Origin of the sequence: Cytobacillus firmus NBRC 15306, from assembly GCF_001591465.1 — a bacterium.
Taxonomy (GTDB): Bacteria; Bacillota; Bacilli; order Bacillales; family Cytobacillaceae; genus Cytobacillus; species Cytobacillus firmus.
Map to the genome: position 1 here is coordinate 1 of NZ_BCUY01000008.1, position 57,671 is coordinate 57,671.

The following is a 57,671-nucleotide window of genomic DNA, read 5'->3' on the forward strand; positions in this document are numbered from 1 at the left end:
CGGCATCATTGCTCCCTGCACTTGAGGGAATGGCATTTGCGGGTAACATGGATTATAAGGAAACATCGGCTGATATTGACCTCCTTGATGTGTATAAAAAGATGATTCGCTTTCCGGCGATTCAGGGCTTTCTTGATTTAAAGACGGCTTTACCTGCGGAAGGATATTAACTGGTTTAGGCGGGAGCTGCGGCTGCGGCTTAGATTCTGAAATTGGCAATGGTTTTTGCTGTGGTTTTGTTTCTGCAGGCTTCAATGGCTTTTCCTTTGCTTTAACCTCTTTAGCAGGCAGAGGTTTCTGCTGCTGCGGTTTAACCTCTTTTGCCGGCAGCTGCTTTTGCTGCGGTGCAGGCTGCTGAATATTCATCATGTAATAATTATTTATATCAATTTCCGGCATAATCGGCTTTGGCATTTTTGGTGTATAAGGTTTTTTTGGAACTTCCTTGGATGCTTCTGCTTTTGGCGCAGTTTTAGGCACTTCTTTTGGAATTTCCACCTTTGGTGCCGTTACTTTTGGCATTTCCTTTTTTGGCGCTTCTTTTACCGGCTTCTCCTTTGGTGCTTCAGCTTTCGGCATGGTAATAGGTTTCTCTTTGGCAAAAGGCTGTTCTGCTTTTGGCATTTCCTTTTTGGCACCCAAATTTATTTTTGCATCCGGTTTTCCTCCAATAGGAGCTTCTTTTTTTATAGAGCCTCCACTTGCAGGAACTTTTATTTTCATACCGGGCATAATCATATCAGGGTTGCTGAGCTGTGTATTCATCTTTTTCAGCTCTTCAAAATTCACGCCGTACTTTTTGGCAATCTTCCAAAGAGTATCCCCTTTCTGTACGATATGGATTTTCACTCTGAATTCCCTCCTATGCTTAAGGTGATGCTTCCATCTGTGATGGCTGGCCTGAGGTCCACACGATGTGGGTTACACAGAATTTGCCGCAGACGCGGCTTTCTCAGTCTGTGCCCTAATCAGCATTTACGGGCATTTCATCCATTTATGTGAAAGGTGCAGATTAGTGCCCGTTAATCTCGATGAGTCCATATAGTGTATGAAGGATTGGGCAAATTGCTAACAATCTACACAAAAAGATATGCTTTTTTTCCGGGAATTATGATTCATCGTTTCTTCAGATACCCATCACAGCAATGGGCAGTAAGGCAATAAAAAAATCCTCCTAGCGGGGAGAATTTTTTTATTAGACATAGCTTCCGCAGAATTTATTTAACCCTGCGTGCTAACTTTCAATTTTAGCGGCCTGGAGACTTTGTGCCACATTTATGGACGTTCAAGCATCCTTTCAAGTGCCAGTTTAGCATATGCCGCCGTTTGTTCTTCAACCTGAATCAGATTTTGGCTTTCACCCTCCCAGATTGCTTCTAGAGACCAAACCAGGTGCAGCAAATCGATTCGGTTCATGGTCAGGCAAGGACACATATGCGGGTTAAGTGAGATAATTTTTTTATCCTGATGCCGGGCGATAATCCTTTTAACTAAATTCATCTCTGTACCGATTGCCCAGGAAGATCCAGGCTCTGAATGTTCAATTGCATCGATTATAAAATTGGTTGACCCTGCCATATCGGAAAGCTCCACCACTTCTCTTCTGCATTCGGGATGAACAATGATTTTCATATCGGGATATTGTTCCCGAACTTCTTGGACATTTTCAATAGTAAAGTTTTCATGAACAGAACAATGGCCTTTCCAAAGAATCACTTTTATGTCCTCCAGCTCCCCTTCATATTCCAGCTGATCTGTAATAGGGTTCCATACAGCCATTTCTTCAAGAGCTATTCCCAAGTTGTAAGCTGTATTTCTTCCAAGATGCTGATCAGGCAGAAAAAGAATTCTCGGCTTCTGCTCAAAAGCCCAGCTCACCATTTTTTCAGCATTCGAAGAAGTAACTGTCGCTCCCCCGTGACGGCCAACAAAAGCCTTTATGGCCGCAGTAGAGTTTACATACGTTAGAGGAAGCATAGTATCGCCAAACATATTCTGCAGCTTCGTCCAGGCTCTTTCTGTTTGACTGATATCAGCCATATCAGCCATGGAACAGCCTGCACGCATATCAGGCAAAAGCACCTTTTGACGTGGAGATGTTAATATATCCGCCGTTTCAGCCATAAAGTGAACTCCGCAAAATACAATATATTCCGCCTCGGTATTCTCCTGTGAAAGCTGGGCAAGCTTGAGTGAATCACCTGTAGCGTCCGCAAATTGGATAACCTCATCCTTCTGATAATGATGACCTGGAATGAACAGCTTATTCCCAAACCTATTTTTCACTTCTCTTGCCCGATCCTCCAGTTCCTTTACAGTCATCATCCGATATTTTTCCGGAAGAATATTTGCTTGTTTTTCTGCTGTCTGAAAAATATTCATTTGCTCCAAACCCCTTTGTCAACAATTTATTACACAATAACCTTCACGCTTATATCAAGCGATTTCACAGAATGGGTAAGAAAGCCGAGGGAAATGAAATCAACCCCCGTATCGCTGTATGCTTGCAGGTTATCCAGGGTAATTCCTCCGGATGCTTCTGTCACTATCCCATTCGGCACGCTTCTGATCCACTCTTTTATCTCTTCCGGACTCCTGTTGTCAAACATGATTACATCTGCACCTGCCTCAACTGCTTCCAGGACTTGTTCTTTTGTTTCCGTTTCGACTTCGACTTTTACCATCTGCCCAATTTTTGAACGAACTTCTTCCACAGCTTTTGCAATTGAGCCGGCAAAAGAAATATGGTTGTCTTTAATCATGACTGCATCATAGAGGCCATATCGATGATTAAATCCCCCTCCGGACCTTACTGCATATTTTTCAAGCATTCTCAGGCCTGGAGTCGTTTTTCTAGTATCACAAATTTTTGTATGTGAACTGTTAAGTACCCGGACAGCCTCACTTGTTTTTGTTGCAATTCCGCTCATTCTCTGGAGCAGATTTAAAATAACTCTTTCTCCTTTTAATAAATCCGTTACTGGCCCTGCGGCTTCAGCAAGGATTTGACCTTTCTCAATCCAATCTCCGTCTTTTACTTTTATATTGACTTCAGCTGCGGGATTCAGCACCTTAAATCCTGATCTGACTATTTCTTCACCGCAAAAAATCCCATTGTCTTTTGCCAGGAAAATGACTTTTCCTGTCTGGCCCTCTCCAAAAATAAGTTCACTTGTCAGGTCGCGGTCACCAATGTCTTCGAGAAAATATTGTTCAAGTTGCAATCGCAGCTTTAATTTGTTCATTTTCACCATTCCTTTCAGCTTTTCGGCAGTGAATAATTCTTTTTCCAAGCCATTCCGGGCTTTCAAAAGGATAATCCTGCCGGAAATGACCACCCCGGCTCTCTGTTCGCCTTAATGCAGAATCTGTGATCAGATAGGCTGCAATCAGCATAAAAGCCCGTGTTATTTCCTCTTTTGAAAAATGTTCAAGATCCGCTGTTATCCATTCTTCAATTTTGCAGCCTTCAAGCCAGGCTTTCTGAGCGAAAAGCCCTTCCTTTGTTTTGATAATCCCGGCATTTTTCATCATGTTCATTTTTATTTCTTCAATTGAAGGCAAATCTTCTTTAAATGGCCACCTTAATTCCGGATTATGAATTTGCTGTTCTACAGCAGGTTCACTATAAGGCTGTTCATTAAGCCAATCCGCTAGCCGCTTGCCGCAATACAGACCTTCCAGCAGGGAATTGCTTGCAAGCCGGTTAGCACCATGTATGCCTGTGCAAGCAGCTTCACCAATCGCATACAGTCCGGGAATGCTGGTGCGGCCCAATAAATCAGTTTTTATTCCTCCCATTAAAAAATGACTTCCGGGAGAAACAGGGATTTTCCCAAGACCTAAATCTACGCCGTTTTCTTCACATATTTTTGTTATGGTCGGAAATCTGGATTTAAAGTTTTCAATTGAAGAGATATCCAGGAACACGGTTTTCCCCTTCTCCAGTGAATGATAAATGGCCTGTGACACTATATGTCTAGGCGCTAAATCACCCTGTGGGTGAAGACCTACCATTACAGGGCTCCCGTCTTCTGTAATAAGACTCCCGCCCTCTCCCCTTACAGCTTCAGAGATCAGCCCCAGTGCTTTGCCGTCTTTATAGAGAAGTGTGGGGTGAAATTGCATGAACTCCATATCTGCTATCTCTGCACCGGCCCTGTATGCTAAGGCAATCCCATCTCCAGTTACGGTTTCGGCATTGGAGGTATATTCATACAGCTGGCCGCAGCCTCCCGTAGCGAGCACAACATGAGAGGAAAAGAATCGATGAATGGCACCAGCAGAATCTTTTCCTTTTAGCCCTATACACCTGCCGTCTTTTTCATTTATGAGCAATTGGAATACAAGAATATCTTCTAAGAAACGAACGTTGGGATTTTGCTTTAACAGCATAAAATCGATGACTGTTTTTCCTGTGCTGTCTCCTCCCCCATGAACAATTCTATTTTCTGAATGAGCCCCTTCCCTTCCTAACGCAATGGATCCTTCAGAATCCATATCAAACAGGCATCCCTCCTGATTCAGCTCTTTTATAAGGGTTGGCGCCTCACTGGTCAAGGACAGCACTGCATCAGAATCATTATGAAACCTTCCTGCTTCGAGTGTATCCATGTAGTGCTTTGATGGATGATCATTTTTCCCCAGGGCAGCAGCAATGCCGCCCTGCGCCATATATGAGTTTCCATTTTTCACAGTCGACTTTGTGAGAATAATCACATTTAAGTCCTGGCGCAGCTTCTTTGCCAACTGCAGAGCGGCTACCCCGCTTCCAATAATTAAAACGTCGGCATTCATTATTTTTACCTCCTGTTTTTACAGGTGTCTTGACACCTATATTTACACAGATTTAGAATTATGACAAGAGGTTTTCATAGTTTAAGAGGAACTTCTGACTTTTTGAACGATTTAATTAGAAAGAGAAAGCAGGTGGGGTACATTAAATATTTCGATTATGCCGCATCATGTCCACTCGACAGGGAAGCGGCAGATGCCTATATAAAAGCCTCAACTGAATTCTTTGGCAACTCCCGCAGCCTTCATGATACCGGGAGCGCTGCAGAAGGGCTCCTTGAAAATTGCAGGAGGGAATTGGCAGGAATTTTAGGCGTTAAGAGTGAAGGAATCTATTTTACAAGCGGAGGTACGGAAAGCAATTTTCTTGCAATAGCTGCGATGCTGTCTGCTTCTGAAAAATCAGGAAAACATATCATAACGGGAATCGCTGAACATTCCTCCATTCATAGTGTTTTAGAGAAATTGCACCTTGAAAAAGGCTATGAAATTACAAAAATCCCTTTTGGCTCAGATGGCCGTATAGACCTGAAAAAATTAAGTTCCGCCATCAGGGATGATACCGTCTTAGTTACCATACAGCACGGCAATTCTGAAATCGGCACATTGCAGCCTCTCCTTGAGATCAGCGAGCTTTGCATGGAAAGGCAAATATTGCTGCATAGTGATTGTGTCCATACGTTTGGCAAATCAGATTTAAAAGAAGTCGCCCGCATTGCTGATAGTCTGTCCTTTTCTGCACATAAATTTTACGGGCCAAAAGGGGTCGGAGGGGTTTACTTAAAACCAGGCATGCGGTGGAGCTCCTTCTTACCCGGAGTTTCACATGAAAAGGGATTCAGGCCAGGCACTGTAAATCTTCCTGGAGTTGTTGGGATGACAGTGGCTGCACAGAAAGCTTATGTAAATTTAAGCAAACATAACAGCCATTTCCAAATGCTGCGAGAAGTACTGCTGAAGGAACTTAAACCCGTACAGGAGAAATTCGTAATATACGAATTTACAGGCTTTTACCAGCTTCCTTCTACATTGGGACTTCGGCTAAAAGGGGTGGAAGGACAATATATCATGCTCGAATGCAATAGGCTCGGATTTGCCATATCTACAGGAAGTGCATGCAGCACAGGCTTGCAAACTGTTTCTAAAACGATGGAGGCACTGGGGGTTGCAGATAAAAAAGGCAAAGAATTTATCAGGATTTCTTTCGGATGGAATACATCTGCTGAGGATGCAAAGGCATTGGGGGAAAAGCTGGCTATCATGGCCCGGGAACTCGTACCGCTCTAATTTTTTCTTCTGCCGTTCCTTATGTTAGAATGAGACATTATCGGATTATAAGGGTGAGGAAATATGAATGAACAAAAAAAGGTGCTTGGAGAAGAGCGGAGGACCTTTCTGCTTCAGCTTCTGAAAGAAAGCGGACAGCCCATTACAGGAGGCGACCTTGCAGCAAAAACAAATGTAAGCAGACAGGTAATTGTTGGGGATATCACCCTTCTAAAAGCAAGAAAAGAGCCAATCATTGCCACGAGCCAGGGTTACATGTATCTTCATCAGGCTGCTCCTGCATCAGCAGCGGAGCGGGTCATTGCCTGTCATCATGACCCCGCGAGGACTGAAGAAGAATTGAATCTGCTTGTCGATCATGGAGTTACTGTAAAAGATGTACGAATTGAACATCCCGTCTACGGTGACTTAACTGCATCGGTTATGGTATCTACCCGCCAGGAAGTCAAGCAATTTATGGATAAAATTACTTCCACAAAGGCTTCTTTCTTATCAGAATTAACAGACGGCATTCACCTCCATACTCTTTCTGCAGCCTCAGAACGGAAACTCGATGAAGCTGAGAAATTATTAAAAGAAGCGGGATTTCTTATTAACCTGGAATAGCTTAATATAAAAAGGACCCGGATATGTATTCGCCGGATCCTTTTTGTTTATTCCTGCAGAACTCTGCTGTTCTTATTCCGAAGCTGAAAATACGGATAGCTTCCCAAAACCTTAACACTGCAGCCCAATGCCTCCAATTCAGCAGCTGCCCCAGGGATCAGGACGTCATCCAGTTTCATATCCACGTCAATGATAAAGAAATAATTTCCCAATCCTGTTTTCATCGGTCTTGATTCAATCTTAGTCAAATTGAGCTTCCTCCAGGCAAATGCCGAAAGCACCTGATGAAGAGCCCCTGACCTGTCAGCCGGCAGCGTCACCATAACAGTTGTCTTGTGCCCTGCAAATTCCTTGCGGTCTTCGCTGATTGACAATTCTTTATTGGCTAAAACAATGAACTTTGTATGGTTATAATCAAAATCATGGATATCCTCTTTAACGATCGCCAATCCATATACGTCTGCAGCTAATTCATTAGCTATGGCGCCTGCCCGCAGGTCTGGATTTTCTTTTACAAATTGAGCTGCAGCTGCTGTAGAAGTAGTGCTTTCACAAGGGATTCCTTTCAGCTCTTTATGCAGAAATTTATGACATTGTGCAATAGCATGTGAATGGCTATAAACTGCATCGGTTTTATCCCACTCCTTTACATGAGCTGGATGAACCATAAAATGCTGGCGAATAGGAGCTGTCAGTTCGCCGATAATCGGAAAATCCACTTCATGGATTAAATAGTCCAATGTAATGTTCACTGAGCCTTCCAGTGCGTTTTCAAGAGGAACTACCGCCAGCTCTATTTCATTCTCATTTAAAGCATCAAAACAGGCAGGTATTGTTGGGTAGGCAACGGCTGTCTCATTAGGGAACAAACTCCTGGCTGCAATATCTGTAAAAGTGGCTTTGGGTCCTAAAAATCCTAACTTCACGGTAATTACCTCCTTTTTATTCAGACTAATTTTAAATCACTGAAAATTTTCTTTATACTTTATTACTTTAACATATGTATGTAATTTACAAAATAAAAAATGAAAAAAGGGCAGGGTACAGAGCACATTTTCTCATGCACCCGTTCCCAGCACCTCTACTTTTTCTACAAACTCCAATTTTCGAAGCCTTCCCAAGAGTTCTTCAATCTCGATGCCCATTTCAGTTACATTTAGGGAAAGTGTGACATTTGCCCTTCCCTGAAGGGGAATGGTCTGGTGTATCGTTAAGACATTACACCCCGATGAAGCCACAACGCCCAATAAATGTGATAACGTCCCAGACCTGTCTTCCAGGTGAAAGAATAAAGTGATCAGCCGTTCTTTGACAACAGTATGGAAAGGGAACACAGTGTCTCTATATTTATAAAAAGCACTTCTGCTCAAATCAACTTTTTGGACAGCATCCCAAACCGATTCGGCTTTTCCCCTTTCGATCATTTCCTTCGCATCCAATGTTTTCTTCATGGCTTCAGGCAAAACATCTTCGCGAACTAAATAAAATTTCTTATCGAATCTATCTTTTCTCATTTCTCCACCCCGTCAATCGAGAAGGTTAGTCAATAAACTCGAATTCATAATCAAGCAGCTTAACGGTATCACCGTCTTTTGCTCCTTTTTCACGAAGAGCATCATCCACACCCATGCCGCGGAGCTGTCTGGCAAACCTGCGGACAGATTCGTCTCTTGAGAAGTCAGTCATCTTAAAGAGTTTCTCAATAGCATCGCCTGATACAACGAACACTCCTGCAGGGTCTCTCGTAATGACAAATTCCGTTTGTTCAGCTTCATGCTTGTATAGAACGCGGTGGACACCTGTGTCTTCCTCTTCTTCATGTGACAGCGGGAATTCAGGGGTTTCTTCAACCTTATCTGCAACGGCAAATAATAAATCTCTTAACCCTTGTCTTGTTAAAGCGGATATCGGGAAAATCGGATAATCTTCATCAAGCTGTTCCTTGAATTTTTTTAGATTTTCCTCTGCATCAGGCATGTCCATTTTATTAGCCACAATGATTTGCGGCCTTTCTGTGAGACGCAGGTTATATTCTTTTAATTCTTTATTGATCGTTAGATAGTCTTCAAAAGGATCTCTGCCCTCAACAGCAGCCATATCGATAACATGAACAATAACCCTTGTTCTTTCAATATGCCGCAAAAACTGATGGCCAAGGCCTACTCCCGAATGGGCGCCTTCAATTAATCCAGGCAAGTCTGCCATGACAAAGCTGCGTCCATCTTCAGTCTCAACCATTCCCAGATTGGGAGCAATTGTCGTAAAGTGGTATTCCGCAATCTTCGGTCTTGCCGATGAGACAACTGACAGCAAAGTCGATTTTCCGACGCTTGGGAAACCTACTAAACCAACATCAGCTAAAAGCTTGAGCTCCAGCACAACATCTCGTTCCTGGCCCGGTTCGCCATGTTCGGACAATTCTGGAGCAGGATTAGCCGGTGTCGCAAATCGGGTATTTCCCCTGCCTCCGCGGCCCCCGCGTGCTATGACAGCTCTTTGACCGTGCTCAGTCAGATCGGCGATTACTTCCCCTGATTCAGCATCTGTTACGACTGTTCCCGGCGGCACTTTAACAATCATGTCTTTTGAATTTCTTCCATGCTGGTTTTTGGACATGCCATGCTCACCGCGGGGAGCTTTAAAATGGCGCTGATAACGGAAATCCATTAACGTGCGCAATCCTTCATTCACTTCAAAAACAACATTGGCACCCTTGCCGCCATCTCCGCCAGCCGGGCCTCCGTTCGGCACATATTTTTCCCGGCGGAAAGCAACCATTCCGTTGCCCCCGTCCCCGCCTTTAACATAAACTTTGACTTGATCGACAAACATATATAAATTCCTCCCGTCTGCAGTATGTCCCGATTGACTGGCATTCAGCCAGTTTACCGGCACTGACCGGATCCGCTACTTACACTTAAGAAGTGTCCAGCCTGCAGAGTTTCACACTTAGTATTGCTTTTTTTGGCAGAAATCACTCTCTGCCATTCGCAATGAATGGCACAAATAATTCCAGTGCAAGCTCCTCTTCAGCTAAGTGCTGAACAGCAGCCGTTATGTCAGCGTTCTTCTTTTTAAAGAACTTCTCCAATTGATCCATATCTGTTAGTATTCCGCTAAAATCAAAAAAGAAACGAGCCCCTTCTTTTTCATGCCTGATGGATACAGATAAATGATTATCATGATAAGGCTTAACTGATGAGTCCAAAATGGCCAAAAAAGAGCCTGTCCACTCAGAAAGGACAGAGTCATCCAACCGTCCGGCAATGGGATCATCGAGCACCTCATATTCAAGCTGAAAGTAGTGGTTCTCCCAATTATAAGTTAATAAAAGCGAAGCAAACCCAGGAAGATTCAAATTCGAAAGTCTTGCTTCCTGCTGTGCTTCAACCACAATTTCATCTATGATTTCCTTAGCCCTGTCTATCTTATTAAGGGAAAGGTTGCCTTTAATTAATTGTATTTTATTCAGCCAGTCATGCCGGGCATGACGCAGCACTTCAATCATATTCCAGTCTTTTTCCATATATGCACTCCTGTATGGTTATTAGGCTGTCAGAAGACTGTGCTTGCTGTAAGTATATCAAAAAACATAGGTACAGTAAGCAAATTTATGATAAATAAGAAAATATTGCTTATGCATGAAGAGCTGCTGTCTTCTGGAGCTATAAATTCATTTGATCAAATATGAAGTGCATCGGCGGATTTTTTGCCAAAAAAAGAAAACCCTAACCTTGTGGGGCTAGGGTTTTCTCGAAAAGGCTTACGCCTCTTGAGCTGCAGGATATACGCTCACTTGCTTGCGGTCACGTCCAAGACGCTCGAATTTTACAACACCGTCAACTTTCGCGAATAGTGTGTCATCGCCGCCTTTACCCACGTTTACACCTGGGTAGATCTTTGTACCGCGCTGACGGTATAAGATTGAGCCGCCAGTAACGAATTGTCCGTCCGCACGCTTAGCGCCAAGACGCTTAGAGATTGAATCACGGCCGTTCTTTGTAGAACCTACTCCCTTTTTAGAAGCGAACAACTGAAGATCTAATTTTAATAGCATTTATTCCACCTCCTGCTTTTTGAAGGTAATTTTTATATACTTTCCGTAGTCTTCTTCAATCGTCTGCAATGAGACAACCATGCCTTCAAGCAGAAGCTGCACTTTCTCATTCATGTCATCCTGAAGATCAGGAAGGACACAGCGGAGAAAGCCCTCTCCATGGCTAATCTCTGGTGTCACGCCGGTTAGGGCATGGACAGCATTAATGGCACCGATGGAAACGGCAGATACGCCTGCACAGACGATATCCTTGCCTCTGTTTGCGAAAAATGCATGACCGCTTATTTCAAACAAATGAATATTTCCGGAGTCTTTACGAATAATCGTAACTTCAATCATCTTAAATCGCCTGATTAAGCGTTGATTTTTTCAATCACAACTTTAGTGTAAGGCTGACGATGACCTTGCTTCTTACGATAGTTTTTCTTCGCTTTGTACTTGAATACAGTGATTTTCTTTTGACGGCCTTGTTTTTCAACTTTAGCTGTAACAGTAGCACCTTCAACTACAGGGCTTCCTACTTTTACGCTGTCTCCGCCAACGAAAAGAACCTTTTCAAAAGTAACTGTTTCGCCTGCTTCAGCGTTAAGCTTTTCGATGTAGATAGCTTGACCTTCTTCTACACGTAGTTGCTTGCCGCCAGTTTCGATAATCGCGTACATGAACTGCACCTCCTCTTAGACTAAGACTCGCCATCCCAGGCGCCGACACGGAATGCGGGCTTATGTACCTGTTCTGTGCGGTTGTAGCACGGGTGCGCTACAAACATAACATGAAAATCCTATCATATAATGATTAATCATGTCAATAAGAATTATATTATTCTCTTTGTTTGCACCTAAAAAATAACTTTTTTGCGTGCCTATACAATTATAATGCTATTGGGCCTATTAGGGAAGTGGGAAATACTGCACTAAAAAAGCAGGAGGGTCGCTTAACCCAGCCTGCTTTAGACTAATCCAGCTCATTAGCACTGCCAAACTTTCGGATTTCATAAAATGGCTTGCCATTTTCCTTAATGGAAAAAATAATTTTTAAGCCAATGCTATCCTCGATTCTTTTTTTGTGGTCATTATTTTCCCCTGAGAATACCGCTGCTGTGTCTCGTGTGGTTTCGATCAGGACAGCTTCATGGTCTTTGCCGCGATGTTCCCACAGTTCTCTTTCCAGCCTGAAGGCAATGGTCTCAGCACTCAGCACTCTTCCGGTGCCCTCGCATACTTGACACCTTTCGGTAAGCGATTCAGAAATGGCCGGTCTCGTTTTCTTGCGGGTCATCTGAAGGATCCCTAGAGGTGAGAATCCAACAAGATTCGTGCGTCTTTCATCTTTTTTCAGCGCGTTTTCCATTATGGAAAGAATATGCTTCCTGTCGGAAGCTTCTTTCATATCAATAAAGTCGATTAGGATCATGCCGCCAATATCACGGAGCCTGATCTGTCTTACAGCTTCTTCGGCTGCCATTTCATTGGTTTTTAGCACAGTGTCTCTGCGGTCCTGTTTACCGGCGAACTTCCCTGTATTGACATCGATGACTGTTAAAGCTTCTGCTTCATCAAAAATAAGATATGCCCCATTTTCAAGCCATACTATTCGTTTCAGCGCTTTATCAATTTCAGCTTCCGCATTAAAAGCAGAGAAGATATTTTCCTTGCCCGTGTATAGCTGAATTGTCAGGCCCGTGATTTTCGCTAGCACATTCTTCAATGATAAATCGTCCACGGCGATTTCACCGTCAGCCATTTTCTTCGCCTCTTCGATAATTTCCTTAATAAAAGTATCCGCTTCATACACTTTTCCCGGCTTCTTTTTCATTTCCGCTTCCCTTAAAAGGTCCCTGTACTCCAGCCTGAGCCTTTCCAGTTCATCCATAAGTTCATTTTCATCCCTGCTGACGCAGGATGTTCTGAAAATCAGACCTTCATTCTCTTCTTTAGCACGATAGCCAAATTGGCGCCAGTTTTCTCTTGCCTCACTATCCTCAATTTTCTTGGAAACAGCAACATAACGGCCATTTGGCATATATATCAGTGACTCTCCTGAAAATTCAATCAAACCTGACAATCTTGGTCCTTTCGTGCCCGCAGCGTCCTTTTCAACTTGAACAAGTATTCTTTCTCCCTGATGGACAAAAGAAGAAATGCTCCGTTTTTCCTTTACTTGCAAATCCTCGGCAGAACAAACATAAGATGCCAGTTTGTCCCGGTGAAGGAATCCGCTTTGATCTTCACCTATCTCTACAAAAGCTGCATTCAATCCAGGCATTACTTTTGCAACAGTGCCTAAGTATATATCCCCAACTGATGAACGATGCTTCGGCTGGTCAATAAATAGCTTCTCGACCCTATTATCTTTTAAATGCACAAATCGGCGCTCTCTTGATGCATAATTTACAACTAGCTTATTCAAAACGATTTCCTCACTTTAAAACATTATTTATTCATGTTAAACAAAATTTGCTCTTCAGTAAACATAAAGCAAATCCCCTATTTTTGCTGTCAGCACTTTTTCCGCAAAGCATGCATGCAGCAGTTCATTTTCATCTAATGCACCCTTTTCTTTCCCGTCCTTTTCAACAATGATGGGGTGCTTGCATCCTCGCTGAAATCTTTCCAGCACGTCAATAACCAATTCCTCTTCCCGGACAACGATTGGCTTCAATGTCCGAAAGTCGCTGTGCTTCCCATAATACCTTTCGAGAAGAAAACGGATAAACACGAACCGGCTCTGCTTCCATTCATGATATAGCGAAAACACCAAAAAAGCGAGGATTACCCAAATGTTCAAGTTTACCGGAGAGGTCAGCAAAGTTAGTATAATGAAACTGATTAGACCCGCAGCCGAAATGAAAAGTGTTTTTCTGTGCGCTTCCGGAAAGGCCTGATTAAGAGAAAGCCATAAGAAAACAAGCTTTCCTCCATCCAATGGCCATACAGGAAGCAGATTAAAAATTAATATCATCAAATTAAATTGAATAAACAGATGAAAAATATCAGCAGACAGCCAGGAAAGCTCATAAAATAACAGCGCCGCCCCCATCATCCATATATGCTGAAGCGGCCCTGCTATAATGACTATAATCTCCTCTTTCAGCGGCCGGTTCCCGTGTTCATCCATTTCCGCTACACCGCCAAATGGCAGGAGGGCAATCTTTTTTATTCTCCAGGAATAGAAGGATGCAGCAGCGGCATGGCCCATTTCATGAACAAAGATAATCAGCAGCAGCATGCATAGTTCCATAAAATGAGCAGTCGCAACAGACAGTCCGATAATCGCCCATAACAAAGGATGAATATGAATATGTGTAATTAACCCTGTTATTTTATTCAAATGGGATCACCTGGATCGGATCTATAAAATCATCATCTTTTTTAATCGCGAAATAAAACGAGCCTTTTTCTCCATCACCGGCGTCACCTGCCGTACCAATACCGGTTCCTTTTTCGACATATTGATATAAATTCACATTAATTTCAGCCAAATTGCCATACCAGGACTCACTTTTTTCACCATGCTGAATTATGACCGTATTTCCGAAACCATCCTTCTTTCCAGCGAACCGTACAAGCCCTTCACTCATTGCTTCAATGGAAGCTTCCTTTCCTGTTTCGATTGTTATTCTCTGTCCATTGTCATCAAATTCTTCCAGGATCTTTGCAGAAGCAGGCAGTGCATACTCGCTATTTTCTTCAACGTTCTTCTCATCACTTTTACCATCTGAAAATGGCAGCAGGGCCAGCGGTTTGCCAAATTGTTCTTCATACCAGCCGGAAACTGCGGCGAATTGAAAATCTTTCTCCATTGCTGTCTTTACAAAATCTCTTGCAGGATCAAAAGTCGCTGCCTGGTTTTTAAAAAGAATGGCAGCGAATAAAAAAACACAGGCTGAAGCAAGCAATTTAAAAAGAAATAGTTCCTTGCGAAATAAGGGGTGGTTTCCCTCATCGAGTTTGCTCTCGTATGAAGGCAGCTTATTAAACCCGTACCGCTCTTCATCTTCTGTCCAAAGAACCATTGAATCTTTCTTTTTTGAGAATCTCTCTTTGTCCTTTTTTCGCCGCTCAATTCTCTTGCGAATTTCATCCGCTCTTGAATTCATGATATCCCCACCATTTCTATTTAACTCTATTTGTACAAGTTTATGAGTTGTCCAAATAGAGTATGACTTGAAGTGGTGTCTTGAATAAAAAAATAAACCGGAGATGGCTCCCCGGCTTTTGTTCTATAGATTTATTTTACTCCAAAAAACTTTTTCAATTTTGAAAATACACCTTTATTCTCTTCATCAAGAGGCTGAAGGGGTACTGCTTCACCAAGTATTCTGCGGGCGATATTACGGTAGGAAACCGAAGCTTTGCTGTTAGGGTTTAAAGCTATAGGCTCACCATGATTCGATGCCTTGATTACTTCATCATCATCTGCCACTATTCCGATTAAATCAATCGACAAATGCGCAGTTATTTCATCAACATCAAGCATGTCGCCATTTTTCATCATATGGCTTCTAATTCTGTTTATTATCAGTTTAGGAGCCTCTACATTTTCCTCTTTTTCAAGCAAGCCGATAATCCGGTCGGCATCACGTACAGCTGAAACTTCCGGAGTGGTTACAACAATTGCTTTATCTGCACCGGCAACCGCATTTTTGTACCCCTGCTCTATTCCGGCAGGGCAGTCTATGACAATATAGTCATAATCCTGCTTTAATTCATCGACCAGCTTTTTCATCTGTTCGGGTGTAACAGCCGTCTTATCACTTGTTTGAGCAGCAGGAAGCAAATACAGCAGATCTTCAAACCGTTTGTCTTTAACCACAGCCTGATGTATTTTGCACCGGCCTTCCACTACATCGACCAGATCATAAATAATGCGGTTTTCAAGTCCCATCACCACATCAAGATTACGAAGGCCAATGTCTGTATCCACCAGGCACACTCTTTTTCCCTGAAGGGCCAGAGCAGTACCTACATTTGCGGAAGTAGTCGTTTTTCCGACTCCGCCTTTTCCGGACGTAATGACAATCGCTTCTCCCATCCTAGCTTCCCCCTTGCAATCTAGTTATATTAGGTCTCAGATGCATTAAAACTTGTAATCTATCTATTGTAATTTGATCATTTTCATCAATGTAAGCACATTCCATTTCCCGTTTTTCTTCATCCTGATCATTGTCAGGAGCTCGATTAATACAATTGCTGATTCTTAATTGGGACGGTTTCATAAGCGAAGCTACCACCACGGCTTCATTATTTCCATGGCATCCTGCATGGGCTATGCCTTTTAGCGCCCCCATAATAAAGATGTTTCCTCCTGCCATAACAGTGCCCCCTGGATTTACGTCTCCGATAAGAAGCAAATCTCCAGCAGTTTCGAGAACCTGGCCGGAACGAATCACCTTCGCAACAGATACAATTTCGTTTTCTTCCTTCTGTTTTTCAGCTTCTTCTTTGGTAATGACATTGGAGCTTATAGACTCAACAATCAGGTTCTTCTTTTGCCTGATTAACTCCTTCAATTCTTCCTGCTGCTCTTCTGTGAGATAACGGTTTCCGACTTGTACCCTCACGGAAAGAAGCCGGTCTTCAACAGATCTGGAGTTTTCTGAAAGCTTTCTGTCAAGCTCTTTCTTCAGTTCTCCATAAGAGCAGGAATCATCAAGATGCAAAGTCAGTCCATCTTTCGTGCCTTTTATAGTAACGTTTTGGTTTTTTTTCATTTCAAGATGTTCACCTCAATGATAAGAAACACATTCGTGCTGCTGCACTCTATTTTTAAGCAGGCATTTATTTCAAACACAGCCCGCAGGAGATTTCATAAAAAATATGTAGATTATCCTTATCCTTATTTGCCCATAAAGGTAGAATTCGACAGAAACCTTCTAAATCCCTTTTTTACTGAAAATTATTCATTTAAAAGAAACCGGAGTAATCCGGTTTCTTTCTCTGCATTGTGAAATTATATCACTTCAAACAATTATTCGTTTAAGCTATCTGCAAATTTTTCAGAAAGTCTTTTAAACGGGTAGACAGCTAAAATAATGAAAATGGCATTCAATATCAGAGTAGGCAGGAGACGGGACGAAAGAAAGACTGCAAATTCCATATCTGTATGGTGAATTAATAAGTTCATCTGGTAAACACCGGCCTCAAGGAAAGAGATGCCCAAAAGCACAATTATGGAAGCCATCGCAATATTCGTCTGAAGAATTCTCATTAGTTTGTTTGTTATAAAAGCAATGACCGGAAAAAGAAACAAATAAATGCCGATAATTTCAACATACACAATATCAAAAAGCAGCCCGAATAATAGGCCGTAAAGAATTCCATGCTTTTTTGAACCAAAAATGGTCAAAAAAAGCAAGGCAGCCATCAGAAAACGGGGAACTGCTATTTTTCCGCTGCCTAATAAATCATGCGGAGTTACTTGAACAAATATGCTTTCACCGATAAATAAGGCCAGGAGTATGAGAGGAAGAAGGAATCTTCTCACAGTTCCTCCTCCTTCTCATCAACCATTTCCATTAGTTCAGGCTGTAATGCACCTCTTTTAACGACCATTACATGTCCAATATCATAGAAGTCTGCTCCCGGTTTAACATATGCGGTCTGAGTCAGACCAAATTCATCTGGAACAACATCTACAACCTTCCCAATCGGAAGGCTCTCAGGGAAAACACCGCCCAGACCTGATGTAATAACGTTTTGATCCTTTTCAACCTTAGCATCATAAGGAATTCTTTTAAGCAACAGAAGGCCTTCTTCTTTATCATAGCCTTCAATCAGACCGAAAAAGTTATTTTCGCCTGCCTGAATTTTAGCTGAGATGCGATTGGTCGGATCCATTGAACTAAGAAGCTGGACGGTTGAAGTAAATGTATTGCTGCTTTTTACTTTGCCAATCAGGCCTTTTGACGTAATAACAGCCATATTCGGTTCAATCCCGGCATTTTTCCCCTTATTAATAATAAGCAACTCATGCCATCTGTCGGGATTTCTTCCTATTACTGTTGCCTGCTTTGGCTCAAATTCACTTAAAGAATCTTTCTTATCCAGAATCTCACGAAGTTCCGTATTATCTTTTTTCAGCCTTTGAACCTCAGACTCAAGGCGTGCGAGTTCATCCAGCCTTGTCTTTAGATCTTTATTTTCTTTGTATGTATTTTGCAAGTCTTCGACATTTTCAAAGAATCCCGCCACATAATTCACAGGGCTGGAAACAGCATTTTGTATAAACCCGGTGGTATCTTTTAAAAATTGTTCAGGCCAGGTCAAATTTTCTCTATCCTTTAAAGAAAACCCAATCAATGCCACGAGAATAATAATGCTGACAAGCAAAATAATCAGGCGTTTGTTCAGAAAGAACTGTGGCATCCTTTACACCTCGAATAGTATTTTTTCAGGAAAGCCTGCGCCATTTAGGCACTGCTCAACAAAATATAACATATATCTGCAAAGATATCATTTTATGCTCAATAAAAAACCAAATTTGAGCCCATACACTTGAGAGAAGTGAATGGGCTTTATTATTTTACTTATTCAGAACTCTATTATCTGGATTCTTTAGCTTTTGTTTTGAATAAATCGATATGGTCAAGAGCTTTTCCGGTACCTATTGCAACACAGTCCAATGGGTTTTCTGCAATAAGGACAGGCATTTTCGTTTCTTCGCTGATCACCTTGTCCAGATTGCGTAGAAGCGCTCCTCCGCCAGTCAGAACAATGCCCCGATCCATAATATCTGCTGCCAGTTCAGGAGGGGTTTTTTCAAGAGTATTTTTTACTGCATCCACAATCGCATAGACTGTATCATTCAATGCTTTTGAGATTTCTTCAGCAGTAATTTCAATTGTTTTTGGCAAACCTGTCAATAGATCGCGTCCGCGAATTTCCATGTTTTCGACGCCTTCCGGATCTCCGGCAGAGCCTACCTCCACTTTAATTGTTTCAGCTGTACGGTCACCGATCATCAGGTTGTAATTTTTGCGGATATAATTGATAATCGCATCATCCATTTCATCACCGGCAATGCGGATCGATTGGCTTGTAACAATTCCGCCCAGGGAAATGATAGCTACTTCAGTAGTTCCTCCACCGATATCAACTACCATGCTTCCTGTAGGTTCCCAAACAGGAAGATTAGCTCCGATTGCTGCGGCAAACGGCTCTTCGATGGTATAAGCATCCCGGGCGCCTGCCTGACGGGTTGCATCAACAACAGCGCGCTCTTCAACGGCTGTTATACCTGATGGTACACAAACCATTACATACGGCTTCCCTGAGAAGAAGCCTTTATTTTTATTGGCTTGTTTAATATAATATTTCATCATGACAGCAGTGGTCTCATAATCCGCAATAACGCCATCCTTCATTGGACGCAGCGCAACAATATTGCCGGGAGTACGGCCGATCATATTTTTTGCGTCATTGCCGACGGCTACAATATTTTTAGTATCTGTCTGCAGTGCCACTACTGACGGCTCTCTGACAACAATTCCTTTTCCTTTAACATAGACAAGTGTATTAGCTGTTCCTAAATCTATTCCAAGGTCTCTAGTACCGATTCCAAACATAAATGGTATCTCCCTTTCTGATACAAATTGCTCATTTTCCTAAGTAAGGTGTTTTAATGGAATTTTCTTTTATTTTTCTAGTACAATCCGCCTCCAAAATGCAAGGCATCTCAAAAATCATAACCAATATTATATCTTAACGTCAAACAAAAACATAGTGTTATAAATACCCTTTTTCCTTTAAACTGACAAATTTATTTTCACCGATGATAAGATGGTCCAGTACATCGATGCCGATTATTTTTCCGGACTCTGCAAGTCTCTTGGTTACTTCAATATCTTCCTTGCTTGGAGTCGGATCGCCGCTTGGATGATTATGAATGCAGATGATGGACGCAGCCGACCTGCGAAATGCCTCTTTAAAGACCTCTCTGGGATGGACGATCGAAGCGTTCAGGCTTCCAATAAAGATGGTCTGCTTATGAAGCACCTGATTTTTTGTATTTAAATAAAGGCATACAAAATGTTCCTGAGACAAAAATCGCATTTCATGCATGACATAATTTGCCCCATCCTCAGGCGAACGGATAATATATCTGTCATCATATGTGAGATTTGAAATCCTCCGGCCAATTTCAACTGCTGCCAGCACTTGAATTGCCTTTGCCGATCCTATTCCTTTAATGGCCGTTATTTCATCCAGGGATGCATCCTTTAACAGCCGGAGTCCTTCAAAATGGGTAAGAAGCCTATTCGCTAATTGCAGTACTGATTCATCTTTCGTGCCAGTTCTGAGTAATATCGCTATCAGTTCATGATTGGACAATCCCTGTGGACCATTTTGGACAAAGCGCTCACGAGGACGCTCATCTTGAGGGAAATCTTTAATTAAAAGAGAATCTGTTTGCATATTTTCCTCCCTAAACTTTTGGGATCAGGGAGCTGAAGATGAAAGAAGTATATTAAGGAAGCGAATATCCTGCTTTCCTCAATTCACGAACCGTTCTGGAGACAGGTAGACCGACAACTGAGAAATAATCTCCGCTTATACTCTTTACAAGCATGCTGCCAATGCCTTGTATTCCATATGCCCCTGCCTTGTCAAAGGGTTCACCGGTGCCAATATAAGAGTTAATTTCTTCATCTGTTAACTCCCAGAACACCACATCGGTTTTTTCATAAAATGTAATGGCATTTTCTTCAGGCGTCATGATGGATACACCTGTGTAAACAGAATGAGTGGTTCCAGACAGACTTTTCAGCATAGTGAAGGCTTCCTTGCTGCTGTCTGGTTTTCCTAAAACAGTGCCGTCCTTAACAACAACTGTATCTGATCCAATTACATATGAATCAGGATGCTTATTAAATACGGCCTTTGCCTTTCTATGGGCAAGCTCCTTCACGATCTCTCCTGGTTTCAGCACTGGATCAAAACTTTCATCGACATCACTGCTGGAGACTTCAAATTGCAAATGAAGATTTTCAAGAAGTTCTTTTCGCCGCGGGGAAGAAGAGGCTAAAATGAGGTTTTGCATGTAATCACCTTACCTTTATTGTATCAAATTGGGAGATACAGGTTAATCGTATCAAAAAAATGCCAGACAAACAATTTTAAAGAAGTAATTTGCGATATTTTTATCATAAAATATCGAATAATGACAAAAAGAAAGAGTCTGTCTAAATTTCCCGAACAGACTCCGCTTAATATGTGATATTTCCCAGAAAATATTCGAATCGGATAACATTATGGCACATTATGCAGGGTCCTTACTGCCCGTCTGACTGAAGCAGTGACTGGTAAGCTGCAAGAAACCCCAGCAGGTGCTCCTGAATTTTACCTGCTGCTGCACCATCACCTGACTGCTGGTATGTGTCTATTTGCTTTGAAGCATTTAATAGTTCTTCTCTAACTGAAATCAGGTTTTTATTTTGAATTTGATCGGCCTGCAGTTCATTCACTGTCTTGATGTAGCTTTCTATTTTCTCAGCCGTTTCAGGAGTTATGGATCTGCCGAGAGAGGCACTGGCTGCACCTGCTGAAAGGCTTTGATATAAAACAGGAGCAATTTCAGCCAGTTTTTTCTCTTCGGCATTTACCCCTTCAATTGCTCTACCTCCAAAGGCAACTTCTTTTGCAAATACGTCAATCCCTTCGCTTTTTAGATCGGCGCCTATTTCCTTGGCCTCATCAAGGCTGCCTGATACCCCTAAAAAAAGAAAAGTCTGCTCTCCCATTTTTATGGATTGACTATAAACCCCTTTTTGAGAATTCGCTTTCTGGATTTGCTGTGCTGCATCATTGTTTGAAAAAACGCCGCCTTGAACTACATATGTTTTAATTGTTTCTAAATCTGCTGCCGCAGCAGGGGTCTGCTGATTTGCGGCTTCCGGAGTTTCATTAATTGGAGGAGCCACAGTTTCAGCTGCCTGATCAGTAAATACCAGCTTTAGCATGATGAACCCGAAGCTGGTCCCCAGCAGGACAGCAAAAAAGACAGCAAGAAAAATGGATGTTAAGAATCCTTGCTTATTTCTTCCCCGGAATTTCCTGGCCAGTGTACTCAGCCCATTTTTAGCTGGTGATTTAGGAGGAGCTGCTATTTTATATTCCTTTATATCCTCATCTTCCGTTTCTTCCGGCAGAATCCAGTCAAAGCTGTCATCCGCCTCTTTGCCGGCCGCTGTTTGTATGGAAGTGAAAAATTCAGTTTGTTCCTGCTTTCTATCCAGCTGTCTCAGTTCCCATGATTTTCCCTTCTTTTCTTCCTTTTTCTCCTGAAACGGACGGTCCTTGCCATTTATCTTAATCGTGATTGTTTTTTCGCTTTTAGGCTTGTCCACATCTCATCCTCCCTTCCACACCGTTTCCTGAATTGTTTTCATCCTAACATAATGGAAAAAAAAAATAACAAGACTTTTGTCGTCTTGTTACGGAAGGATTTCGTCAAATTTTTCATTCGGATTTTTGGCTAATTCTCAGTAATGAAATCTGGATCCAGTTTATTTATGGGAATACCTTCATTGCCATTTGAATAGCATAAACTCCGTTTTTCTCCTATAAAGCAAACAGCCGTTATGGATTTTCCGCTGACAACAGCATAAGTACTCTCCGAAGGCTGCAGAAGATTCTTTGTATCAGGGTCCCTGATGGGATCAATGAAGTCAGCATCAGCGAGCATAAAAAATGTTGCTTTTTCCGACAGCATACTTCCGCTGATCATTTCATTTCTAATATAAAGCTCCTCTTCGTTTTTTGGTTAAGGTGTTTGATTATCCTCCTCAGCCTCCAGTTCAGAGAAGCTGCTTAATGGATTTCTTTTATTGGATATTATCGGAGTATCCAAAGGAGGGAGCTCCTTCTGCAGCTCTGCCAATTCAGGGTAGTAATAGGCTGCTATCGCCAATTCAAATTCCACCATCTGGTCTTCCTGCATGACACTCACAATTTCATCAAAGCCCGTATATTTCAAACTTTCTACCTTAAGGATCCTCTTTAAATCCAATAAATTCTTAATGAAACTTTCCATCTCAAAATAAGTATCTGCCTGCCCGTTTAGAACAATCGAAACCTTTTTAATGCCATTTGGCAGCTTCTCTTCTATCAATGGATCTGTTCCTGAGTTTTCTTTCGGATCCTCCGTTTCAGGCTCCGTCTCAGAATTTTCTTCTTGAGGCTTACTTTCTTCTTCTTCAGAAAGGTCGATTTCTTCATCACTTTCTGTACCATTCATCTTCATTTCTATGATATTGACATCTGAAATAATTTCAGATTTTTCGATATCCAAAAGAAGATGATCCAGAAGCCTTTTGACAGGAACCTGCTTTTGAAGTTCACCCGTACTCAATATGGTCTCCTCATTCAGCTGCTGAAGATTATTCTCAATAATGGTTAATTGCTGAGTGGCCATTTGCAGCTCAGACTGCTTCCTGTCCATTTTTTCATTCACCGGTTTAATTAAGAGATAATAACTTCCAAAAACGATTCCGGCTATTAAAACTAATGCAAGCAAAATAAATACAAGCTGCTTTTTGGAAATTTCCCGGTTCACGGAGAATCATCTCCTTCCCCTTGCTGCGCGGAGGATTCCTTATCCTCTGTACCTTTGGATTCATCCATTTCGGCAGCCTCATTAAGCAATGCCGGGTTAATTCTTAATTCATATTCTGCATAATATCTTGGCTGTATGTTTGCTTGTTTTCTAAGCTCAGCTGCTTCGTCTTTTAAGATGTCTGCAGTTTTAGCTTCGCTTATTATCGCTTCATCAATCCACGGCAATTCTGTCAGACTATGCAAATAATAGGCGGCCTCGCTTTTAGCGTCAAATTGAACAATCTGTTTGACTCTATTTTCTTCATCCAGCTCAAATTCTATCACGAACCCTCGTTCAGGAAGAAGCCTGGTTATCTGTTCCATAAGGAAGACTAATTCGAATGGCTGCCTTTCTGCCCATTCAATGGCAATTTTCAGCTCTTCTGCCGCATTGGAAGATTGATATTCTGCAAGCTTTGCCTGCTGAGCTTCAAGATTTTCATTTGTCTGGGTTATTCTTTTCTCAATTTGAAGAAGCTCAGTGTTTTTCTTTTCGACTGTTAAGAACACAAACAAGAATGCAGCAATAAACAAAACAACAATAATACCTAAAGCAATATAGATGTTTTTAGTCCTTTTTTCCCTTTGAGGAAGAAGATTAATGTCAACCTGCATGTGCTATCCCTCTTTTAAGCCAAGTCCAATATTCACATGGAAAGCTGATTGCTTCAGCAGCTCATACTGTCCGCTGTTCAGGCAGTCCTTGAAAGAAACAACTGGCACTTCCATTCTGTTTTTTATATCCCTATGAATGTTTTCTAGCCAAGGGTGGTCGCCGGTTACGATGATTCTGCTAATTTGGCGCTGTCCCTGATTTAATGAATACCGGTAAAAATTCATTACTTTTTCAAAATCATTGTAAATATCTAATAGGGGATGCAGCACTTCTTCTTCTTTGCCGCTATATTCTATCTTCTTTTCTCCATTAGGCATTGCTGCTGTTCCCCACTTGCTGAGATCTGTTTCAATCGCAATGTTTCTCATAAATACAGTATTTCTGATTTGAAAATGCTGCATACTGCAGAAATCAGGTCAATCTGAATAAGCATGATAGCTTCTGATTGCTGTTCTTCAAAATAGCTGGAATAAAGACGATACAGTGCGAGAGAAGAGATATCTGCAGCTGCAGGACGGAGTTTGGCATCCTCGAATAGTTCGGTATATTCCAAGACAACTTCTTCAGGTGCGGCGAACAGCAAAATTTCAGTTGAATTCTGATGATTAGCCCCGAGAACATGATAATCAAAAACAGGCTCTTCAAAAGGCAGATGGATGCTGGTGCCGAGTTCCATATATAAATAGCCTTTAATCTCATCCTCCTGGACATCCCCGGGTATGGTCAGCTTTCTCAAAACAATAAAAGGATCAGGTACAGTAAAATATACCTGCCTGTTTTTTATTTTCCACCCATTGACGCATTCTTCAAGGATAAGAGCAAGTGTATCATAATCCTGGATCTTCCCATCCTTAATAATTCCCGGCGGCAGAAACCTTTCATCCCATTTTGCCAGATCCAAATCACGCTGACTTTTCAGTTCTGCATAACGAATAACATGGTCTTTGATAATTAAATTTACATGCTTCTTTTTTCCGGGAAGAAATCGTATTGCCATGATGAAAAACTCCTTATTTATGTTAGATTTGCCTAGGGAAAAATAAGAGCCGGAATATTCCAGCTCTTATTTCAAATGTCATGCCCTTTATAGGAATGAATGAAAATACCACTCAATTATTTCTCTGCCGTAAAAATAAGCCAGTAATGTCCCAATCCCTATGAATGGGCCAAACGGGATGGGCTTGCCTTTTTGAACAATTCCTAGAATCATGCCAAGGCCTCCAAGGGTCGCCCCGAACAAAGTTGCCAGAAAAAATGAAAGTAAAACAAGCTTTACACCCAAAGCAATGCCGATGACGGCATACAGCTTGATATCTCCACCTCCCATGCCGCCTTTGCTGATTACTGCTATCAGCAGCAGAAGGAAGAAACCGAGTGCTGCACCTGCTAAGCTGTCCCACCATGGAGAGAGCGGTATGAAAATGCGTTCTGCTATTAAGACAGCAGCAAAAAACAGCAAAACCTTATCTGGAATGATCATATATTTGAAATCAGATACAAACACAATGATTACAAGAGAAATTACCGTCCAGGCAACAAACAATTCAGCAGTCCAGCCCATAATCAGCGGAGCTGCGGCAAACAAGATTCCCGTGGAAAGCTCAACAGCCGGATATAAGGCTGAAACCGGCGCCTTACAGCGCCGGCACTTTCCGCCAAGAAATATATACGATAAGACTGGAACCAGTTCCAGAGGTGATAGAGTATGCTTACAGTGCGGGCAATGGGACCGCGGTGCTGCAATAGACTGGTTCTGCGGGATTCTTAGGCCTGCTACGTTGTAGAAGGAGCCTAGGATGGAACCGATTAAAAACAAAAAGCAATAAAACAAAAGCATTAATTTGAATTAATTCCCACTAAACTTAAGCAGGTTTTCTTCAGTTATAGTTGTATTTCTCTTACTTCCAGCAGCGATATTTCCACCTTCATGGTTTGTTAATGAATATGAAAACTTACCAGTTTCTTCGTCTTTCGTAACTTCTACCGTATATGTTGTATCATCTACTTTGTCCAAGTAACTCTCAAGATCTGAATGGTTTAGTTCCCTTTCCGAAGGGTTTGTTGTTATAAACAGTTTAGCGGCATTTACAATCTGCACCGCTTCTGCAACTTTCGCATCCTCTTTTGTCTTATTAATCAACCCACCAATACTAGGCACCGCAATCGCCGCAATAATCCCCAAAATAACAATAACCGCAAGCAATTCAATTAACGTTAATCCTTTTTGATCTTTAAGTCTTTTCCTTAAATTCTTAAGCATTTTTACTCTCCCTCTCAAACTAGTAGTTTATTTTACCTATCATGGTACTATTATACTAAATACTTTATCTGCTAACAGTCGAATTTTTTAATATTTTGTAAATTTTTATCCAACATGCTGGAAGATTTCAAACATCGGTACCATAATAGATGTGACTATAGTCCCGACGATACTGGCCAGAAAGACAATCATGAGCGGTTCAATGAGTGATTTTAGTCTGTCTGTGGCGCTTTCTACTTCTTTTTCGTAAAAGTCAGCTACCTTCCCAAGCATTGCATCCAGCGATCCTGATTCTTCCCCGATCGCAATCATGTGTGACACCAGCGGCGGGAAAACCCAGTGTTTTTTCATTGGTTCCGTCAGAGAATTCCCCTGCTCCAGTGAATCTCTTGATTTTGCAATCACCTTTGCCATTACTTCATTTTCTACAATACTTTCCACAATGCTGAGTGCCTGGAGAATCGGCACCGAGCTCGTAAACAGGGAACTTAGGGTCCTTGTCATTCTTGCTATAGCTGCTTTCTGAAGAATCTTCCCGAAAATCGGCATTCTCAGCAGAAAATAATCAAGATAATATTTACTGGCTTTATTGTTGCGAATTAACACAATGCCCGTAAAGACCGCCAAAAATAAGATGATGACAAACCACCAGTATTGCTGCATATACTCACTGGAGCACAGAACAAATTGTGTAATGGCAGGGAGTTCTCCTCCGAAATCATTGAACATTTCCACAAAAGTAGGCACAACGGAAACGAGCAGAAAGATAACTACTGCAATAGCTATTATGCCGACAGTTATCGGATAGGCAAGTGCTGAGATGATTTTCTGCTTTGTGTAATGCTGTTTTTCATAATGGACCGCAAGTCTTTCGAGCGTTTCGTCCATATTTCCGCCTGCTTCTCCTGCTTTGATCATATTGACGAACATTCCGCTGAAGATTTTTTTATGCCTTGACGCAGCATCTGAAAGCGGAAGTCCATCACGCAAATCCTGTTCGACTGCTATTAATGCTCTCTTGAGTGCTTTGCTTTCTGTTTGCTTCGCAAGTATAGCGGTTGATTCTACAACTGTAACGCCTGCTTTCAGCAAAGTGGCGAACTGGCGCAGATAGATGACAAAGTCCTGGAGCTTGACCGGATTGCCAATTGTTATTTCTTTCGTTAAGAACGTCTCAGGCATTTCCTGAATATCCTGAACTCTTATACCGCTTTCCTTTAGCTGAAGCATGGCTTCCCTTTTAGAAACAGCTGTCACAATTCCAGACTTTTTCCCTTTGCGGTCACGCCCGCTGTATTTATAGCGGGGCATGATCAGTCACCTTTTCCTGTATGTACGGCAATGCTGATTCTTTGGCGATTTTTCCGCTTTCCAATAGAGAAGTAATACTTGCCTCGAGTGTATGCATTCCCTGGGCGCGTGACGTTTGCATCACATTAGTAATCTGATAGATTTTTTCATTTCTGATCAGGTTTGCCACAGCCGAATTATTCATGAGCACTTCTGTAGCTGCATGACGGCCCTTCCTGTCTGATGTGAGAAAAAGGCGCTGCGATATAATTGACACTAATACAGAGGCAAGCTGTATTCTGATTTGCACCTGCTGGGAAGGCGGAAATACATCGATAATTCGGTTAATCGTAGCTGGAGCACTTGAGGTATGCAGTGTGCCAAGTACTAAATGGCCAGTTTCGGCCGCTGTTATGGCTGTTTGGATGGTTTCCAAATCACGCATTTCCCCTACAAGAATCACATCCGGGTCCTGACGCAAAGCAGCTCTTAATCCATTTGCGAAATGCTTTGTATCAAACCCAACTTCCCGCTGGTCAATAATGCAATTTCCATGCTTATGCAGATATTCAATCGGGTCCTCGAGCGTAATAATGTGCTTCCTCATCGTCTTGTTCATGTAATGAATCATTGAAGCTAATGTCGTTGATTTTCCGCTTCCCGTCGGCCCTGTCACCAGGACTAGCCCCTGAGGCTTTTCCGCCACCTTTTTTAAGACAGGAGGAAGCCCAAGTTCTTCTAAAGCAGGAATTCGTGTAGGAACAACACGGATGGCCAGTGAGATGCATGACCGCTGAAAATAAGCATTGACTCTGAAACGGGACAGCCCGGGTATTCCGTAAGAGAAATCCAGCTCGCCATTCTCCTCAAACTTTTTCCATATGTTCGCAGGAATAATAGCTTTAGCCATACCCTCGGTATCTTCCGGACGCAAACTTTCTTTCCCATATTTTTTTAAATCACCATTAATCCGTATGACAGGGGGAACCCCAACGGTCAAATGCAGATCCGAAGCCTTCAGCTCATACGCAGCCCTCAACAGATAGTCTATTTTTGTCTTCATACCGTACTCCTAATCAGGTATAGCTACCCGTAATACTTCTTCGGTAGTTGTAATGCCCTGTTTTACTTTTAGCAGTCCATCATCAATAAGAAAAACTGTTTTATTTCTTATTGCGTAATCCCGAAGCTTTGAAAATGATTCACCATTCATAATGATTTTACGCATCTCATCATTAATAACCAGCACTTCGTGAATGGCGATTCTTCCTTTATATCCAGTCATGTTGCAGGAGGAACAGCCTTTCCCCCGCACAACCTTCTCAAGTTTTAAGCCTCTTTTTGCAAAGATCTCTATTTCCCGCTTAGCCGGCTGCTGTTCCTCTGAACAATCCCGGCAGACTTTCCTTACCAGACGCTGTGCGACAATTCCGCTCAAAGACGATGCAACAAGAAATGGTTCAACACCCATATCAAGCAGGCGGGTGATGGAGCCTAATGAATCATTTGTATGCAATGTACTAAGCACCAAATGCCCCGTTAATGATGCTCTAATGGAAACTTCCGCTGTTTCCCTATCCCGGATTTCCCCTACCATAATGATATTGGGATCCTGACGCAGAATGGCCCGTAAACCTTTTGCAAACGTCATCCCGACATTGGAATTTACTTGAATCTGATTGATTCCTTCAAGCTGATACTCAACCGGATCTTCAACCGTTATAATATTTACTTCTTCACTGTTCAGGCGATTTAAAGCCGCATATAAAGTAGAAGATTTCCCGGAACCGGTAGGACCGGTTATTAGAACAATGCCTGTAGGCTTTTCAATCATTTCTATGAATCTCTGAAGATTTAATTTATTTAAGCCAAGTTTATGGATGTCATTCAAAGCACTGCTTAAATCCAGCAAACGCAGCACAATTTTTTCGCCGTACACCGTGGGCAATGTGGAAACCCTCAAGTCTACCGGATGAAAATCAATATTAATCTTTATTCTTCCATCCTGGGGAATTCTGTGCTCAGTAATATCCAGATTGGACATGATTTTAATGCGGGCTGAAAGCACACTTTGCATATGCTTTGGAAGAACACGCTCCGTTCTTAAAACGCCATCAATCCGGTATCTGATCAGCACCTTTGTTTCCTGGGGATCAAGATGGATATCACTCGCCTTTAAAGAAGCTGCACTGGCAATGATCTGATTAACAAGCCGGACAACAGGCGAATCTTCATCAACCATCTGTTTATCATCAGCTGCTTCAGGATTCCCCGCTGTTCCCAGCAGTTCCTCAAACCCTTCATTCATATCGTAATATTTATTGATTGCCCGGAGAATATCATCTTTTGTTGCAATGGCTGCTTCAATTTGAAAGCCTGTTGATAACCGCAAATCATCAATTGTGTAAAAGTCCATAGGATCTGCCATAGCTACAAATAACTTCTCTCCGTCTTTCTTTAATGGAATGAGGAGATTCCGCTTCGCCAGATCTTTTGGCACAATGCTGAAAAGCTTCGTATCAAATGGATAGCGATACAAGCTGACATGGGGAATCCCAAGCTGAAATTCAAGAACCTCAATCAGCTGCTGTTCTGTAATAAATCCTTTTTGAAGCAAAACATCACCGAGCTTTTGGTTAGAATCCTTTTCTCTAAGAGATGTTTGAAGCTGTTCCTCGGTGATAAGGCCGGCGTCAACCAGTAAATCTCCCAGTCTCTTGCGCATCTGCTTCATATCCATCACTGCCTTAACTTATTATTTGACGGCTTCATTATCTAATCCCCAAAGATCTTGATCATTTTCATTTGCATTCCGGGTGGTTCCTTTATTGATGCCTGTTTCATTTTGCTTATTGTCAGGTTTCTGTTCAGGTGAGTTTTTTTCAGCATCTGATTCTGATTTTTCATCCTCAATGCTTACACTGTCTTCAGGTACATTATCTGCCGAATCAGCAGAGTCGTCCGTTTTATCTTTCTTAATAGCCAGACTGTATATGAGGACCTCATGTACTGGCGGATAGAAGTCTTCCGATATTTTCTCGGAGCTTATTATTTTTCCAGCTTCATCAACCTGATCGCGATATACATTTACCAGGATGCCCTCTTTGCCTTCAGTTCCGATTCGTTTTTGTCCAAATGGCAGCTTGGCATCTATCTGAATAATTGTTTTCGGCTTAAAAGTCTGCTTATCTTTAAGAGAAGGCTGATACGTGTAAATCGTCTTAGGCCCCTTAACAGAAACATACAAAAGCTTGTCAAGCTGCTGAAAATTAATCACATATTTATGATCATTTGGATTAGTAAAAATGAAATCCATTTGTTTTTCAGAGTCCACTCTGGCCTCAAAACCCGGTTCAATATAGCCCGGAAGCAGCCTTCCAATATGCCTTTCTGTAATCATAAAGTTAGTGTTCAGCAGGGCTTTGTATAGGGCTGATGAGATGATGCTCATTTCGTCTGCCTCGAACTGCAGACCTCCTCTTTCTTCAGCCAGATCAAGAAAAGAAATCTGCGAATGCGGAGCAACTTCGATGCTGGCCTCATTGCCTTCCCACATATTGATAACATTTTCTTTTCCGGAGATTTTAGTTGATGATTCAGCAATCACCTCATCCTCAATAAGGTCTCCGGATAAATAATTTTGCAGTTTTATCGTATGATTGCCGCTTTCAAGCAGGGTTGCATACATAAGAAGGTCTGCTATGAGAGTCTGCTGATCGATGCCTTCTGCATAAAGCTCAGGCAGTATTTCTTCCAGAATAGCATTGAGTTTTTCTTCATCTATTTTTGCGATAAGCTGATTTTTTTTGCCTGACACTGCCAGAGAAATACTTTGTTCTACATCAAATTTATAGAAAGCCGGGATGTCCTTGACGTCTTTTGTTACTTCCTGAAATTGCAATGTCAGAACCGTTTCTTTAACCCATTGTGCCTGCTTTTCTGTCATATAGGTTAGGACCTTTGACTTATCCATATCTGTTACATCTTCGTTTCCGATAAAAGTTCCAGAAGCAAATTCGCCTTGATCGGAAAAAAGCTTTCCGTAAGCTGCAGTTCCAAAATATGAAAAGCTAAATAAAAACGAGGTGCAGAGTGCCGTAATCAAAAACAGCTTTATAATCTGAGGATTCCTCACATTGAGCTTCCTCCTTCAATTATGCATTCACATTCATTGACAGGTTTACAACCACATTGGGGCCTTCTTCTTGAGCAATCTGTACATCCTGTTCGGATAAAATCCGCCCGGACGGGAACAATATGTTTCCATTTAAGTCATATATATCCGCTTCTAATTCTTTGCCGACTAATAATTCCATTTGTTTATTTTTCAATGATTGAAGGTGATCCATGTTTTCTCCTTCACTTGGAAGGACTTCATTGCTCATTATAGGGTTCAGCAATGATACACTGTTTAGAAATCTTTCAGATGCGTCTTCTTTTACAATAAGAATATCCCTACCGTATGTTAAGATTTCTTCAGCAGCTAATACTGCAGAAGCATCTGAAAGCTGAATTTCAGCACCTAGAATGTTTCCTGTATCTTCATCTGTGTAAAACTCCGCTGTTTCCCCCAATAATTGGCCTTTTCGTGTCATTACCTTAGTTTGGGTAATGCGAATCTTTTTGTTTACCAGCTGATTTGCAATTGGGATTTCATTTAAATCAATTACCGCACGGTCACTTTCCACTGTAACCGCGTATTCTCCAATACCAATAATTTTTTTGAATGGAATGGCCTTTACACTGACTTGCCAATCTTCGTGCTCGATTGTTAAGAAATCGATTGAACCTTTTTCAGGATTTATGACTAATGTTTTCACTGTCCCAATTTCCTGGCCTTCCTGAATAGAGATAATAGGAAGACCTGTAATTTCTGTACTTTTTTTCATCTTAACATCACCTTATTTATAGTTTTTTCTCTTGGCTGCAGCAGCATAGGACTTCTGGATAAACCTGATTTCCTCAACAAGGACAGGATAAGCAGAAAATCTTGCTTCAAGACTTTCGGCAAATTCCAGTAATTTATCAAACTCTTTATGAATGATATAGTGATCAAATAGTAATCTCGCAAATGTGTAATAATCAGAGGGCTGCATATTAGGATTCATACAGCCAATCACTAACATTTCGTAACTATCTTTATCCAGGCTATTCCGGGCCAGCTCAAGCTGTGGTGCAATCAGCTGGAACATCTGACTCTGGAATACTGCTCTGCTTTCTTGATCGGCAGCCTCCATTTTCTTTTCCAGTGCCGTTTCCTGCTCATGTTCATCGTCTATTCCGATTTCAGTTTCAGCAGCAGACGCCGCTTCATCAATATATACGGAAGAGTCGTATTCACTTGAATCCTCAGAAGCGATTTCATTCTCTCCAGCCGGATTAAAAGCGCTGGCATCATCAGAATCGTCCATAGGATTAAGACTTTCAAAGTATTCTTCAAGTACATTATCGGAAAGCTTTATCTCATCTTGAATAGCCAGATCTTCCGTTCCATTAATTTCCATGTCGGAATGAACGGAACTTCCCATTTCTTCATTCATCATACCTTCCAGTTCTGCGAGATAATCGATCTCCGGAATGGCTGGATCCAATGTGTTCTCCACTGTATCTTTTTCATCTATTTTCGGAGCATTATCCTCATTTGCTCCTTCTAACAGCATATTTTCAATTTCATCCCAATTGAGATCATCCTGATCGCTTTTTTTCTTCTGAAGGATCTGTCATAATATTTTCTATAACCAAGTCAATTTGACTATTCGTATTTTCTTCGCTGCTAAAATCTATTAAGTCTAATTCTGCACGGTCTTCTTCTGATTCCTGTTGTACCAGTATAGGCAAAGCTGGTTTATCAGCCTCCTGGTCTGCTGCATTCTTTTCATTCAAATTCTCATTACCAATCCCTGTTTCCAATATGACTGAGGAGAAAGCACCTGTTTCTTCACCTGCATGAAATAATCCTTTGATTTTATTATTGGCCAGATAGGTACCCGTCATTAAAAGCAGCAAAAGAATAAGTGCTGCCTGCCATTCAGAAAACAATTCTTTTGCTGTCAGCCCAAGCATCCCCAGCAAAACGGAAACTACAATGACATACATTTTTCCTTTTTTAGTTAGTCCTGAAGGAATGAAATAAACAGCAGGAATAATGAAAACTAAAGATGCCAAAGCAAAAGCAAAGGTGACCATTCTATCTCTCCTTTCTTTTTAAGACTTAACAGCTAAACTTATCAAAAAATACATAATTCGACCTATAAATACAAATCTTGCTATTAAATATTGTATAATACAAATAGGTATTTTGAAAGAAGGAGTGGGCTATGATATATAAAAAATTGCTTACTGGTTCCAAAGGCTTAACCCTTGTGGAAGTACTTGTTTCACTCACAATATTAGGGATTGTTTTAATGGGAACTATGAAGTTTTTTTCTCAGGCTTACACTTATGCCAATATGAATGAAAAGAAAACGGCAGCTGTCAATGTTGCAAGAAATGCTTTAATGCATATTGAGAAAGAAAATTTTATAGAAGTAAGAGAAGAGTTTAGAAATGATAAAGGTGATTACCTTAATCTTCTAATTTGTGATCGTGCTAATAAAATATTTTGGAATGGTGAAACTCCTGAACCAAACTGCAGTCCAATTATAGTAAATAATATTGAGTACAATGTAACTATTAATTTACCAAAAAACGAAGTTGAGAATATAAATCCTGCTAAAGGAGAACACTCCTCCTTTTTTGTGCCTCTGGCAGCGACTGTTACCTGGGAGATCAACGGAAAAGAAGAATTTACAGAAATAGAAGGAGAAATAAAAAGTGAAGATCTTCGATGAGCGCGGTGCCACTCTTTATGAATTGCTTGCCGTTCTGGTAATCAGCAGTATTATTCTTCCGATTATTTATGGAGTATTCACTTCGGGGTATAAGCTCTACAATAAGATTGGCATTGAGGGACAGCTGCGGGATGATGCCGATTATACAGCAACAATGATCATGAACACATTTTATTCTTTTCCTTTTGACTACGTCAGAGAATGCGGTGAAAAAAATTGTATTGAGCTGGTAAATTCATCAAGTACATCTCTAACTAGACAAGAAAAAGAACAGCAGATTTTTTATACCATAAATCAAAACGCTGCGAATGAAGAGGAGCAGGTAGTCAGGATTGAAATAACTGATTCTGAAAATGACAGCACCCGGAAAGCAATCTCAATTGATAGCGCAGAGATTACTTCTGCAGCTGATTTCAGCGAATCCGCATTAGAAGTCTCTTGTTCTGAATCTAATAATAAAAATGAGGAAGAATGTACGCAGGGAATGATTGAATTAATGCTTAAGCTCGATCATGAAAGGCTTGAAGAAAAATTAGAGCTTGATAGTAAGTTTGGATTTTAAGAGGTGATCATTTGCTGAAAAATGAGCGGGGCAATACCCTTATTACTGTTTTATTAATGTCTCTTATATTTACCGTTTTGGGAATGAGTATTTTGGCTGCTTCTCTGGGCGGGGCCAAAAGAACAGAAACGAGGGAGAGTGATATCTCCATTACATATAATTCTGTAAAGGTAATCGACCAAATGACCTCCGAATTGGCAGGAATTCTGCCGAGCCTTCCTCTTGAAGATTACCGGAGAAAGAACATTGAAGGAAAACTTTATGTGCGGAGTGATTTTGATATAGACCTGAAGAAAAAGCTGAAAGATGACTTAATCGTGCCTTATAAAACAGAGGATAATATAAGCTGTTTGAATATCATTGACCTGTCAGGAAGCAGTGCTAGCTTTATAGATTCCTCTGCACCTTGCATGGATGACATATCAAATTATGATACCTTTAATATTGAACTGGAAAATGATTTCACAAGAGTATTAGACATCATTATAGTTACTAAAAATCCTGTTGAAACAGAAGGTAAAATTACACGGACCCTCAGGAAAAGGATCATCTTGTCGCCCCTTCCAAGTTTCTTGAAATATGCTGCCGGCTCTTTTTCTGATGAAAATGGCTCCGGTCTAATTTTAAATGGGTCAGCAAACTTCTCCGGGAATGTGTATGCTAACCGATTAACAACAAATGAAGATGCTGAATACGAATTAAGAGATGGAAGTAAAGAGAAAACTGTTACGAATATGTCTTCGATAAGTGGGGATTTATATAGTTCAACAGCGAACCTTCTTCCGCTGCTCGTAAAAGAGAATTTTTATAAAGAACATGTCCCCGAGCTTAAGCATGACAGCCAATTTATCAATATTGATTTTGACAGAACGATGAATGAACAGGCCAATGAATTATTATCATCAAATGGGATTCCTGCTGTCAGAGCCGGGAATGAAAGCACGTTTTCAGAAGAGATAAAATCCGGAATTCTTTCTTCTTTCGCTTTAAATACTCTGATTGAAGAACAAGTAAAAAAGCAATCCGGGCTTCCCGAAATCTTGCAGGAAATAGGGAATAACAATGAATCATATTTTAAGAGTTACCTTATAAACACACCGGAAGATGCGTCCCTGCTAAATGGTCTTATCCAGGGCGATGTGGTGATTATGGCAGAGGATACTTCTCTTGAATTGAATGAAAAGCTGATTGTTGATGGTGACCTTTATCTCGTGAATTTTGAAGATTTAACAATATATGAAGATATATTAGTAACCGGGAGAACTCACCTTGTTAATTTTAACGGCAAGCTTGAGGTGAATGAAAATATTATTTCGGCAAATGATATAGTTATAGAATCCTATGCTCAAAATAAGGACGAACTATCCAGTAAAGGCATTAAGGTAAACGGTGATATATTGTCAGGCAAAAACACTGCTATTAATGCGCTTAATACTTCGATTGAAATGACAGGAACCATAATCTCCAATGGATCCTTTACTATAAATGGTGATGAAACCGGAGAGCCTTCTGAGAATGATCAGGTAATCTTTGATTCTGTTGTGTACGCAGGCAAACGTGCAAATATATCGAATGTAAATATTTTAGGATCGGAAAACAATACAAAGCAGCTTGTTCTGATGGCAAAAGATGATTTACTGCTCACACGCATAAATGAATTTGGCAATTTCGATCCTGATAATGAAGCTGGAATGCCATATGTCCCTGAAGATGAAACGATAAAACCTTTAAAAGGATTTTTCTATACAGAAAAAGATGCAGAATTATATGGAGTAGGTTCGCTGTTTTATATCAATGGAGGCATTTTTGCCAAAGAAAAGCTGATAATTAACGCTATTCGCGGTGAAGTAAAATCCATCGAAGAGCTGCCCTCGAGATCATCTCAACTGGATAAGTATTCCCGTTTTATTGTGAACTACGATCAAAATGTACTTCTTCAGCGAATAGATACCCTTCCAATTGTAAAACATCTTCAAATATTTTCTGATGAACTATTAATAGAATAAGAAAAAGGTGCTGACATGAGCACCTTTTTCTTTTACCATTTACCTTCCCCAGCAGGACCATCATCAGTTTGTTCATCCTCATTCACTACTTCAAATAGAGCCGAGGCTTTCGGCTGCTTTCCGTCTTTTTGCTTTTCAGCAGCTGCAGTTACCTTGGAGTATCCTATTTCCACACCCTCAATGTACCACTCAGTCCCCCTCTTGATTGCACGGACTTTATCAGGCATCTCAGAGAGTACTTCAACAATTTCCTGATCGGTGGCATTAAAAGGATTGAAGATCAGTAATTCTTTTAATGCGAGCCTGTCTCCCCTGGCAATTTTATATACAGCTTTATTAAACTTTATTTCATCTAAAGCAATGTATGGATCGGTTACGATCACTTTAATTTTCTTTTCAATATTGGAGCCGTCCTTTGTTCTGACAATTAAATACGTTTCGCCCGCAGATTTTCCAAAAATTGAATAAACATCGGTTAAAGCAGCAATAGATGTATCTTCAATGAACACCTCGAGTTCTTTATTGGATGCATCAGCTGGTGAAATTTCCACGTTAAAGGATATTGACTTTTCGACATCCAATTCAATTGGATCTGGAGCTACTGATATGCTTTCAATTCTTTTAATAATGGTAATTGTCTTTGAGATTTCATTTCCAAACGCGAATCCACCGGTGGCTTTAACCTTAATTATATAAGTTCCTGGAGCATCTAAAAGCACACTGTCCTTAGCGGCAAAAGGCTTCCAGTCTTCATTGACCCCGTCTTTCTCAACTTTGTAGTAATAATTTATATCTTTACCTGCAACCAGTTTAGTTAGATTGAAAGTAATGGGCTCGTAAACAACATCCCTATCAGACAGGATCTTCCCTGTAACCTGGCCTTTCATCTCAAAATCCGGTTCAAAATAAAGCATTGCGATACTATCATCGCTGTATTCAATTTTGAGGCCTGATGCCTGAGTTTCTGTAAGAAAATACAAATTCTTTACAGGCTTATTCTTCAGACCATAATTATTCGGAAACTCCGTCTGCGTCAGTTTTTTACCGTTATTATTTAAATCAATTTTTGAAATGATGCCTGACGCATCTCCATCATAAGCAATGTTATTAAAGCTATATAATCTCACCTTTGCATCAAGTACTTGGCTGGAAGCAGCTATGCTGGTTGATTGTGGCTTGTCCGGGAATCTGCTGTCAGTGTAAAACACTTGTGCACGCGGCATTGTTAATCCATAAAAAGCTCTATCTGCTTTTAATGCTATTTTTGCAGAAAGATGATCCGGTGTGAAAGCACCATTTTTATAGCTGGTTTGCTGATTTGCCAGAATAAGTACTGCATGCCTTTGTCCATTAATCATCTCTTCTTTCACAGAAGGATCTGCAATGAGTATTCCCTCAGGAAGCGGCTGTTTAATCACTACATCCCTAAGGCTTCCTTCCACTCTGCTATCAGGAATGCCTATTGGCTCCAAATTATACTTTATATTAAAATGATTAGATTTTGTATTTGAATTCATTTCTTTGACTAAGTCACGTAAATCATTTTGCACTTTTTCCAGAAGCATGGTTCCTTTAAATGATGCAGGGGCATCATCTTTCACTTCAATCTGCAGTTCAGGATGGACCAATACTTGTTCTTTATTGTTCAAATCCTTGTATTTTAACTTAATATTATCTTTAAAAAGATACTTTCCCTCTTCTGCAAAATTTAGTGGAATACTGAAATCCAGTTCGCTTATTGTTTCTTTCCCAATATCATATTTGAAATTGATCTGTTTAGTTATTATGTTATCTTCAGTTTGGATGGCATTTGATCCTTCTGCCAGAGAAACCTTTCCATTAAAGGGATTTAAGTCAATTTGAATCTCAGCAGTGATTGACGGCTTCAGCACACTGCTTGAAATTCGTTCAAGTATATCCCCAATATTTCCTGTTCCTGCCTGAATGGCTGTTTCTCCAGTATAGTTGGACATCTCATTTAGAAAATTCATATCGATATCTTTATCAGTCCCAAACCCTATAGAAAATAGTTTTATATTATTTGTGACCAGCTTTTTCACTTCTTCTAATATAGAACTGCGAATGGAGATTTGAGTAGGTAAATAATCTTTGCTATTGTTTTTTACTGAATAGGTACGATTGTTGTTATCCTTAAAATATTCATCTGCCACAAAATAAGAATTGCCGTACCAATCCCGCGCTGTTAGGAGCTCTTCAATATATGTAACATTCTCAGTAACCGATTTGTATATATATCGGCAATTCAATCCCCACCAGCTGCACTCTTCATCTACAACCTTATTAAAAGTTCTTTTTTTCACACTCTCAGAAAAGGTAGGGACACCGTCCGTTAAAAAAATAATATTATTATTCGTATTCCCGCCATTTAATAGCTCTTCCGCCTTTTTTATCGGGTCCTTATAATTTGTTCCATTGATTGCTGACAGCGTTCTGACTTTTTCTTTTATCATTCCAAGATCATTTAGTGCATTTCCCGTCGGATAAAAGAATCCCTCTTGCTCGCTGATTTTTTTATTGAAGGGGATTAAATAGTATCTGTCTTTGGAATTTGCAGTTTCTAAAAAATGGTCAAGAGCATTTTTCATTGCGACTTTAGCGCTGTCAAGTTTACCGGCATCATTCATAGAACCGGAAATATCCATAATAAAGACAACATCCATTGGTTCTCTAATACTATCAGATGCAGTTCCGCTCTGCTTTACTCTGAAATCCAGATTTGCTGCTGCTGGCTTGCCGGCTGGTTTAACGATTATATTCTGGGAAGGCTGAACAGTGAAGTTTAATTTGGCATCATTTAATCCAGATGCCATTGAAGATTGAACAGATAGGGAGCATATAATAAGAGCGGTTAATAAACTCAGCAGTATTTTTTTTGCCATATAGTAAAATCCCTCCTTTACCAGTATTATGCATTACTCTCATTATACCAATTTACCTATAAAAACAATATATTTAATAGGTCCAAAGATTTGTTTTTTCATAAAAAAAATCCTTTTGACAGGCAAAAGGATTTTACTTCACATATTCCGCAACCCTATTTCTCCCAGCACGCTTAGCTCCAACATATAATGCTCTGTCAGCATGGCGTATAAGGGCAAGTGAATCATCGGCATCTTCGGGTGCAGCAGCTACCCCAATAGAAGCGGTAATATATACTTTTGTGCTGCTGCTGCTTCCATCGATGTTCTGTTTGAGTATAAATGGACGATTGGCAATGGTCTGCCTGATAAGCTCGGCCCAGCTTATTGCATCTTCCTTGCTGGTATCAGGCATTAAGACAATAAATTCCTCGCCGCCATATCGGGCAGCAATTCCAGCCGCATCAATTAAATTTGTCAGCCGATCCGCCAGTTCGCAGAGGATTTCATTTCCGCTCTGATGCCCATAAGTATCGTTCACTTTCTTAAAATGATCGATATCGAGTATGATGAGTGAGAGGAGATCCCTTGAACCATTTTGCAATCTGCTGAATTCTTCATTTAATTTCGCCTCTATATAGCGGTAATTGTATAGTTTGGTTAACGCACAGCGCTCGCTTTTGGCTTTTGTTTCTTCATAGTGCCTGGCATTCTCAATGGCTATTGCAAAATGCGAACACAAAATATCGACAATCATGAGCTGTGACTTTTCATATGCCCTCTTTTTTGTGGAGGATAGCAGCAGAATCCCCAATACTTCATTACTTCGGACTATCGGAACACAAATGATGCTCTCAGCATCTTCAGGCAAAAATTCCTTAGCAATGCTTTTCCATTTCTTTTTCGAATGAAAAAGGGCAGATTTTCTGGTGTCCAAAACCAATCCGCTGATTCCCTCATTTTTTTTGGTAGGCATAAGATCATTCGGCTTAATTAGTTCATGCTCTTTCCTGTAAATAGAGTGAAGTTCATCATTGTCTTTAATATCAAGGATATAGGCATAATCAACAGGAATCATTTCGCTCAATTTCAAAATGAAAAGCTCCATAACCACATTAACATCAAGGCGCTCGGCCATTTGATGACTTATTTCTGAAGCTTTTTGAAGGTAATCAATCACCTTTTCACTTGAGTAATAAAGATGAAGTATGATTGAAAGACTTACAAATGGCACACCTACAAACAGGAGTGCAAGAATTCCCACTTCAGAATAAAGAATGTAAAGGATAAGGCCAATCGGGAATGTTATGAGTGAAGTGACTGTTTCCCATATAAGGTCTTTTTCCAGAAAGGATATTTTCCTGCCGTACAATGCAGCCTGAATTACGCTGATTAATATCTGATTTAGTGTAAAGTGAATTACCGGGTAGGCGGCCGCAACCCAGAAATACTGGGGATTGGCTATTAGATCTATGCCTGTTTTGCCTCCCATTGCAAAGTAAGCCAGCCCGCTCAATAAAGAGACCGTAAAGAACAAAAGTGAGTTAAGCGGCAGACGAAACAGCTGATCTTTTTGTATTTTAAGTCTTAAAAGAAGTACCAGGACACCCATCTGGACCATGATCATTTCAGCAAGAAGACCAAAGGTTAAGAAGACTGCCATGGAAACCCATTGAATCAAGAAGATTGGTGTATTATTGACAACCATCGGCATGGAAGAAACGAGAAACATTAAAATAAAAAAGGCAAATAAACTGATTCCCTGTCCTGAAAGATCGGGAGGGTAAAAATGATAGGTTAGCATGGAACCTGCGGGAAATAACAGTATCCATAATAACCATATTATTTTTTTGGCTCGTGAACTAACTATCTTTTTTCCCCTCCTCCAATTTATTCAGGAAAATAGTCGGATAATAAAAACATTTTATCAAATTTTCTAACTTTTGTCATATTTTCATTGATTGTTTTCCAAAAGGTTCAAAAGAGCAGGCTTCACTTCTGAGAGGAAGTAAAGGGATCCGGTTATGACAAGGACGCTGTTCTTTCCTGATTCGCACAGTTCAGTCTCCAATACCTCTTTCCAATCTGTAAGAAATTGTTTCCTGCTGTTTTTGCTGAGATTATATAAATCTTCAGCTGATGCTGCTCTCGGAAAGTTAAATTCTGTAAAGGTTATGCTGTCTGCAGCAGAATCAAGCTTGCTGATCATTTTATCAAGCTTTTTATCAGCCAGCGCAGCAAATACAATCTTTTTGCTTCGATCCCCAAAACGCTTTTCCAGCTCAGCTGTTAGGGCATCTATCCCTTCTTCATTATGCGCCCCATCTATTACCACAAGCGGGTCATGAGATACAATTTCAAATCTGCCGGGCCAGAATGCTGTTTTCAATCCGGCTCTTATGTGTTTTTCCTCTATAAAGAAAGAATAAAACTTATTTAATAACTCTGCTGCCATTACAGCCAGGGAAGCATTTTCAGTCTGGTGTTTCCCGCTCATTCCTGTCTCAAGATCACGGAAATCCTGAAAGACTGTCTGAAGGGAGAAAAACTCACCCTGAACCAGGGATTTATGATCCGAAATAGTAAATTCATTCCCCAGCTGATAAACCGGAGACTTTAAGCCTAATGCTTTATCTTGTATAACAGCGAGTGCTTCTTCCTGTTTAACAGCTGTAATAACACTAATTCCAGGTTTAATTATTCCCGCTTTTTCAAAAGCGATTTTCTCATATGTATCCCCAAGTATGGCTGTATGATCGAGCCCGATGCTTGTAATGATTGATAACACGGGATAGATGATGTTAGTGGAGTCATATCTGCCGCCAAGCCCCACTTCAAACAACACAAGATCCACCGGTCTTACATGGCCAAAATATTGAAAAGCCATGGCGGTAATGATTTCAAACTCGGTTGGGCCGCCAAGTTCCGTCTGTTCCAATTCAACAGCCAGCGGATATATATCATTGGCAAGCTGAACGAGATCTTCATCCCCAATTGGAGTTCCGTTTAGAGAAATGCGTTCATTGAAATTCTCAAAATATGGCGATGTAAAGGTCCCGACGGAATAACCCGCCTCTTGAAGAATGGATCTTAAAAACGTAACTGTTGAGCCTTTTCCATTCGTTCCGCCAATATGAACAGACTTAATTCTTCTTTCGGGATGCCCGAGTTTTCCCATCATCCATTCCATTCTCTGCAGCCCCGGCTTCATCCCGAGTCTTAGCCTTGAATGAATCCATTCCAGTGCGTCCTCATAAGCAGAAAACATATATATGCACCTCCGTTATACAGGAAGGAAGACGAATCCTTGATATGGACCCGCCTTCCGCAACTATTTATTATTCTCCTTTTAGCTCTCTAATGCGAGCTTCTACAGCTGCTCTCTTCTCGCTGTAGTCTTGTTCTTTTGCTTTCTCTTCCTCAATTACTTTTTCTGGCGCTTTTTTAATAAAGCCTTCGTTGGAAAGTTTCTTTTGAACACGTTCTACTTCTTTATTTAATTTATCCCACTCTTTCTGCAGTCTGGCCACTTCTTCTTCGATATTAATCAGGCCTTCAAGCGGCAGAATGATTTCTGCCCCAGTCACAACTGCTGTCATCGCCTTATCGGGTGTCTCAACCTCTAAAGCCAGCACCAGTTCCTCAGGATTACAGAAGCGTTCAATATAGGCACGGTTATTTTCCAGTATAGCAAGAATTTCCTGGTCCTTAGCCCTTATCATCATTTTAATCTTCTTGCTCATTGGCGTGTTCACTTCAGCACGGCTGTTGCGGACAGAACGGATGATTTCAACAAGCAGCTTCATCTCATTTGCAGCCTGGTTGTCTGTGTATTCATCGTTTACAGCCGGCCACTGGGCAACCGTAATGGATTCGCCTGAATGAGGAAGGTTCTGCCAGATTTCCTCTGTAATGAATGGCATAAATGGATGAAGCAGGCGCATTGTGTTATCCAGAACATATGCCAGGATAGAGCGCGTTGTTTTCTTGGCAGCTTCATCTTCGCCATACAGCGGAAGCTTCGCCATTTCAATATACCAGTCGCAGAAATCATCCCAAATGAAGTTGTACAGCACTCGGCCAACCTCTCCAAACTCATAGCGGTCAGACAATCTTGTAACAGTCTCGATTGTTTCATTCAAACGGGTTAATATCCATTTATCAGCAACAGACTTTTCACCGCTTAAATCAATTTCTTCGAATTTCAATCCATCCATATTCATTAAGGCAAAGCGGGATGCGTTCCAGATTTTATTGGCAAAGTTCCAGGTTGCCTCTACCTTTTCCATGCTGAAGCGAAGATCCTGTCCCGGCGAGCTTCCTGTAGAAAGGAAGTAACGCAGTGAATCGGCACCATACTGGTCGATTACATCCATCGGATCAACGCCATTTCCAAGTGACTTACTCATCTTGCGTCCCTGTGAGTCACGAACAAGACCATGAATTAATACATCCTGGAATGGACGCTCTCCTGTAAATTCGAGACCCTGGAAAATCATTCGTGATACCCAGAAGAAAATAATGTCATAGCCTGTTACAAGGGCAGCAGTCGGATAATATCTCTTAAAGTCAGCAGAGTCAGTATCCGGCCAGCCCATCGTTGAAAACGGCCATAATGCTGAACTGAACCATGTATCTAATACATCTTTATCCTGTTCCCAGTTTTCACTATCTTCAGGAGCTTCATGACCTACATAAACCTCACCAGTCTCCTTGTGATACCAGGCCGGGATGCGGTGTCCCCACCAAAGCTGGCGTGAAATACACCAGTCGCGGATATTTTCCATCCAGCGCAGATACGTTTTTTCAAATCGATCCGGAACAAAGTTCACTTTTTCCTCTTTATTCTGAAGTGCGATGGCTTCATCCGCAAGAGGCTGCATTTTTACAAACCATTGTGTTGAAAGGTATGGTTCAACTACCGCACCGCTGCGCTCTGAATGGCCCACAGAATGCATATGCTCTTCAATTTTGAAAAGAACTCCTTCTCCCTGAAGATCCTTTACGATCTGCTTGCGGCATTCAAAGCGGTCCATACCCTGGTATTTACCGGCTCTGCTGTTCATCGTGCCATCTTCATTCATTACAAGAATTCTTTCAAGATTGTGGCGGTTTCCGATTTCGAAATCATTTGGGTCATGAGCAGGTGTAATTTTTACTGCACCTGACCCAAAATCCATCTCTACATAATCATCTGCAACAATCGGAATTTCGCGTCCTGTAATAGGCAATTTAACCGTCTTGCCGATTAAATGCTTATAGCGCTCATCTTCCGGGTGTACAGCTACAGCAGTATCGCCAAGCATCGTTTCAGGGCGTGTAGTGGCAATTTCGATATGTCCCGAACCGTCTGTCAGTGGATATCTCATATGGTAGAAAGCACCTTGAACATCCTTGTAAATAACTTCGATATCAGAAAGGGCCGTTTTCGTGGACGGATCCCAGTTGATGATGTACTCGCCGCGGTAAATCAATCCTTTATTATAAAGTGAAACGAAAACCTCTCTGACAGCTTTTGATAACCCTTCATCAAGGGTGAAGCGTTCTCGGCTGTAATCAAGCCCTAAACCAAGTTTTGACCATTGCTGGCGGATATGGCTGGCATACTCCTCTTTCCACTTCCATGTTTCTTCCACAAATTTTTCACGGCCTAAATCATAGCGGCTTTTGCCATCATTGCGAAGCTTTTCTTCAACCTTTGCCTGAGTGGCAATACCCGCATGATCCATTCCAGGAAGCCATAAAACATCGTATCCCTGCATGCGCTTCATTCGTGTGAGGATATCCTGCAGCGTCGTATCCCATGCATGGCCGAGATGAAGCTTACCAGTTACGTTCGGAGGCGGAATCACAATTGTATACGGCTGCTTCGTTTCGTCGTCTTTTGCTTCAAAGAACTTCCCTTCCAGCCACCAGTCATATCTTCCTTTTTCAATCGCCTGCGGATCATATTTCGTCGGCATTGATAATTCATTGTTATCCATATGTCATTCTTCCTTTCTAAAAGCAATCAGCAAAAATAAAAAAACTCCACTCGCCTTAAAAGGACGAATGGAGTTTGCTTCGCGGTACCACCTTTTTTTCAACCAATAAAGAAAATCCGGGTAAGACATTCTTATAGTGATTGACACTTGTGCAGATAACGGATTTCCCGTCTTTTACTACTTGGCTGCTGCCTTTCGCAAAAGATGCTCTAGGGCGACCTTCCAACGGTTCTGCCTGGATAACCTTTCAGCTGCTGGTTTTCCTCTCTAAAAGGCAAATGGCCATTGTACTCTTCCCTGTCTTAGCATCGATATAAAGTTATATATAAAATATACTACCGAAAAAAACCTGTTATAGTCAATAAGGATTCCCCAGTTTTTTATATATTATTCACCGTCTCCATTGAAGTGCTGATAAATTTGCCCTTATTCATTGCCGGGTGCGAGAACGTTATAGGGGAAAAAATGAAAATAGGCACTTTACGGAAAAAAGAATCATAGGATATATAAAAGAACATTGGGGAAAGGGGTATGCGCAAATGAGAAGAAAATATAATCCCTACACACTGCCTCCCTGGTTAAGAACTTTCAGGAATGTATGTGCACAATTCATTATCCCGTTCTGTGTTTTTCAAGGCATAAGAACAATATTATTGCCTACTACCTTCGATGTACTGCTGCTTTCGCTGTTCATCCTGATCGCTATCGCCTTTCATCTTCAATTGGTTTAGGAGCCCGCATCCTTCAGCTTTGGGCTCCTTCCTGTGCTTGAGCTTCTGCTGCCGCTTTGGCTTCCTGCTTTTGCCTCTCAATCTCATCGATCCTCATAACGGCATATTCAATGTTTTTTAAAAGCCAGTACTGCCTTTGCAGATGCTGAACCGCCTTTCTTTCTCCTCTCTTTCCTTCCCCTTTATAATATTGTTCGCAAGCTTTGATAATCGGACTCGGATGAGCAAAGTAGCTTTGAAACAGCAGCATCTCGTCGTCCCTGAAGGGAGAGTACTTCATATATGTGTATATCCATTCTACACATTCTTCCGATCTTTTTGGATGTGTTTTCAGTGTTCTTGATAAAAACGGCAGCAAATCATGAAGCGGCGATCCCTGTCTTGCATTTTCGAAATTTGTGAAGTAACCATATCCCCTATCATCGTATAAAAAATGTTCGGTTGAAACTTTTCCATGAATGATGACCGTACGTGCTTTTTCACTTTCCTTTGTTTTTTCATACCAATCCTTAAATTTATTTGTGGAGAATTTTAGTGCCTGGCTGACATCATGGTAGTATAGGGAAAACATCAGCTCAAAAGGAGACATATACTCTTTTCGTTCGCAGGCCTCGATGAATCCTTCCAGAAACTCCTTTTCCTTCTCCCATTCCTGTAAGGTATTTTCATAATGTTCAGTACGGTCTTCTTTTTTTATAGGAACTTCCCGTGAGGACAACGTGTGGAGTCTTGCCAATTCCCTAATCATCTGCTGATGCCGCTCAAATCTGTCCTCCTTTTCTTCATTGGACATCCAGGGCATTAAATAAAATAATTCATTCTGATGGAGCACAGCATATCTCCCGTCCACCGTTGGGTAAATTGGAACTATTCTGTTATAGCCTTTTTGAAAGAGTGTTTGTACATGCCTTATAAAATCCGCTCCACGCTGAGGCTTTATTCTCTTCAAAGCAAACACGCCTTTGCTGCTGTAAACCTTCTGAACTCTCCCAAAATCCTCTGCAAAATGCGGCTCTAATGAATAATGTTTTAAAATGGGAGAGACTTTCTGCAGCCGATTTTTTTCTTCCACCTTAACCACTCACTTTCCAGAATGAAAAAAATATACTTTGGTTAAACAAATAGCTGAGCGGGTTATCAATACCTGCTCAGCCTTTTAACCTTTTAATGGGCTACCGCAACAGGAATGTACAGCACTTGCCCTTCATAAATATCCTGATTAATTTCCAGATGATTCACCCTTAATAGCTGCTGAGCCGGTATATCATACCTTTCAGCAATGGCATCAATTGTGTCACCGTTCTGCACAATGCAAACCTTGAGTTTAACATGTTCTTCTGACTCTTCCTTGCGGGCAAAAAACTCAGTTAACGACATGCTTTTCTTTTTGGAGAGTTTCTTTTTCTTAGCTTCCTGTTCTGAAGAGGATGATGATTCCTCTGTTTCCTCAGGGGTTTCCTGTGCAGCTGCCTGGACAGGTTTCTTTTCAAAAGATGGGCTATCTGATTCGGACCCTTCCGTCATTTGATAAATTTCCTGTGCAGTAGGCGGTGTTTCCTCTTCACTGCGCTGAGAAGAGAAAGATATTTCCGGTGCAGTTTTTTGCGTCTGTTCTTCTTGCGGCTGGTCTTGTGTTACTTCAAGCGCTGCAGGCACTGCAGGTTTGATGACTTCCTGCTCATCCGTTTCAGGCTGCTTTCTTGCTTCTGCCTCAAAAGGGATATATACCTCAGCTGTCTCCGGCTGCTCTTCCAGCTGTTCCTCTTCCCGTATATCTTCCTCGGCACCAGCGAAAACCTGTTCAGTGGATGCCTGTTCCTCCCTTTCTTCCTCCTGTTCCTGTTCTTCCTGCTGATAAGACGGCCATTCCTGCAGAATCGGCTCTTCTTCCTCTGTCTCCTCCACCGCTTCAGAAGATCTGTACAGAGGCTCTAATTCTTCAGTTTCAGGTTCAATTTCTTCCTCCCATACTTGAACAGGCACATGCTGCTGATCGCCATATAATCCTGTTATGGTTAAATTAGCTGTCAGCTTCATACAGCTTCTTTCCGGCAGAACATAATCGAAGGACTCTACCGCAACGTCAATATCGTAAATGCTTTGGATTCTATTATTCGGAATGGTGATATCGACAGGAAAGTAATGCTTGAATTCACAAATTCCTTCTCCCCGTTCTTCAATTGTCTGAACGAACTTGGTAACTGCAAAATCCTCTTGTTCTTCCTCGGATGCTTCTTCTTCGCTGCGTCTATACTCACCCGCCAGTTCCAGTGCTCCCTGGATTGTTACATATTGATCGCTTTCCTGAATTGTTATATTGGGGTCTAACGAGATGGAAATCAGGTCTGATACTTCCTGTCCTTTTTGAAACCATACTGATTCTTCTAAAGAAAATCGTAAGCACGATGGATTCCCCTGAGACAAAGCGACTCCTCCCTTCGAATCTTTGCGTTTAATCACTATGTCATTAACAATCCTATGAGGGATGAGGATACTTTATGATTAGAAAAATAGCGCTTAATGGGAATATGAAAAACACTCATCAAAAATGATGAGTGTCAGGTTTTGCTTATTTTAATTTGGAGAATGCCTTTTCAGCAGCCAAGATTGTTTTTTCGATATCCTCATCTGTATGTGCAGTTGAGAGGAAGAGTCCTTCGAATTGGGATGGCGGCAGGAAGACTCCCTGGTTTGCCATTTCCCTGTAGTATTCTGCAAAGAATTCAAGATTGGATGTTTTGGCTTTTTCATAGTTAACAACGTCTTCATTTGTAAAGAAGATGCCGATCATGGATCCGGCCCGGTTGATGGTGTGCGGGATATCATATTTTTCAGCAGCTGCCTTAAGCCCTTCTTCCAGTCTGTCTGCTTTTCTTTCAAATTCTTTGTAGGAATCCGGTGTCAGCTGGCTTAAAGTCTCGAAACCGGCTGTCATGGCAAGAGGATTTCCTGATAATGTTCCTGCCTGGTAAATTGGGCCGCTTGGTGCAATCTGCTTCATTATTTCAGCTTTTCCCCCATATGCACCGACTGGGAGACCGCCCCCAATAACTTTTCCAAGACATGTAATGTCCGGAGTCACCCCAAAATAGCCCTGCGCACAATTGTAGCCAACGCGGAATCCGGTCATTACTTCATCAAAAATAAGCAGGGATCCGTTTTGCTCTGTAATTTCCCTTAAGCCTTCAAGGAAGCCTGGCTGTGGAGGAACGACTCCCATATTTCCAGCTACCGGCTCCACAATCACACCTGCAATATCACCTCCGAATTGCTCGAAGGCATATCTTACACTGTCCAGATCATTATAAGGAACTGTAATCGTGTTTTTAGCAACACCTTCAGGAACACCCGGACTGTCAGGCAGCCCCAATGTTGCTACACCAGAGCCGGCTTTGATTAGAAGAGAATCGCCGTGGCCATGATAGCAGCCTTCAAATTTCATGATTTTATTCCGGCCGGTGTATCCTCGAGCAAGTCTTAAAGCACTCATGGTAGCTTCTGTTCCGGAAGAAACCATTCGCACCACTTCGATGGATGGGACGCGCTCAATAACAAGCTTAGCAAGCTCGTTCTCAATTTCAGTTGGAGCTCCGAAGCTTGTCCCCATTTCAGCTACTTTTTTAATACCCTCGACCACACGTTCATTCGTATGACCCAGAATTAAGGGGCCCCAGGACAATACATAATCAATATATTCATTGCCATCGATATCGTAGATTTTAGAGCCGCGTCCGCGTTCCATAAAAATGGGATCCATATTAACCGATTTAAAGGCACGTACAGGAGAGTTTACTCCTCCAGGCATCAATTCGCTTGCCTCTTTAAAAGCCTTGTTAGATTTTTCATAAGAGCGCATGTCATCCCTCTTTTCTATTTAATAAGGAGTTTCATTAACTAATGATCTGCAGTTTTAGCCTTGTTCCTTAATCCACCTTGCCGCATCTTTTGCATGGTAAGTAATAATTAAATCACTCCCTGCACGCTTCATGCCTGTAAGCATTTCCATAACTATTCTCTGTTCATCGATCCAGCCGTTTTGTGCCGCAGCTTTAACCATTGAATATTCGCCGCTCACATTATAAATCACAATTGGCAGATTGATGTTGTTCTTAACGTCCCGTACAATATCCAAATAAGGCATTCCCGGTTTAACAATCAGGAAATCTGCCCCTTCCATTAAATCAGATTCAGCTTCGCGCATGGCTTCCATGCGGTTGGCAGGATCCATCTGATATGCTTTCCGGTCACCAAATTGCGGTGTGCTGTCAGCTGCATCCCGGAAAGGACCATAGAATGCAGATGCGTATTTAACTGCATAAGACATAACCGGGATATCTTCAAATCCGGCTTCATCAAGACCTGCCCGGATGGCTGCTGTAAACCCATCCATCATATTTGAAGGGGCAATAATGTCTGCTCCTGCTTTAGCCTGGCTTACAGCCGTCTGCACAAGCAGTTCCAGAGATGCATCATTCAGCACTTCTCCATTTTCAATCAAACCGCAATGGCCATGGTCGGTATACTCGCAAAGACAAGTATCAGCAATAATGATGATTTCAGGATATTTAGCTTTAATAAACCTTGTAGCTTCCTGTACGATTCCATGGTCATGATAAGCCTGCTGCCCGCATGCATCTTTCTCTTTAGGAATTCCAAATAAGAGAACGGACTTTATTCCAAGAGAAACAACTTCGGTCATCTCCTCTTCCAGATGATCCAGCGATAAGTTGAAGATGCCCGGCATTGAAGGTATTTCTCTTTTAATGCCTTCACCTTCTGCCACGAAAATCGGATAAATTAAATCATCAATGCGCAAGAAGTTTTCACGGATAAGCGCTCTCATATTCGGACTTTTTCGAAGGCGTCTATGCCTGTTAAATTGAAGATCCATTACTTTTCCCTCCTGGTTTCTGCTAAATATCTAATAATGCTCTTAAGCATGCTATGTACTGTATATTCTTCCGGAACTGCATGCACCTGCAGGCCATGTGCCTCTGCACGTTCTTTTGTCACAGGGCCGATGCAGCCAACCAAACTGTTTTTCACCGCATTCTGAAAACCAAGCTCCTTTATAGCCTCCATAAAATGATCCACTGTGGAGGGACTGGTAAAAGGAAGAATGTCTAACCCTTTTCCTGAAAGCTGTTCTCTTAACAGGCTGATGCTGTCACGTGGAAAAGTAGTTTTATAAACAATGATTTCATCAACATTTGCACCCTTTTCTGAGAGAGAAGCTGCGATGTAGTCACGTGCGAGATTTCCTTTAGGGATCAATACCTTCATCCCTTTTTCCACTAGCGGCAAAAAATCCTCAACAAACCCTTCAGCAACATATTCTCCGGGTACAAACTGCACCTTTAATCCCTTATCAGCAATCATTTTTTTTGTTTTCTCGCCGATAACCGCTATTTTAGGGAAAGGGCTGCTTAGACTAAAATTCTCAAAAAAAACATCCACAGCAGTTTTGCTGGTGAATATCACCCAGTCATAAGTATGAATTTGCTTACGGGCTTGAAATAAAGCTTTATTCCGCAAAGGCTCAAAAGCAATCAGGGGGATCTCAACCGGCATCCCCCCATAGCTTCGGATAAGAGCTGAAAAGGACTGAGCCTCTTTTTTCCCTCTTGGCACCAGAACATTCATGCCATCTAAAGGGGAAGTCCGTTTCATTGCCCGTCAAGCTCCTCTTTTACCCTGTCGATAAGCTCTTTAGCTCCCTGTCCGGTTAACTTAACAGCCACCTTAACACCAAGCTCTTCCGGGTTTGAACCTGTTAGTGTCTCCTTGTATATCACTTTTCCATCAGGAGAACCTACAAGTCCAGTTAACTCCAATTCCCCTGTTTCATTAATTGTTGCAAACCCTGCAATCGGAACCTGGCAGCCGCCTTCCATCTTATGCAGGAATGCACGCTCTGCACGCACAGTCTGGTTCGTCTCAGGGCATGTGAATTTATCAAGCAATGCCCTTAGCTCCTTATCACTTTCACGGCACTCTATGGAAAGTGCTCCCTGGCCAACTGCCGGCACACAGATTTCCGGCTCCAGGAATTCCGTAACAACATCCGATGCCCAGCCCATCCTGGATAGACCTGCTGCCGCAAGAATAATTGCATCATATTCTTCCGTTTCCAGTTTGGATAATCGGGTATCTATGTTTCCTCTGATCCACTTAATCTCGAGATCCGGACGCTGTGCCAGAAGCTGTGCCCCTCTGCGCAGGCTGCTTGTTCCAATTGCAGATCCCGGCTTTAAGTCATTCAGTTTGATATGCCCTTTTGAAATGAGTGCATCCCGATGGTCTTCTCTTTCCGGAATGCTTCCAATTGTCAGACCTTCCGGAAGAACAGCAGGCATATCCTTCATGCTATGTACAGCCATATCAATTTCCTCATCAAGCATGGCCTGTTCAATTTCCTTTACGAATAAACCTTTTCCTCCGACCTTTGAAAGGGTAACATCAAGAATTTTATCACCTTTTGTGACAATTTCCTTCACTTCAAATTCAAAGGATGGATCGATCTTTTTCAATTGGCTGATCACCCAGTTGGTCTGAGTTAATGCCAGCTTGCTTCGTCTTGAACCTACAATTATTTTTCTCATGACAGCCTCCTGCAATTATGTCTGGCAGCGAACAGTCGCCTCCGCTATTCTATGAATACCAAAAATGGAAAGATGAAAGTTTGCCGAATAAAAAGAAGTTAATTAATACAATTAAAAATGATGCTAAATTCCAGAGTGCTAAAGATTTTCCATATAAGCCCTTTCCTACTTTCATATAGAGATAAATACTATATAAAGCCAGGACAATGAATGAACCGATTACCTTGGAGTCATACCAGACCATATGCGGCAGTTTAATGTATGCCCACTGGATGCCTAAAATTAAACTTATCATCAGCATAGGTACACCGATTACATTTAATACATAGGACATATGTTCAAGCTTTGACAAATCCGTTATCCGGAGCAGCCTCGTTCCCCACTTTTTCCTTTTCAGCAAATCATATTGAATAAGATACAGCAATGAAAAAACGAAGGAGAGCGAGAAGGCCCCATATGAAAGAATCGCAACTGTTATATGAATCAGCAGGAGTTCTGATATGAGCTGCTGCGCTTTGACAGCCGAATCAATCTGCACAGGTGCGAATGTATGAATCGCCATGATGATAAAGCCCAGAACATTTGTAAAAAAGACGATAAAATCAACTCTGAGCAGCCTGTTGATTCCCAAAGAAAGAGTGATAAGCACCCAGGCATAAAAATACAGGCCCTCAAAAATGGTCAATACGGGAAACCTTCCTGTATTAATCATATAAAGTATTAGGAACACCGTTTGAAGCACCCATACAAATGCAAGTAACCAGAAGGCAATTCTATTCGCCTTCCGGTTATGATGAAGAAAATCAATAAAATATAATAAGACACATAAGGCATACAGAACCACCGTGAATTCATGCAGCCGTGTCATATAGATGTCAAACATGGACAGGACCCCTTTTATGATTGAAAGGAAGTCTGCTGTGATTGAGCGAATGCGTGCTTTGGTTTGGCTGCTGCATGTACGTTCTGCTGATTTGAAACAAATTCTTCTATATTAAAGATTTTTACAAATAAATCTAATGCCTGTTCGGAATCCTTCTGACCAGCCATTTCTTTTGCTTGTAAAATAGGATCTTTTAATAGCTGATTGATGATGCTCTTTGTATGCTTGTTCAGCACTTTTTTATCACGATCGCTCAAATGAGGCAGCTTTCTTTCTATGCTTGTCATGGTTTCACTCTGTATAGCCAGTGCTTTCTCACGCAATGCGGAAATTACCGGAACAACACCAAGCAGGTTCAGCCATTGCTTGAATTCAACTATCTCCCCTTCAATCATCAGCTGAATCTTTTCGGCTGCCTTTTTACGCTCCTGAAGGTTGGCTTCAACAATGCCTTCAAGATCATCAATATCATATAGGAAAACACTGTCCAGGTCTGCCAGTTTCGGATCCAGGTCTCTTGGGACAGCAATATCAACCATAAATAGAGGCTTGCCTTTGCGCATTCTTTCTGCGTAAGCCATCATATCCTTTGTGACAACAAATTCTTTGGCCCCGGTGGAACTGATTAAAATATCAGCTTCAACAAGAGCACATTGGAGCTCATGCAGCGTTTTTGCCTGGCCCGCATAGCGGCATGCGAGATTCTGCGCTTTTTCAAATGTACGGTTAATAACCGTTACTTTGCTGGCTCCGTTGGCATGAAGGTTTTGGATTGCCAGCTCACCCATTTTACCGGCTCCTAATATAAGAACATGTTTATTTTCGAGTGACCCAAAAATCTTCTTAGCCAGTTCCACTGCTGCATAGCTGACAGAGACTGCATTTGCCCCTATTTCCGTTTCGGAATGTGCCCGCTTAGCAAGCGTTACTGCCTGCTTAAACAAATGGTTAAAAACGGTACCGGTTGTATTTTCCGATTGAGCTCCCAGAAAACTTGACCTTACCTGCCCTAAAATCTGTGTCTCGCCAAGGATCATGGAGTTTAGGCCGCATGCTACTTTGAATAAATGCTCTATGGCCCCATCCTCTTCATAAATAAATAGGAATGGAGAAAATTCATTCTGGTCCATATTGAAATGTTCTGCCAAAAATTCCTTTATATAATAGCGGCCAGTATGAAGCTGGTCCACAACTGCATAAATTTCGGTCCGATTGCAAGTAGACAGAATGACATTCTCTAAAATGCTTTTTTTGTCATTTAAAGTCTTCATTGCCTCGCCCAATTGTGAAGGATTAAAGGTTAGACGTTCACGCATTTCAACAGGGGCAGTTTTATAGTTAAGACCGACGACTAAGATATGCATTGAAATTGACACCCCCAGAATTATTGCCTAGTTCATTAATATTAATTATATCATTTCTATTTTTTCAATTAATGCTTAAATGTGAACAGATAATGAACACATATGATACTATATTTTAAACAGGAGACTTATATAAGGTAATCCTAAAATAGACAAATACTCCCTTATGTACAGTAACAAAAAAACTTGCCGGATTCAAGTGAACCTTATTGGAAGTGGTGTTTTTTATGAAAAATCAGCGTATTTTCCCCGGAATTATTTTACTCGGATTTGGAGCCTACTTTTTTCTCCAGCAGAGCGGATTTACTGCCTTACAGTCTTTTTATTCCTGGCCGACTCTTCTCATTATCGTTGGAGCAGCCTTTTTAATTCAGGGATATGGCGCAAGGGATTATGACTCCATATTGCCAGGGGTTATTTTAACCGGATTTGGCCTGCATTTTCATGTGGTGAACCGCCTCGAAATTTGGCCGGATCATATTGGTACATTCATTCTTATTATTGCGCTAGGCTTCCTTCTTCGGCACCAGAAAACAGGAGCAGGATTATTCCAGGGCATCTTATTCTTAATTCTTGCCGCATTACTCCTGTTTTATGACAGAGTAGCTGAGTGGATGGGACTTCTTGAAAATGGCGTCTCTGATGTTTGGCAGTTTTGGCCAATCCTATTAATGCTAATTGGATTATATTTTTTATTATCAAAGAAAAAATAAAAGACAGGGATATTTAGCTTTTCCCTGTCTTTTACCATCTAAACTGTCTAAAGAACCGAATCCAAGAAATTTTTGGTTCTCTGCTCTTTTGGATTGTTAAACAAATCCTCTGGGTGTCCCACTTCTACAATTCTTCCGTCATGCATATAGACAGCCCAGTCTGCCACTTCTCTTGCAAAGCCCATTTCATGCGTGACGACGACCATTGTCATTCCTTCAAGGGCCAGCTCCTTCATTGTGGAAAGCACTTCCCCCACAAGCTCCGGATCCAGTGCTGATGTCGGTTCATCAAAAAGCATGATATCGGGCTTCATTGCCAGTGCCCTTGCAATGGCTACACGTTGTTTTTGTCCGCCTGAAAGTTTTGATGGGTATACGTTCTCCTTGTCAGAAAGCCCAACCTTTTTTAATAGTTCCTGGGCATTTTTTTTCACTTGATCCTTAGGAAGCTTTTTCACATGTAAAGGTGCTTCCATTACATTTTCGAGAACAGTCATATGAGGAAATAAATGAAAATGCTGAAAAACCATTCCTACTTTTTCTCTTACTTTATTTAGGTCATGTGTTTCTTTTTCAACCTTTTCTCCCTCAAAAATGATATTGCCGCTGTCTTTTAATTCTAGAAAGTTCAAGCAGCGGAGCAGTGTGCTTTTTCCGGACCCGCTGGCGCCAATCAGGCAAACAACATCACTTTCCTTCACTGTTATGTCAATGTCTTTCAGGACATGAAGATCCCCGAATGACTTGTTCAATTTTTCTACTTTGATCATGTACGATTCACTCATTCCTCATTCCCCCTTAATCACTGCTTGCCATTCTTTTCTCAACCATATTTACAAGGATGGAGAAAATAAGTACAAGTACTAAATAGTAAACAGCTACGATCAGCAAATAGCTCATGTAGTCATATTCATTGGAACCATATGTTGTGGCCACGTTAAAGAGCTCGTACATGCCGATGAAGGATGCAAGTGATGAATCCTTCAATGCAATGATAAACTGATTCCCAAGAGGCGGCATAGCCCGGCGGAATGCCTGAGGAAGAATGATTCTTCTCATCGCAAGTCCGGCAGTCATACCCAGTGAACGTCCTGCTTCCATTTGTCCCTTGTCGATTGATTGAATGGAGCCCCTGAAAATTTCGGCAATATAGGCACCGTTGTGAAAAGCAAGTCCCAGCACAACCGACCAAAACTGTGAAATATCCAGCGCTGTCAATCCAAAATAGAATATGAATATCTGAACAACAAGAGGCGTTCCCCTTACAAGGAAAATATAGACGTCAGCAATCCATTCCAGAACTTTCACTCTTGATATCTTTAGAAAGGCAAAAAACAGTCCTATAAAAATAGCAATAAACACCGATACAATGGTTAATTGAAAGGTTAAGAGCATCCCCTTTAAAAATACGGGATATGTATCAATAAACTTTGTAAATAAATCCACAAAAATCCCCCTTCAGATGGCTATTTCACTTTGTGTAAAAAACAAAACAGGCGAATGTCTGATACACATCCGCCCGCAATGTTATTCCTTCTCAGGATCAACTGTTATATCTTCACCGATATATTTTTTGCTGATTTCTGTGAGTGTTCCATTCTCGCGAAGTGT

58 protein-coding genes and 2 other annotated features (1 of these 60 running past the window's edge) are annotated in these 57,671 nt (G+C 41.3%); of the genes, 7 read left to right on the plus strand and 51 right to left on the minus strand.

All coding sequences use genetic code 11. The annotated features are described in order from the left end of the window. From safA to nadB, 4 genes are all read right to left on the minus strand, one after another. On the minus strand, window positions 1-849 hold an 849-nt coding region (gene safA, locus BFI01S_RS22880), incomplete at its 3' end, for a SafA/ExsA family spore coat assembly protein (RefSeq protein ID WP_156478326.1). A gap of 426 nt (window positions 850-1,275) precedes the next feature. After that, the gene (gene nadA, locus BFI01S_RS03875) at window positions 1,276-2,382 is read right to left on the minus strand and encodes a quinolinate synthase NadA (RefSeq protein WP_061791430.1); all 1,107 of its coding nucleotides are present in this window, start codon (window positions 2,380-2,382) and stop codon (window positions 1,276-1,278) included. 29 nt (window positions 2,383-2,411) lie between these two features. Then, entirely contained in the window at window positions 2,412-3,245 is an 834-nt protein-coding gene (nadC, locus tag BFI01S_RS03880; protein ID WP_061791500.1) for a carboxylating nicotinate-nucleotide diphosphorylase, read from the minus strand. Beyond that, window positions 3,214-4,797 carry an L-aspartate oxidase gene (gene nadB, locus BFI01S_RS03885; RefSeq protein ID WP_061791431.1) on the minus strand — a complete coding sequence of 528 codons (1,584 nt, stop codon included), beginning with the start codon at window positions 4,795-4,797 and terminating at the stop codon, window positions 3,214-3,216. The genes nadC and nadB overlap by 32 nt, the downstream gene beginning before the upstream one ends. Before the next feature lie 102 nt (window positions 4,798-4,899). Between nadB and BFI01S_RS03890 the strand changes: the two genes are divergently transcribed. Both BFI01S_RS03890 and BFI01S_RS03895 read left to right on the plus strand, forming a co-directional pair. After that, window positions 4,900-6,081, plus strand: coding sequence for an IscS subfamily cysteine desulfurase (locus BFI01S_RS03890; protein ID WP_235831094.1), 1,182 nt, complete (start codon window positions 4,900-4,902; stop codon window positions 6,079-6,081). Between the two features lie 63 nt (window positions 6,082-6,144). Continuing rightward, window positions 6,145-6,687, plus strand: coding sequence for a transcription repressor NadR (locus BFI01S_RS03895; protein WP_035331298.1), 543 nt, complete (start codon window positions 6,145-6,147; stop codon window positions 6,685-6,687). Window positions 6,688-6,734: 47 nt separating this feature from the next. On the opposite strand, the gene pheA is transcribed toward BFI01S_RS03895, so the two are convergent. The 32 genes from pheA to BFI01S_RS04055 form a co-directional block, all read right to left on the minus strand. Further along, the gene (gene pheA, locus BFI01S_RS03900) at window positions 6,735-7,613 is read right to left on the minus strand and encodes a prephenate dehydratase (protein ID WP_061791432.1); all 879 of its coding nucleotides are present in this window, start codon (window positions 7,611-7,613) and stop codon (window positions 6,735-6,737) included. 132 nt (window positions 7,614-7,745) lie between these two features. Then, a complete protein-coding gene (thrR, locus tag BFI01S_RS03905; protein ID WP_009333112.1) occupies window positions 7,746-8,201 on the minus strand; it encodes a transcriptional regulator ThrR in 456 nt (151 codons plus the stop codon). Window positions 8,202-8,226: 25 nt separating this feature from the next. After that, complete coding sequence (gene obgE, locus BFI01S_RS03910; RefSeq protein WP_035331304.1) at window positions 8,227-9,519, minus strand: GTPase ObgE; 1,293 nt, start codon at window positions 9,517-9,519, stop codon at window positions 8,227-8,229. 142 nt (window positions 9,520-9,661) lie between these two features. Continuing rightward, window positions 9,662-10,213 carry a sporulation initiation phosphotransferase B gene (locus BFI01S_RS03915; protein WP_061791433.1) on the minus strand — a complete coding sequence of 184 codons (552 nt, stop codon included), beginning with the start codon at window positions 10,211-10,213 and terminating at the stop codon, window positions 9,662-9,664. A 237-nt stretch (window positions 10,214-10,450) separates the two neighbouring features. Next, window positions 10,451-10,744, minus strand: a complete 294-nt coding sequence (gene rpmA / locus BFI01S_RS03920) for a 50S ribosomal protein L27 (RefSeq protein ID WP_009333115.1) — start codon at window positions 10,742-10,744, stop codon at window positions 10,451-10,453. Next, window positions 10,745-11,083: a ribosomal-processing cysteine protease Prp gene (locus BFI01S_RS03925; RefSeq protein WP_061791434.1), complete on the minus strand. Its 339-nt coding sequence runs from the start codon at window positions 11,081-11,083 to the stop codon at window positions 10,745-10,747. A 14-nt stretch (window positions 11,084-11,097) separates the two neighbouring features. Continuing rightward, entirely contained in the window at window positions 11,098-11,406 is a 309-nt protein-coding gene (gene rplU, locus BFI01S_RS03930; protein ID WP_035331309.1) for a 50S ribosomal protein L21, read from the minus strand. A gap of 13 nt (window positions 11,407-11,419) precedes the next feature. After that, window positions 11,420-11,499: a sequence feature (ribosomal protein L21 leader region), on the minus strand. Window positions 11,500-11,698: 199 nt separating this feature from the next. After that, on the minus strand, window positions 11,699-13,153 hold the full coding sequence (locus tag BFI01S_RS03935) for an Rne/Rng family ribonuclease (RefSeq protein ID WP_061791435.1): 1,455 nt from the start codon (window positions 13,151-13,153) through the stop codon (window positions 11,699-11,701). 54 nt (window positions 13,154-13,207) lie between these two features. Then, a complete protein-coding gene (locus tag BFI01S_RS03940) occupies window positions 13,208-14,074 on the minus strand; it encodes a M50 family metallopeptidase (protein ID WP_061791436.1) in 867 nt (288 codons plus the stop codon). Next, a complete protein-coding gene (locus tag BFI01S_RS03945) occupies window positions 14,067-14,843 on the minus strand; it encodes a M23 family metallopeptidase (protein ID WP_061791437.1) in 777 nt (258 codons plus the stop codon). The genes BFI01S_RS03940 and BFI01S_RS03945 overlap by 8 nt, the downstream gene beginning before the upstream one ends. A gap of 131 nt (window positions 14,844-14,974) precedes the next feature. Beyond that, window positions 14,975-15,778: a septum site-determining protein MinD gene (gene minD / locus BFI01S_RS03950; protein ID WP_061791438.1), complete on the minus strand. Its 804-nt coding sequence runs from the start codon at window positions 15,776-15,778 to the stop codon at window positions 14,975-14,977. Window position 15,779: 1 nt separating this feature from the next. Beyond that, entirely contained in the window at window positions 15,780-16,457 is a 678-nt protein-coding gene (gene minC, locus BFI01S_RS03955) for a septum site-determining protein MinC (RefSeq protein WP_061791439.1), read from the minus strand. A 257-nt stretch (window positions 16,458-16,714) separates the two neighbouring features. Then, window positions 16,715-17,230: a rod shape-determining protein MreD gene (gene mreD / locus BFI01S_RS03965; protein WP_061791441.1), complete on the minus strand. Its 516-nt coding sequence runs from the start codon at window positions 17,228-17,230 to the stop codon at window positions 16,715-16,717. After that, window positions 17,227-18,111: a rod shape-determining protein MreC gene (gene mreC / locus BFI01S_RS03970; protein ID WP_035331316.1), complete on the minus strand. Its 885-nt coding sequence runs from the start codon at window positions 18,109-18,111 to the stop codon at window positions 17,227-17,229. Before mreC ends, mreD begins: the two co-directional genes overlap by 4 nt. A 176-nt stretch (window positions 18,112-18,287) precedes the next feature. Next, complete coding sequence (locus BFI01S_RS03975; RefSeq protein ID WP_035331317.1) at window positions 18,288-19,310, minus strand: rod shape-determining protein; 1,023 nt, start codon at window positions 19,308-19,310, stop codon at window positions 18,288-18,290. Between the two features lie 160 nt (window positions 19,311-19,470). Further along, window positions 19,471-20,160 carry a RadC family protein gene (radC, locus tag BFI01S_RS03980; RefSeq protein ID WP_061791442.1) on the minus strand — a complete coding sequence of 230 codons (690 nt, stop codon included), beginning with the start codon at window positions 20,158-20,160 and terminating at the stop codon, window positions 19,471-19,473. A gap of 52 nt (window positions 20,161-20,212) precedes the next feature. Continuing rightward, on the minus strand, window positions 20,213-20,785 hold the full coding sequence (locus BFI01S_RS03985) for a Maf family protein (RefSeq protein ID WP_061791443.1): 573 nt from the start codon (window positions 20,783-20,785) through the stop codon (window positions 20,213-20,215). Window positions 20,786-21,017: 232 nt separating this feature from the next. After that, a complete protein-coding gene (locus tag BFI01S_RS03990; protein WP_061791444.1) occupies window positions 21,018-22,091 on the minus strand; it encodes a hypothetical protein in 1,074 nt (357 codons plus the stop codon). A 128-nt stretch (window positions 22,092-22,219) separates the two neighbouring features. Beyond that, window positions 22,220-22,456, minus strand: a complete 237-nt coding sequence (locus BFI01S_RS03995; RefSeq protein ID WP_156478327.1) for a hypothetical protein — start codon at window positions 22,454-22,456, stop codon at window positions 22,220-22,222. A gap of 51 nt (window positions 22,457-22,507) precedes the next feature. Next, window positions 22,508-23,299: a hypothetical protein gene (locus BFI01S_RS04000; RefSeq protein WP_061791446.1), complete on the minus strand. Its 792-nt coding sequence runs from the start codon at window positions 23,297-23,299 to the stop codon at window positions 22,508-22,510. Continuing rightward, the gene (locus BFI01S_RS04005) at window positions 23,296-23,955 is read right to left on the minus strand and encodes a PilN domain-containing protein (RefSeq protein ID WP_061791447.1); all 660 of its coding nucleotides are present in this window, start codon (window positions 23,953-23,955) and stop codon (window positions 23,296-23,298) included. The genes BFI01S_RS04000 and BFI01S_RS04005 overlap by 4 nt, the downstream gene beginning before the upstream one ends. Before the next feature lie 3 nt (window positions 23,956-23,958). Then, window positions 23,959-24,324: a type IV pilus biogenesis protein PilM gene (locus tag BFI01S_RS23885; RefSeq protein ID WP_235831095.1), complete on the minus strand. Its 366-nt coding sequence runs from the start codon at window positions 24,322-24,324 to the stop codon at window positions 23,959-23,961. Next, window positions 24,321-24,953, minus strand: coding sequence for a type IV pilus biogenesis protein PilM (pilM, locus tag BFI01S_RS23890; protein ID WP_235831096.1), 633 nt, complete (start codon window positions 24,951-24,953; stop codon window positions 24,321-24,323). Before pilM ends, BFI01S_RS23885 begins: the two co-directional genes overlap by 4 nt. An 87-nt stretch (window positions 24,954-25,040) precedes the next feature. Next, window positions 25,041-25,793, minus strand: coding sequence for a prepilin peptidase (locus BFI01S_RS04015; RefSeq protein WP_061791448.1), 753 nt, complete (start codon window positions 25,791-25,793; stop codon window positions 25,041-25,043). Window positions 25,794-25,802: 9 nt separating this feature from the next. Next, complete coding sequence (locus tag BFI01S_RS04020) at window positions 25,803-26,216, minus strand: type II secretion system protein (RefSeq protein ID WP_061791449.1); 414 nt, start codon at window positions 26,214-26,216, stop codon at window positions 25,803-25,805. Between the two features lie 105 nt (window positions 26,217-26,321). Further along, window positions 26,322-27,527, minus strand: coding sequence for a type II secretion system F family protein (locus tag BFI01S_RS04025; RefSeq protein WP_061791450.1), 1,206 nt, complete (start codon window positions 27,525-27,527; stop codon window positions 26,322-26,324). Beyond that, the gene (locus BFI01S_RS04030) at window positions 27,514-28,569 is read right to left on the minus strand and encodes a type IV pilus twitching motility protein PilT (protein ID WP_061791451.1); all 1,056 of its coding nucleotides are present in this window, start codon (window positions 28,567-28,569) and stop codon (window positions 27,514-27,516) included. The genes BFI01S_RS04025 and BFI01S_RS04030 overlap by 14 nt, the downstream gene beginning before the upstream one ends. A gap of 9 nt (window positions 28,570-28,578) precedes the next feature. Further along, window positions 28,579-30,240: a GspE/PulE family protein gene (locus tag BFI01S_RS04035; RefSeq protein ID WP_061791452.1), complete on the minus strand. Its 1,662-nt coding sequence runs from the start codon at window positions 30,238-30,240 to the stop codon at window positions 28,579-28,581. Window positions 30,241-30,261: 21 nt separating this feature from the next. Beyond that, on the minus strand, window positions 30,262-31,641 hold the full coding sequence (locus BFI01S_RS04040; RefSeq protein ID WP_061791453.1) for a VanW family protein: 1,380 nt from the start codon (window positions 31,639-31,641) through the stop codon (window positions 30,262-30,264). A gap of 19 nt (window positions 31,642-31,660) precedes the next feature. Further along, window positions 31,661-32,395, minus strand: coding sequence for a PRC-barrel domain-containing protein (locus BFI01S_RS04045; RefSeq protein WP_061791454.1), 735 nt, complete (start codon window positions 32,393-32,395; stop codon window positions 31,661-31,663). Between the two features lie 12 nt (window positions 32,396-32,407). Next, window positions 32,408-33,166, minus strand: coding sequence for a hypothetical protein (locus BFI01S_RS04050; protein ID WP_061791455.1), 759 nt, complete (start codon window positions 33,164-33,166; stop codon window positions 32,408-32,410). A 25-nt stretch (window positions 33,167-33,191) separates the two neighbouring features. Further along, window positions 33,192-33,692, minus strand: a complete 501-nt coding sequence (locus tag BFI01S_RS04055) for a hypothetical protein (RefSeq protein WP_061791456.1) — start codon at window positions 33,690-33,692, stop codon at window positions 33,192-33,194. 131 nt (window positions 33,693-33,823) lie between these two features. Here BFI01S_RS04055 and BFI01S_RS04060 point away from each other — a divergent pair, with 131 nt between their 5' ends. The 3 genes from BFI01S_RS04060 to BFI01S_RS04070 are packed head-to-tail and all read left to right on the plus strand — an operon-like array spanning window position 33,824 to window position 36,904. Beyond that, window positions 33,824-34,336 (plus strand): type II secretion system protein, encoded by a 513-nt coding sequence (locus BFI01S_RS04060; protein WP_061791457.1) that lies wholly within the window; start codon window positions 33,824-33,826, stop codon window positions 34,334-34,336. Continuing rightward, on the plus strand, window positions 34,320-34,898 hold the full coding sequence (locus tag BFI01S_RS04065) for a hypothetical protein (protein WP_061791458.1): 579 nt from the start codon (window positions 34,320-34,322) through the stop codon (window positions 34,896-34,898). Before BFI01S_RS04060 ends, BFI01S_RS04065 begins: the two co-directional genes overlap by 17 nt. 11 nt (window positions 34,899-34,909) lie before the next feature. Beyond that, window positions 34,910-36,904: a hypothetical protein gene (locus BFI01S_RS04070; protein WP_061791459.1), complete on the plus strand. Its 1,995-nt coding sequence runs from the start codon at window positions 34,910-34,912 to the stop codon at window positions 36,902-36,904. Window positions 36,905-36,936: 32 nt separating this feature from the next. Here the strand turns inward: BFI01S_RS04070 and BFI01S_RS04075 are convergent, their stop codons facing one another. The 4 genes from BFI01S_RS04075 to BFI01S_RS04090 all read right to left on the minus strand — a co-directional run bounded on the left by BFI01S_RS04075 (window position 36,937) and on the right by BFI01S_RS04090 (window position 45,767). Then, window positions 36,937-39,804, minus strand: a complete 2,868-nt coding sequence (locus BFI01S_RS04075) for a VWA domain-containing protein (protein ID WP_061791460.1) — start codon at window positions 39,802-39,804, stop codon at window positions 36,937-36,939. A gap of 133 nt (window positions 39,805-39,937) precedes the next feature. Then, window positions 39,938-41,587, minus strand: coding sequence for a sensor domain-containing diguanylate cyclase (locus BFI01S_RS04080; RefSeq protein WP_061791461.1), 1,650 nt, complete (start codon window positions 41,585-41,587; stop codon window positions 39,938-39,940). 150 nt (window positions 41,588-41,737) lie between these two features. Next, window positions 41,738-43,051 (minus strand): bifunctional folylpolyglutamate synthase/dihydrofolate synthase, encoded by a 1,314-nt coding sequence (locus BFI01S_RS04085; protein WP_061791462.1) that lies wholly within the window; start codon window positions 43,049-43,051, stop codon window positions 41,738-41,740. A gap of 70 nt (window positions 43,052-43,121) precedes the next feature. Then, entirely contained in the window at window positions 43,122-45,767 is a 2,646-nt protein-coding gene (locus tag BFI01S_RS04090; RefSeq protein WP_061791463.1) for a valine--tRNA ligase, read from the minus strand. 56 nt (window positions 45,768-45,823) lie between these two features. Beyond that, window positions 45,824-46,080, minus strand: a binding site (T-box leader). Window positions 46,081-46,306: 226 nt separating this feature from the next. Here BFI01S_RS04090 and BFI01S_RS23895 point away from each other — a divergent pair. After that, the gene (locus BFI01S_RS23895; protein WP_019380294.1) at window positions 46,307-46,498 is read left to right on the plus strand and encodes a YszA family small membrane protein; all 192 of its coding nucleotides are present in this window, start codon (window positions 46,307-46,309) and stop codon (window positions 46,496-46,498) included. Between the two features lie 13 nt (window positions 46,499-46,511). Here the strand turns inward: BFI01S_RS23895 and ysxE are convergent, their stop codons facing one another. The 8 genes from ysxE to hemA all read right to left on the minus strand — a co-directional run bounded on the left by ysxE (window position 46,512) and on the right by hemA (window position 55,347). After that, on the minus strand, window positions 46,512-47,570 hold the full coding sequence (ysxE, locus tag BFI01S_RS04095) for a spore coat protein YsxE (protein WP_061791464.1): 1,059 nt from the start codon (window positions 47,568-47,570) through the stop codon (window positions 46,512-46,514). 92 nt (window positions 47,571-47,662) lie between these two features. Beyond that, window positions 47,663-48,922 carry a stage VI sporulation protein D gene (spoVID, locus tag BFI01S_RS04100; RefSeq protein WP_061791465.1) on the minus strand — a complete coding sequence of 420 codons (1,260 nt, stop codon included), beginning with the start codon at window positions 48,920-48,922 and terminating at the stop codon, window positions 47,663-47,665. 145 nt (window positions 48,923-49,067) lie between these two features. Next, on the minus strand, window positions 49,068-50,354 hold the full coding sequence (hemL, locus tag BFI01S_RS04105; protein WP_061791466.1) for a glutamate-1-semialdehyde 2,1-aminomutase: 1,287 nt from the start codon (window positions 50,352-50,354) through the stop codon (window positions 49,068-49,070). A 54-nt stretch (window positions 50,355-50,408) separates the two neighbouring features. Further along, on the minus strand, window positions 50,409-51,389 hold the full coding sequence (gene hemB, locus BFI01S_RS04110; RefSeq protein ID WP_061791467.1) for a porphobilinogen synthase: 981 nt from the start codon (window positions 51,387-51,389) through the stop codon (window positions 50,409-50,411). Beyond that, the gene (locus tag BFI01S_RS04115) at window positions 51,389-52,168 is read right to left on the minus strand and encodes a uroporphyrinogen-III synthase (protein WP_061791468.1); all 780 of its coding nucleotides are present in this window, start codon (window positions 52,166-52,168) and stop codon (window positions 51,389-51,391) included. The genes hemB and BFI01S_RS04115 overlap by 1 nt, the downstream gene beginning before the upstream one ends. Continuing rightward, on the minus strand, window positions 52,165-53,100 hold the full coding sequence (gene hemC, locus BFI01S_RS04120; RefSeq protein ID WP_061791469.1) for a hydroxymethylbilane synthase: 936 nt from the start codon (window positions 53,098-53,100) through the stop codon (window positions 52,165-52,167). Before hemC ends, BFI01S_RS04115 begins: the two co-directional genes overlap by 4 nt. Before the next feature lie 49 nt (window positions 53,101-53,149). Continuing rightward, the gene (locus BFI01S_RS04125) at window positions 53,150-53,983 is read right to left on the minus strand and encodes a cytochrome c biogenesis protein (RefSeq protein WP_035332624.1); all 834 of its coding nucleotides are present in this window, start codon (window positions 53,981-53,983) and stop codon (window positions 53,150-53,152) included. Window positions 53,984-53,997: 14 nt separating this feature from the next. Continuing rightward, entirely contained in the window at window positions 53,998-55,347 is a 1,350-nt protein-coding gene (gene hemA / locus BFI01S_RS04130) for a glutamyl-tRNA reductase (RefSeq protein ID WP_061791470.1), read from the minus strand. A gap of 227 nt (window positions 55,348-55,574) precedes the next feature. On the opposite strand from hemA, the gene BFI01S_RS04135 reads away from it, so the two are divergent. After that, the gene (locus tag BFI01S_RS04135; protein ID WP_061791471.1) at window positions 55,575-56,060 is read left to right on the plus strand and encodes a LiaI-LiaF-like domain-containing protein; all 486 of its coding nucleotides are present in this window, start codon (window positions 55,575-55,577) and stop codon (window positions 56,058-56,060) included. 47 nt (window positions 56,061-56,107) lie between these two features. Here BFI01S_RS04135 and BFI01S_RS04140 read toward each other — a convergent pair whose 3' ends face one another. The 3 genes from BFI01S_RS04140 to BFI01S_RS04150 form a co-directional block, all read right to left on the minus strand. After that, complete coding sequence (locus BFI01S_RS04140) at window positions 56,108-56,845, minus strand: amino acid ABC transporter ATP-binding protein (RefSeq protein WP_061791472.1); 738 nt, start codon at window positions 56,843-56,845, stop codon at window positions 56,108-56,110. Window positions 56,846-56,858: 13 nt separating this feature from the next. Continuing rightward, window positions 56,859-57,506 carry an amino acid ABC transporter permease gene (locus BFI01S_RS04145; protein ID WP_061791473.1) on the minus strand — a complete coding sequence of 216 codons (648 nt, stop codon included), beginning with the start codon at window positions 57,504-57,506 and terminating at the stop codon, window positions 56,859-56,861. Window positions 57,507-57,587: 81 nt separating this feature from the next. Then, window positions 57,588-57,671, minus strand: the end of a protein-coding gene (locus BFI01S_RS04150; protein WP_061791474.1) for a transporter substrate-binding domain-containing protein. Its footprint extends 699 nt past the window's final position; the window shows 84 of its 783 coding nt (coding positions 700-783); its start codon lies beyond the right edge, outside the window; the stop codon is at window positions 57,588-57,590.

Excerpts from the sequence above, each read along its gene's own strand:
- nadA (WP_061791430.1), bottom strand. The coding sequence starts at position 2,382 with ATGAATATTTTTCAGACAGCAGAAAAACAAGCAAATATTCTTCCGGAA.
- nadC (WP_061791500.1), bottom strand. The coding sequence starts at position 3,245 with ATGAACAAATTAAAGCTGCGATTGCAACTTGAACAATATTTTCTCGAA.
- nadB (WP_061791431.1), bottom strand. The coding sequence starts at position 4,797 with ATGAATGCCGACGTTTTAATTATTGGAAGCGGGGTAGCCGCTCTGCAG.
- BFI01S_RS03895 (WP_035331298.1), top strand. The coding sequence starts at position 6,145 with ATGAATGAACAAAAAAAGGTGCTTGGAGAAGAGCGGAGGACCTTTCTG.
- thrR (WP_009333112.1), bottom strand. The coding sequence starts at position 8,201 with ATGAGAAAAGATAGATTCGATAAGAAATTTTATTTAGTTCGCGAAGAT.
- obgE (WP_035331304.1), bottom strand. The coding sequence starts at position 9,519 with ATGTTTGTCGATCAAGTCAAAGTTTATGTTAAAGGCGGGGACGGGGGC.
- BFI01S_RS03915 (WP_061791433.1), bottom strand. The coding sequence starts at position 10,213 with ATGGAAAAAGACTGGAATATGATTGAAGTGCTGCGTCATGCCCGGCAT.
- rpmA (WP_009333115.1), bottom strand. The coding sequence starts at position 10,744 with ATGCTATTAAAATTAGATCTTCAGTTGTTCGCTTCTAAAAAGGGAGTA.
- BFI01S_RS03925 (WP_061791434.1), bottom strand. The coding sequence starts at position 11,083 with ATGATTGAAGTTACGATTATTCGTAAAGACTCCGGAAATATTCATTTG.
- rplU (WP_035331309.1), bottom strand. The coding sequence starts at position 11,406 with ATGTACGCGATTATCGAAACTGGCGGCAAGCAACTACGTGTAGAAGAA.
- BFI01S_RS03945 (WP_061791437.1), bottom strand. The coding sequence starts at position 14,843 with ATGAATTCAAGAGCGGATGAAATTCGCAAGAGAATTGAGCGGCGAAAA.
- minD (WP_061791438.1), bottom strand. The coding sequence starts at position 15,778 with ATGGGAGAAGCGATTGTCATTACGTCCGGAAAAGGCGGAGTCGGAAAA.
- minC (WP_061791439.1), bottom strand. The coding sequence starts at position 16,457 with ATGAAAAAAAACCAAAACGTTACTATAAAAGGCACGAAAGATGGACTG.
- mreC (WP_035331316.1), bottom strand. The coding sequence starts at position 18,111 with ATGCCACAGTTCTTTCTGAACAAACGCCTGATTATTTTGCTTGTCAGC.
- BFI01S_RS03975 (WP_035331317.1), bottom strand. The coding sequence starts at position 19,310 with ATGTTTGGAATCGGTACTAGAGACCTTGGAATAGATTTAGGAACAGCT.
- radC (WP_061791442.1), bottom strand. The coding sequence starts at position 20,160 with ATGCAAACAGATTCTCTTTTAATTAAAGATTTCCCTCAAGATGAGCGT.
- BFI01S_RS03985 (WP_061791443.1), bottom strand. The coding sequence starts at position 20,785 with ATGCAAAACCTCATTTTAGCCTCTTCTTCCCCGCGGCGAAAAGAACTT.
- BFI01S_RS03995 (WP_156478327.1), bottom strand. The coding sequence starts at position 22,456 with ATGCTGTCGGAAAAAGCAACATTTTTTATGCTCGCTGATGCTGACTTC.
- BFI01S_RS04005 (WP_061791447.1), bottom strand. The coding sequence starts at position 23,955 with ATGCAGGTTGACATTAATCTTCTTCCTCAAAGGGAAAAAAGGACTAAA.
- BFI01S_RS23885 (WP_235831095.1), bottom strand. The coding sequence starts at position 24,324 with ATGAGAAACATTGCGATTGAAACAGATCTCAGCAAGTGGGGAACAGCA.
- pilM (WP_235831096.1), bottom strand. The coding sequence starts at position 24,953 with ATGGCAATACGATTTCTTCCCGGAAAAAAGAAGCATGTAAATTTAATT.
- BFI01S_RS04015 (WP_061791448.1), bottom strand. The coding sequence starts at position 25,793 with ATGCTTTTGTTTTATTGCTTTTTGTTTTTAATCGGTTCCATCCTAGGC.
- BFI01S_RS04020 (WP_061791449.1), bottom strand. The coding sequence starts at position 26,216 with ATGCTTAAGAATTTAAGGAAAAGACTTAAAGATCAAAAAGGATTAACG.
- BFI01S_RS04025 (WP_061791450.1), bottom strand. The coding sequence starts at position 27,527 with ATGCCCCGCTATAAATACAGCGGGCGTGACCGCAAAGGGAAAAAGTCT.
- BFI01S_RS04030 (WP_061791451.1), bottom strand. The coding sequence starts at position 28,569 with ATGAAGACAAAAATAGACTATCTGTTGAGGGCTGCGTATGAGCTGAAG.
- BFI01S_RS04035 (WP_061791452.1), bottom strand. The coding sequence starts at position 30,240 with ATGAAGCAGATGCGCAAGAGACTGGGAGATTTACTGGTTGACGCCGGC.
- BFI01S_RS04045 (WP_061791454.1), bottom strand. The coding sequence starts at position 32,395 with ATGAAAAAAAGTACAGAAATTACAGGTCTTCCTATTATCTCTATTCAG.
- BFI01S_RS04050 (WP_061791455.1), bottom strand. The coding sequence starts at position 33,166 with ATGCTGTTAGAAGGAGCAAATGAGGATAATGCTCCGAAAATAGATGAA.
- BFI01S_RS04055 (WP_061791456.1), bottom strand. The coding sequence starts at position 33,692 with ATGGTCACCTTTGCTTTTGCTTTGGCATCTTTAGTTTTCATTATTCCT.
- BFI01S_RS04060 (WP_061791457.1), top strand. The coding sequence starts at position 33,824 with ATGATATATAAAAAATTGCTTACTGGTTCCAAAGGCTTAACCCTTGTG.
- BFI01S_RS04075 (WP_061791460.1), bottom strand. The coding sequence starts at position 39,804 with ATGGCAAAAAAAATACTGCTGAGTTTATTAACCGCTCTTATTATATGC.
- BFI01S_RS04080 (WP_061791461.1), bottom strand. The coding sequence starts at position 41,587 with ATGCTAACCTATCATTTTTACCCTCCCGATCTTTCAGGACAGGGAATC.
- BFI01S_RS04085 (WP_061791462.1), bottom strand. The coding sequence starts at position 43,051 with ATGTTTTCTGCTTATGAGGACGCACTGGAATGGATTCATTCAAGGCTA.
- BFI01S_RS04090 (WP_061791463.1), bottom strand. The coding sequence starts at position 45,767 with ATGGATAACAATGAATTATCAATGCCGACGAAATATGATCCGCAGGCG.
- BFI01S_RS23895 (WP_019380294.1), top strand. The coding sequence starts at position 46,307 with ATGAGAAGAAAATATAATCCCTACACACTGCCTCCCTGGTTAAGAACT.
- hemL (WP_061791466.1), bottom strand. The coding sequence starts at position 50,354 with ATGCGCTCTTATGAAAAATCTAACAAGGCTTTTAAAGAGGCAAGCGAA.
- hemB (WP_061791467.1), bottom strand. The coding sequence starts at position 51,389 with ATGGATCTTCAATTTAACAGGCATAGACGCCTTCGAAAAAGTCCGAAT.
- BFI01S_RS04115 (WP_061791468.1), bottom strand. The coding sequence starts at position 52,168 with ATGAAACGGACTTCCCCTTTAGATGGCATGAATGTTCTGGTGCCAAGA.
- hemC (WP_061791469.1), bottom strand. The coding sequence starts at position 53,100 with ATGAGAAAAATAATTGTAGGTTCAAGACGAAGCAAGCTGGCATTAACT.
- BFI01S_RS04125 (WP_035332624.1), bottom strand. The coding sequence starts at position 53,983 with ATGTTTGACATCTATATGACACGGCTGCATGAATTCACGGTGGTTCTG.
- hemA (WP_061791470.1), bottom strand. The coding sequence starts at position 55,347 with ATGCATATCTTAGTCGTCGGTCTTAACTATAAAACTGCCCCTGTTGAA.
- BFI01S_RS04135 (WP_061791471.1), top strand. The coding sequence starts at position 55,575 with ATGAAAAATCAGCGTATTTTCCCCGGAATTATTTTACTCGGATTTGGA.
- BFI01S_RS04140 (WP_061791472.1), bottom strand. The coding sequence starts at position 56,845 with ATGAGTGAATCGTACATGATCAAAGTAGAAAAATTGAACAAGTCATTC.